The organism is Neorhizobium phenanthreniclasticum, assembly GCF_040066075.1.
GTDB lineage: Bacteria > Pseudomonadota > Alphaproteobacteria > Rhizobiales > Rhizobiaceae > Neorhizobium > Neorhizobium petrolearium.
In genome coordinates this window covers 166,102-213,619 of sequence record NZ_JBEAAL010000005.1, presented here as the reverse complement: position 1 = coordinate 213,619, position 47,518 = coordinate 166,102, and the positions used below count along the sequence as shown (strand labels likewise).

Sequence of the window (47,518 nt, the reverse complement as noted above, 5' to 3'; positions counted from 1 at the left end):
CATTGCTCTTCAGCTCGGCGACGACCGCCTCCACCGCAAGGTCGATGCCGCGCTTCAGGTCCATCGGGTTCATGCCTGAAGCCACCGCTTTGGCCCCTTCCTTGACGATCGCCTGGGCGAGAACCGTGGCGGTCGTAGTACCATCGCCGGCGACGTCGCTCGTCTTCGACGCGACTTCGCGCAACATCTGGGCGCCCATGTTCTCGAACTTGTCCTCCAGTTCGATTTCCTTGGCAACGGACACGCCGTCCTTGGTGATGCGCGGCGCGCCAAAGGACTTGTCGATCACGACGTTGCGCCCCTTCGGGCCCAGTGTGACCTTCACTGCATTGGCGAGAATATCGACGCCGCGCAGCATGCGTTCACGGGCATCGGTATGAAATTTGACTTCCTTCGCAGCCATTTTCCTCACTCCTAATAGGCAGCCACTGACTGACTTGAACCGGATCAGGCGGCCTTCTGGCCGGCAACCGGGGCCTCGATAATGCCCATGACGTCGCTTTCCTTCATGATCAGAAGGTCTTCGCCGTCGATCTTGATCTCGGTTCCCGACCACTTGCCGAACAGGATCCGGTCACCCACTTTGACATCGAGCGGCTGGATCTGGCCCTGGTCGTTGCGCGCACCGGGACCGGCGGCAATGACCTCGCCTTCCTGCGGTTTTTCCCTGGCAGTGTCGGGAATGATAATGCCGCCCCTGGTCTTCTCCTCGGATTCGACCCGGCGGACGAGAATGCGGTCGTGAAGCGGTCGGAACGTCATGTCTTCCTCCTGGACAAGCGATGATGATCAAAGCTCCCTCCCGGACCGGCTGACCAGTCCGGACAAGCGCCACCCCCCTCTCAAACGAACGATTGGTGAGATCGATTTGGTTTGAGAAATTCCAGTTTCAAGGGGAAACGCTAAAAAATTGGCACTCTGCCCAAGCGACTGCTAACACGCAGGAAAAAGAAAGCATTTCCCGCAGCTGTCCAACCAGCATCGGGCTCGCCTTTCGTGCAAGATTTTATTCTTCCCAATCTTCCTCCTGGGAGGACAGGAGGTCGACAAGCTCAGCCACTTTTCCGGTCGGGGGCCGCCGGCCTTCGCTGACCAGCGCCTCTTCGCTGTTGATCCAGGCCCAGGCTTCGGCGAGTTCTCCCGCCGTCGCGCCGGTCGCGATGACATCGGCGATCATCGTCTCGTCGATAGGCCCAAGCACGGCGACGACATCCTCTGAAGTCATTGTCATGTCTTACTCCTCTCCTGTTAGCATCCAGCCACCGGCTTGGACCGATATAGGAAACCGCCGCGCAAAGTCGATTCCGGAAAGCTCCCGACGCCGTAGCCGATCAGCGCGATGCATTCGCCTGGGACAAGATCGAGAGTAAGCGGAGAACGGAGGCCGCCGGTCGCAAAAAAACGGAAGCGGAACATTCCCATCCGCACATTTTCGCTCGTTTGCATTCAGCGGTATAAAGCACTATCCGTCCGGGCTCGTTTTCTAATATGGAGTAAGCGGATCATGTTTCGTCAGTTTCGTTTTTTCTGGTCAGCCACGCTCTGATATCGATTTCACCCCGAGAACTTGAATGTTACGCCGCTTCTTCTCCTACTATCGGCCTTACCGAGGCCTTTTCATCCTCGATTTCGCGTGTGCGATCCTCTCCGGGGTCCTTGAACTCGGCTTTCCCATGGCCGTGAAACTTTTCGTGGACAGACTGCTGCTCAGCCAGGAATGGCTGCTGATCCTCGCCGCCTCCGCAGCGCTTTTCATCGTCTATGCAATCAACACCGGCCTGATGGCGATCGTCACTTACTGGGGACACATGCTCGGCATCAATATCGAGACGGATATGCGCCGCGCCGCCTTCAACCATTTACAGAAACTTTCGTTCAGCTATTTCGACAGCCAGAAGACCGGTCATATCGTTGGTCGCCTCACAAAGGATTTGGAAGAGATCGGCGAAGTCGCCCATCACGGGCCGGAGGATCTGTTCATCGCGCTGATGACTTTTGCCGGCGCGTTGGCATTGATGTTCTCGGTCAACTGGCAGCTCGCCCTGATCACCGCAGTCATCGTACCGCTGACGGCCTGGGTCACCAGCCATTTTGGTAGCCGGATGACCCAGAATTTCCGTCGCCTGTTCGATCGGGTTGGCGACTTCAACACCCGCATCGAGGAGAATGTCGGCGGCATCCGCGTGGTTCAGGCTTTCGCCAACGAACAGCATGAGCGGGCGCTCTTCGAAGAGGACAACCAGAACTACCGGCGCGTCAAGCTTGAAGCCTACAAGCTGATGGCGGCCAGCACTTCGCTCAGCTACATGAGCATGCGATTGACCCAGATGGTGGTGATGATTGCCGGTGCCTATTTCGTCCTGTCGGGCGAGCTCACCGCCGGCGGCTTCATCGGTTTCCTGTTGCTCGTGGGCGTCTTCTTCCGGCCGGTCGAGAAGATCAACTCGGTCATCGAGACCTATCCCAAGGGCATTGCCGGTTTCCGTCGCTTCACCGAACTCATCGACACGGAGCCGGATATCGCTGATGCGCCGGATGCGGTTAAGGTCGACCATCTCAGGGGCGAGATCGCCTACGAGAACGTCTCATTCGGCTACAGCCTCGAAAAGCCGGTGCTGAAGGACGTCAACCTGACGATCCACGCCGGCGAGACGATTGCCTTCGTCGGTCCCTCGGGTGCCGGCAAGACGACCATCTGTTCGCTGTTGCCGCGTTTCTACGAGATTGGCGGCGGCAGCATCACCATCGACGGCATCGATATCCGCAGGATGACGAGGGTATCGCTGCGCCAGCAGATCGGCATCGTGCAGCAGGACGTCTTCCTGTTCGGCGGCACGATTCGTGAAAACATCGCCTATGGACGGCTCGGCGCCGGGGAGAAGGAGATCGTCGAGGCGGCACGGCGGGCGCGGCTTGAGGAAATGCTGGCGAATCTGCCGGACGGGCTCGATACGATGATCGGAGAACGCGGCGTCAAACTCTCCGGCGGTCAGAAGCAGCGCGTCGCGATTGCCCGGATGTTTTTGAAGAATCCGCCGATCCTGATCCTCGACGAGGCCACCTCGGCACTCGACACGGAGACCGAACGCGCCATTCAGCGCTCTCTTGCGGAACTTTCAGAAGGCCGCACGACGCTGATCATCGCCCACCGGCTCGCCACCATCCATGGCGCCGACCGAATCGTGGTCATCGACGGCAACGGCATCGTTGAACAGGGGACACACCAGGACCTGATCGCCCGGCGCGGTACCTATAACAGGCTGCACGAGGCGCAGATCGGTGAAAGCCGACAAAACATGCCGATTGATGGCCTTTCATAAACTTGATAAACGGATACAAGTTTATATTTGCGGGAAATCAGGATGACGTTTCAGCCGCGGATGCAGAATAAGATCGAGGGCTTCTCGGTCATCGGAGGGCTTCGCCGTCGTAACTGGAACGGTATCACTGCCGATCTCTGGGACGTGGAATGCGCAGCCTATGCAGGTGGACATTATGTAGCGCGCGATCCGCGCCTCTTCATCCTGCTCGACCACCGCGGTCGGGGCCGGCCGAACGTCAAGCTTTCTCCCAGGGGGCGCGGAGCGCCGCAGGACAGGCGTGACAGTCCGATTTCCTATATTCCCGCGGACATGGACCTCTGGGTCGATATCACCGAGGTGCAGTATGTGCGCCATCTCGATATCCATTTCGATGCGGATGTCGTCAGCCGGCGGCTGATGGAGGAGATCGATCCTAAGAAGCTCAGCGATCCGCAACTCCTCTTCTTCGACCAGCGCGTTGTGGCGCTTGCCGAGTTGATCGCCGCCGAAATTGCCAATCCTGACCCGCTGCACGACCTTTACGGGGACGGGCTGGCACTGGCACTCGTCATCGACGTGCTCAAGATGATGAAGGCGCCGTCACGCAAACGCGGCTCCCTTGCCTCCTGGCAACTCCGGCGCGCCACCGATTTCATCGCTGAGAATTGCATGCGCAATATCCGCCTGCAGGAGCTCGCCGACCTGACAAGTCTGTCGCAATCGCATTTCAGCCATTCCTTCAAGGCGTCGACGGGCATGGCGCCACACGAATGGCAGATGAACGCGCGCCTCGACCGCGCCAAGGAATTGCTCCTGGCCGACGACCAGCCCCTGACATCCATTGCCGCCGAGACGGGTTTTTCCGACCAGGCACACTTCACCCGGGTTTTCCGCAAGCATGTCGGCACGACTCCGGCACGCTGGAAAAAGGTAAGACGAACCTAACGGCTGTCGCAGAGATTTGCTCATAGCCGTGAAAATTGCCCAAAATCATTCAATTGCCGCGGATCGGGCCAAGCCGGGCGATTTAAATTGAGTTAATCACTCACCTTATCGCAGAGCCGCATCCAAGGGGGAGCGGCTGCTTGGACAAGTGAGTAGGGGTTCTACGGATGGGGAAGCGGAAAGGGTTTTTCAGGATACGGTTGGGATTGGGCGCGAGCGTCGCGCTGATCGGCATTTGCGCGGGTTGGGCGGCTGAGGCGCAGAACGCCGATACGACCCTCGCCCCGATCGTGCTTCAGGGCGAAGGCGAAGGTGAAAGCGCGACCGGGCCGGTGAAAGGCTACGTCGCGAAGAAATCCGCCACCGGCTCCAAGACCGACACGCCGCTCAACGAAATTCCGCAATCCGTCTCGGTCGTCGGCAAGCAAGAGATGAACGATCGCGGCGTCGTCAACAAGATCGACGAAGCGCTGCGTTACACGCCAGGCGTCACCGCCGAGCCCTTCGGCACCGATCCGGATACCGATTGGGTTTACATTCGTGGATTTGACGCTACCCAGACCGGCGTGTTCTACGATGGCCTGAACCTTTTCTCCTACGGTTTCGGTGGCTTTCAGGTCGATCCCTTCATGCTGGAGCGGGTCGATGTCCTGAAGGGGCCTGCTTCGGTGCTCTACGGCGGCGGCAACGCCGGCGGCATCCTGAATTATATCCGCAAGCGCCCGACGGATGAGCCGTACTACTACACCGAAATTGGCATCAACAGTAATGGCAACGCTTTCGGCGGCTTCGATATTTCCGACAAGGTCGGCGACAGTGACACGATGACCTATCGCCTGACCGGCAAGGTTGCCGGCGGCGACAACTATTCGGATTATTCCGAAGACCTGCGCGGATTCATCATGCCGCAGCTGACCATATCGCCGGATGAGGCCACGAAGCTGACAGTCTGGGGTTCCGTCTCGGGTCTCGATCAGGTGCATACCGGCAACGGCTTCTTCCCCTATGTCGGCACGGTCGTCGACGCCCCGTTCGGCAAGATCGACCGCGATGCCTTCTATGGCGAACCGGACATCGATGAAGGCAAATATACCCAGCAGATGGTGGGCTACGAGTTCGAGCATGAATTCGACAGCGGCTGGAAGTTCTCATCGAACTTCCGCTATGGTCACCTCTGGAAGCACGAGGAAGGGCCGTATCTCTATGGGTATGTAGGCGGAACACCGACCGCACCCGACTACGAGCTTTACCGTATCGGCTTCGAAGCGACGTCGAAGGTCGATACCGTCGCCATCGACAATCGCGCCGAGACCGAATTCGATCTTGGCGCCACGCGTCATGACCTCATGGTGGGCATCGACTACAAATACTATCGGCTGGATCACATCCAGGCCTGCTGCGGCGCGACCCCGATCAGCGCCACCGATCCTGTTTACGGCGTTCCGCAGGGAACCAACTTCGTCTACATCGACCAAGTGGTGACGCAGCAGCAAATTGGCGGTTACGTGCAGGACCAGATCCGATTCGGCGATGGCTGGCTCGTCACGCTCAACGGTCGCTATGATTTCGTCCATACGGACACTGACGATCGACTCACCTCGTCAAGTTACAGCTACGATAAGTCGGCCGCCAGCGGCCGCGCCGGCCTGGCTTACGAGTTCGACAACGGCCTCACGCCCTATGCCAGTGTCGGAACCTTCTTCAACCCGACGGTTGCCGTCAGCACCACTCCCAACAACAAACCGGAAGAAGGTGAACAGTATGAAGTCGGCCTGAAATACGATCCGACACTCATCGACGGAACATTCACCGCATCCCTGTTCCACCTCACCAAGCGGAACGTCGCCGTCACCGACCCCGCCACCTCCCTTTCGGAGCAGATCGGCGAAGTGGAGTCGCGCGGCATCGAACTGGAAGGCAAGGTCAACCTGAACGAAAACTGGAAGCTTCTCGGCTCGTTTTCCTACACCGACCTTGAAGTCACGGAAGACCTCAACCCGGCCTATATCGGCAAGAAGCCCTATCTCGTGCCGGATATGACTGCCTCGCTCTGGTTGGATTACACCGTAACGCAAGGCGCGCTTGAAGGCTTGAGCCTCGGCGGCGGCGTCCGTTATCAGGGCGAAAGCTGGGCGGATCGCGAGAACACGCTGAAGGTTCCGGATGCGGCGGTCTTCGATGCGGCGATCCGCTACAGGAAGGATGGGTGGGAAGGCTCCATCAACGTCACCAACGTCTTCGACAAGGAGTATGTGAGAGGCTGCGGCGGCGCGTACACCTGCGGCTATGGCGATGCCCGCACCGTTACCTTCAAGCTCAGCAAGGTCTGGTAGGCAGGCGTTCGCGGCGGCTCCAATCAGGCGCCGCCCCGCAACGCAGCGCTCGGTTGGAGCAGAAGCCCTGCGGCTTCCGCCGCGTTGATCGCCTCCTCGTAACCGGCATCGGCGTAACGAATGATCCCGAGCGAGGTATCGTTGGTGATGGCATGCGAAATGCGTTCCGCGGCAGCGTCGGTCCCATCCGCAACGATCGTGACGCCGGCACTGGTCATGTAGCCGGCGTAACCGCCGCCTCCGGAATGGATGACGACGAGATCGGCCATGGAAGAGCAGAGCGTCATCGCATTGATGAGCGGCCAGTCGGCGATCGCGTCCGAACCATCCTTCATCCGCTCGGTCATGATGTTGGGATGCGCCATGGCGCCGGCATCGAGATGATCCCGTGAGAACGCGATCGGCCCGGCAAGCTCACCCTTCGCCACGAGGTCGTTCACCGCCAGCGCGAGTTCCGTACGCTCTCCATGACCAAGCCAGGCAATACGCGCCGGAAGGCCTTCGAACGGGACATTTTCCCGCGCCAGCCGTATCCAGTTGGTGACGATCCGGTTTTCGGGAAAGAGCTCGAGCACGAGGTCGTCGATCCGGGCTATGTCGCTCTCCTCGCCCGATAGCGCCATCCACCGGAACGGCCCGATTGCCTTGCAGAAGAGCGGCCTGAGATAGGCTTCGGTGAAGATTGGAATATCGAAGGCGTTTTCGACACCGCCCTGCTTTGCCTGGGTACGGATCAGGTTGCCGTTGTCGAAGACTTCCGAGCCTCGTTTCTGGAAATCCAGCATGGCGCGCACGTGATCGGCGATCGAGGCCCGGCTTGCCGCCATCAGCTGCCCCTGCCCGTCCCTGCGCAACCGGCGTACCTCTTCGAGACTCATGCCCTTCGGCACGTAGCCGTAAACGAGGTCATGGGCGGAGGTTTGGTCGGAGACGACATCCGGCACGACGCCGCGCTTGACGATCTGCGGATAGATATCGGCTGCATTGCCGACAAGGCCGACAGAGACGGCGCGCTTTTCCTTCACCGCCGCATCGATCATGGCAAGCGCCGTGTCGAGGTTTGGCGCCACCTCGTCCAGAAACCCGATCGATCTGCGCTTGGCGACCCGCTCCGGATCGATGTCGACGACGAGGATCGCAGCACCCGCCATGCGGCCGGCAAGCGGCTGGGCGCCACCCATGCCGCCCAGACCGGCGGTCAGGACAAACCGGCCGGCAAGCGTACCGCCGAACCGCTTTTCCGCAATCCGCATGAAAATCTCGTAGGTGCCCTGGATGACGCCCTGGCTGCCGATATATTGCCAGGCGCCGGCCGTCAGACCGCCCCAGCAGATCAGCCCCTTCTCCTGCAGTTCATAAAAGTATTCGGCCTTTGCCCACTGACCGACGATGTTGCAATTCGCCATGATGACCAGAGGCGCCTTGTCATGGCTCTTCAGCAATCCCACCGGCTTGCCTGACTGGATGATCAGCGTCTGATCTTCCTCCATGATCTTGAGCGTCCGGACGATCGCATCATGCGCCGGCCAGTTGCGCGCCGCCTTGCCAAGCGCCGCATAGACCACGAGATTGTCCGGGTCCTCTCCGACCGAGAGCACGTTTTCGAGCAGCCTCAGAAGCGCCTCCTGCCGCCAGCCCCTGGCGCGCAATTCAGGCCCGCCGGGGATCGGGAATTTCGGGTGACGCGGATTGGGCTTCGGCATGGTCCTCTCCTTAGGCGAGCGCGTAGTCGGCTATGCTGATGCCGAGCGCCGTTTCGGCAATCGGATAGACCGACGGGTCTTTCACGCTGGAGGAAAGCGGAATGATTGTCTTCGGCACGTGCAACAGGAAGACCCGCATGCCGGGCTGAAGCTGCCCGACACTCATCGGCTCACCGTCCGGTGACAAGGTGCTGATGATGTCCGGAAAAGTCGCCAGCCGGTGACCGCCGGCATCCTCGACCGCCATGTATTCGTTCATCACATGCATGGTGATCGCCTTGTCGTCCTTGCCGAGCGTCAGCGTCCCCACATCGAAGGCCTCGTTCGTATAGACGACCGATTTGTCAGTCACCTCTGCCTCGATGAGGATCGAGCCGCCAGTCGTCCTGACGATCGCGTCGATGATCGCATGCCCGCCTTTGCCGTCCGCAGCGATGATCGCCTCACCGAGCGTGAGCGCCAGGCTGATGCCGCCGAGCGCCGCATTCTTGCGCACATAGGACGCGCGCAAGGGATTGCGGCAGGAGGCGATGAAGCCGCCTGACTGGTCGGAGGCGGTGCGCAGGACCGGCGAAACCTTTGCCGTCGCCCCGCGGATCACGAGCTCCATGTAACGATTTTCGGCGCGGTTGCCGCCGACCGCCGTCTGGATCATCTGCTCCGGCGAATTCGCCATGCCGATCGAGCCCATGTCACCGGTCGGATGCGCCCGGACATCGCCGACGGCGTCGAGGACCTTGGTGCCGAGAATGGCCGACGGCAGCCAGCCGTTCAGCGTCGAGGATTTGCCGTTCTGGCCGATCATCAGCGCCTTGAGCGGCTCGCCGAGTGCCTCCTGCAGGAGTTCTACGGCCTTCACATAGTCGATGCCCTCCATCTCCCAATTGGTGGTGGAGGCCGGCGCGCCGATCGCCGCGGCCGTGGCCACCCAATCGTCGTCATCGAGTTCATCGATGGAGACGAGTTCCGGTTTGCCGATGCTGACAGCCGCATAACCCAGCATCCGCCCGTGATCGGCCCAGCCGCCGCCGCCGGCTGCATAAACGGAGCCGCCACGGACCGCCGCCTCGACATCCTTTTCTGTCAGAATCCGCCCCATGCCCTTGCTCCTTTATTGCCTGTCCAGCTTGAGGACCGTTTCGTAGAGAACCGCCGCGCCGAGCGCGATATCGTCGTTGTCCGCCCATTCTTCCGGCGCGTGGCTGCGCCCGTCGCGGCAGGCAATGAAGACCATCGCCGCCGGTGCCACCTTGGCCAGAAATGCCGCGTCATGTCCCGCACCGGAGACCATGCGCCGGCTCGACGCATCGAGGCCAGCTGCACTTTCCTCCAGCAATGCAACAACCGAAGCCGCCATCGGCGTCGCCGGGTTGTTCGAGATCCGGCGCGGCGGCGTGATGGTCACCCCGCTCCTTTTCGCTGTCTGCTCGGTCAATGCGGAAACCGCCTCCGAAAAGCTCTCCATCACCGCCGGATCTTCCGCCCGTGCATCGATCAGCATGCGGACATGGGATGGAACGACATTGGCGGCATTCGGCTCCATCGAAAATTCGCCGACCGTGGCCGCGAAATGGCTCGGTCCTTGGGCGAGTTCAGAGGCAATCCGCTCGATGCCGAGCACGACGCGGGAAGCCGCCGTCAGCGCGTCGCGCCGCGCGCCCATCGGCGTCGTACCGGCGTGGTCCGCCCGCCCCTCGACGACGATCTCGATCCGGGTAATGCCGGCAATCGCGGTCACCACGCCGATGTCGATTCTTTCCTTCTCCAGTACCGGCCCCTGCTCTATATGCAGTTCCAGAGAGGTTTTGATGTCCCCTCGCCCGCCGCCAATCGCCGGATCGCCGCCGACCATGCGAATTCCTTCGGCAAGGCTCATGCCGTCCGTTTCCCGTTCCAGCCATTCCGCCGGACGCAGACCGAGCATGCCACGGCTGCCGATGCAGGAAACACCGAAGATCGACACTTCCTCTGCCAGGAAATCGGCGATCTCCAGATCATGCTCCAAAGCGATACCCGCCTCGTCGAGCGATCGAGCGACTTCCAGAGCCGCAACGACACCCGCAATCCCGTCGAAGCGGCCGCCATTCGGCACGGTATCGGAATGCGAGCCCAGCATGATCGTGCCTTTGGAACCCGCTCCTTTGCGGAAACCAATCAGATTACCTGCCGCATCGATGCGTGTCGCAAGCCCGGCCTCCTTGAAGCGACGCTCCAGATAGGCTCGGCCCTTCAGGAACATCGGCGTGAAGGCGCGCCGCGTCCAGGGCCGGTCCGGCTCGGTGAGCGTTGCCAAGGCATCGATATCCGCCGCAATCCGGTCTGCCTTGACAGGAAGATTGCGCGTCATACTGAAAGCCCCTGAAGCGGCAGGCTCGCCAGCGGCCGCACGAAATTGCCATTGCCCGGCTCGGCGAGAACCTTCGAACCATCGTAGGCAAGCTTGCCACGCAGATAGGTCGCCGCCACCTTGTAGGGTAGCGTCATGCCGTCATAGGGCGACCAGCCGACCACGTTGTTGCCGGTCCTGGAAGCGTCGAAGACATGGCGTTCCGGCGTCAGAACGGCGATATCCGCATGCTTGCCGACTTCCAGAGCGCCCTTGATGTGGTCGATGCGGAAATGCCGCGCAGGGTTGAGCGCCATCAGCCGTGCTGCCCAGGTGAGCGGCACACCGCGCTCCAGCGCGCCCTTGACGAAGAGAGGCACCATGGCTTCCAGCCCCGGCAGACCGGAGGCATTCGCCAGCATGTCAGGATTGGTCTTGCGGTCGAGCGACCAGCTCACATGGTCGGTCGAAAGCAGCGTCACGTTGCCGGCCGCGATATGCCGCCAGAGCTTTTCCACTTCGGCTCGCGGCCGGATCGGCGGATTGCATTTGGAGCGGCCTCCAAGCCTTTTCGCATCCGTCTCGCTGTCGAGCGTCAGATAGTGGATCAGGCATTCCACCGTTGCCCGATGACCCTGTGCGCGATAGGCCGCGGCGATCTCGTAGCCGCGGCCGAGCGAACAATGCACCACATGCGCCGGGCAGCCTGTCGCGGCGCCGATCTCGTAGATTTCCACCATGGCGAGCAGTTCGGTGAGCGGCGGGCGGGACATTTCATGCGCCCGGTAGTCGGTGATGCCGGAAGCCTTCACCTTCTCCATTGCGGCCCGCACATATTCGTCATTCTCGTTGTGAACGCCGGCCGTCAAGCCAGTCGGTGCGATAGCAGCAAAGCACTCCGCCATCAGCGGTGCGGGAATGCGCGGAAAACGCTTCGGATCGGTGCCGAATGTGGAGAATTTGAAAGCGGCAACGCCGGCTTCCACCTGTTCGGGAATACGCCTGGCGCCCTCCTCCGGATCGATCGTGCCGTAGAGCGCGAAATCGACGCGTGCCTGGCTTTCCCCATGCGTCGCTTTTCCGCGCACGGCCTCTGCGGAACAAATGAGATTGCCCTCGTCATAGGGCATGTCGACGATGGTCGTCACGCCGCCGGCCGCCGCCGCGCGCGTCGACCAGATGAAATCCTCCTGATTCTTCTGCGAAAGCGAATGAACCTGCGCATCAATCGCGCCCGGCAGGATCAGCGCTTTACCGAGATCTTGGCGCTCTTTCGCAGCCGGCATATCACCCTGCCCAACGGCCGCCACCAATCCGTCGCGAATGGCGACATGCCCCTCCGGAACCACGCTATCCGGCAGCACCAGCGTGCCCTTCAGAACAAGATCGAAATCCGCCATGGATCATGTCTCCTCGGTTGATGCACTGCCCGCCGTTCGGCCTGCGATGGATGTCACGATAGGGGAATTTGCAGAGCCGAGGGATATCCCATATCGTGAACGAATTATACCGGGCCTGCCTATCTCACAGAGTAGCTGCGGAAAGTTTGAGCAATGGACATCGCCACTCTCCTGATGGCTCACTACGCGCTTTCGTTGGGCAGCCTGAGGGGCGCTGCCCGCGCCTTGGGGCGACCGGTCGCCAGCGTCTCTGCCGCCTTGGCCCGTTTACAGTCACATATAGCAACGCCGCTGACGACGACCACCGGCAACCGCATCCTGCCGACACTGGAAGGCCGCCGCCTTGCCCGTGATCTCCGCCACGCAGCCGATCTCATTCTGGATCTGGCAACACTTTCCAAGATGCCGGACGAGGCGCCGGTCGAGCAGCATGCTGCCCGCATGTCGGTCTCGCTGTTGGCGCTGTCGCGCCTCCTCGTCGTTGCCCGGACAGGCAGCATCCGCAGTGCCGCCATGGAGATCGGCATTGGCCAGCCGCAATTGACGCGTCAGTTGAAGAGCCTTGAGCAGGATATAGGCGCCGCACTCCTCGATCGCACCGCGTCGGGCGCCGTACCGACGGAAGAAGGCAAAGGATTTCTGATCCTCGCCGAAGAGTTGGAAACGATCTGGCTGAGGATTTCCGACCATGCCGGAGAGCGTTTCCGCCGAACGAGCCGGATGATCAATCTCGGTTCCGTCGCTCCGCTGGGTCGTGAAAGCCGGATCGCAAAAATCCTGGCTTTGCTCGCTGCCGGATGGCCGCTGCACCAACCGCATAATCCGCTCTATATCTCCAGCACCAACGCCGAGGAACTTCTGTCCGGCCTCAACAGTCGGCAATACGACATCGTCTTTCTGGATACTGTCGATGTGCCGGCAGGCATCGACCACCGCGTGGTCTCGCGTTCAGGTCTTTCCGTCGTTGGCTCGGCGAAGGCGATCGAGGCTCAGCGGCACGATCTGAAACGTCTTCTGATCAACACGCCGCTTGCTCTTCCCAGTCTCAAGAGCGGTCTGCGCCAGAAATTCGTATCGCTGAGCGAGGATATACTGCGGCCCGAGGAACGGTCGCGCCTGTCCTTCGTGGAGATCGATTCCATCCCCGTCATCGCAAACCTCGTGATCGAGCACGGTTACATCGCGCTCCTGCCGCAATGGGCGATCTCCGGCGTTGATGAAAAGATGGAAGCCATCCCCCTTCCCCAAACCTACGATATGCAGCTCTCGCTTGCCTGGAAGAAAAACGCGCGATCGGAAAATGTCGCCAGCCTCGTTCAGCGGATCCTGGCTGATGGTGGCCTCATGGAAGCCTGATCATTGTTTAAGCTTCTCCTGTGTGAGGAGAGGCTCATACCGCCGGTCCGTCAATGTCTTCAGAAATGCGACGATCGCATCGACCCGCTTGTCGTCCAGCGCCGGACCGGCCGTCAATTGCTCCATGGCCAGATTGTCCGGCACTTCGGGCGCACCCCATTCCTGCCCCGTCTCGGGATTGATCTGGCGGCTCTTCTTGATGCTGTTGTATTTTACGTAGAAGAGGACGACGCTCCGCAGATCCCTGAAGACGCCATTGTGCATATAGGGTCCCGTCACCGCCACGTTCCGCAAGCTCGGGACCTTGAATTTTCCGCGAGCGGTCGGCTCTCCCGCAACCAGCGGGTTCTCGGCGAGACCGAGGTCGGGTTTGGCCGCCCCAGCTGTACCGGCAGCAAGACGAGGATTGGCGGGAACACCGATATTGAAATACTTGTGGTTCGTGAAGACTGCGTCCTTCAGGCCGTTCGGCCCACGCACCTCATGGCAGATGCTGCAATTGGTGAACTGCTGCGAGAAGAAAAGGACCCTCCCCAGTTCCTCCTGGTCCGTCAGTTTTTCTTCGCCTCGGAGATAACGATCATATCTGGAATCGAAAGAGCTGAACTCCGGCCCGCGCTCATATTCGGCCAGCGCGTTGACCATCGCCGAATAGGCGGTCTCATCATCCTGAAACACGCTCCGGCCGTAGAGGACACGAAACGACCGATCGTATGAAGGGTCCTCGCGAAGCCGCGAAATGACGGCGGCCTTGTCGGGCATTCCCATCTCGACGGGGTTCAACGGCGGACCGCCCGCCTGATCCTCGAGTGTCCGTGCGCGACCATCCCAGAAGAATCCTCCTCGATATTCGCCGTCGCTCCCCTTTGAGAATGGAGGTGTCAGCGCAGCATATCCGGCAGTCGGTGCGTTGCGGCCTCCGAGTGACTGCCCGTCATCCCCAAGCGAGACATCGCTGCCGACAAGATCCGTCTGCCGCGCATCCACAAAGCCCGCGCCCGGCGCATGGCATGTAGAGCACGACTGGCTCCTGTTTTTCGAGAGATTGGGGTCGTGGAACAAGGCCTCGCCGAGCGCGATCTTGCTGGGATATGCCTCGCCGCCATCCGCAAGAGAGCCCCCCGAAGGCGCCAAAAGCAAACCGAGCCCTGCCAGAACAGCCATAAGAAGATGATGACGCATTGGGAAACTCGTATCTGAATTCTATCCACCCCGTCGGCGATGACTGCCGGTCGGTCGATGGCAGGCTCGTCCTTGATACAATGCAACGGGACGAACAATGCAGTGGTAAAATGCCGCGATTAAGATGATCCCGTGCATCAACTTTGCAAGCGAGCAAGGGGACAGCCTATGGCGCCTCGACAAGAAGGCAGTTCAGGCCGCCTTGCTGAACGACCGACCGCTCTTATTCAGATAGGCATCGAATGCGGAGGCTGCGGCCCGCACGATGAAACGGTGCTCTTCCGAAACCCTGACAAATCCACCTTCACGCTCGATCAAACCGTCTCGCTGCAGTTCGTCGAGCCGATCGTTGCCGCTTAAGAGGAGATCCGCGTCAAAGCCATGCGCCGTCGCGAGCGCGGCCACATCCACCGCAAAGTCACACATCAGCCTTTCGATGATCTCACCGCGCAGTCGGTCCTCCGGCGTGAGGTGGTAACCCTTGGCGACGGGCAGTTCACCCTTTGACACGCGGGTTGCGTAAAGGCCCGGCGGCACCTCGTTCTGAATATATCCCTGGGGCAGCTTGCCGATCGAAGACGCTCCCAATCCTATCAGGGCCTCGCAGGCGTCTGTCGTATACCCCTGGAAGTTCCTGTGCAGCCGGCCCTCGGTCTGCGCCAGCGCGAGGTCGTCGCCCGGCAGCGCGAAATGGTCGAGGCCGATCCGGACATATCCCGCCGCCACCAGAGCCTCGGCAATCGCTTCCGCCTGCAATGCTCGCTCCCGGACGTCGGGAAGTGTCGCCTCATCGATCAGACGCTGATGCTTCTTGAAGCTTGGAATATGTGCATATCCGAAAACGGCAAGACGATCCGGCCGCATGCGGATGGCTGCCTCGACGGTACTGACGCAGGATTCGACCGTCTGATGGGGAAGACCATAGATGAGGTCGAAATTGATGGCATTGATGCCGTTGTGCCGAAGGTGCTCCACCGTCGCCATCGTCGTTTCCACGCTTTGAATACGATTGATCGCCTTCTGGACCTTCGGATCGAAACTCTGCACGCCAAGACTCGCGCGGGTGACGCCGGACTCTCCGAGCGCCACCGCCATTTCACCGGTCAAGGTTCGCGGATCGATTTCGACGGCGGCATTGACCGCATCTGCAAAACCAAGTCGGTCGCGAAACGCATCCATCAGCGCGATGAACTCGTCCGGCTTGATAATGGTAGGCGTGCCGCCGCCAAAGTGAATTTCCCCGACACTGAAGCTGCCGTTTCTGGCGGATCCCAGAAGTTCGATCTCCCGGTGCAATGTCTCGATATAGTCGAGAATTGGCCTGTCGCGTTCGGTGATCGTCGTATGACAGCCGCAATACCAGCACATGGACCGACAGAAAGGGATGTGGATGTAGAGCGACGTAGACTGTCTTTCGGGCAACGCCTTGAGCCAGGAAGGATAGGCAACGGCGTCGAAATCCGCAGTGAAGTTGGGAGCCGTCGGATAGCTCGTATAACGCGGAAGTCGCGCATCGCCATATTTTTCAATGATCGCTTCTGACATGTCTGGCACCTTTCCAAGTCATTCGTGGAAGCGTTTACCGGACCGGTGCCGCTCGCTCTTTGTGCGAAATCAAGGCTCTTTTCGATTTTTGTAAAATGTTTGTCCCGCCACAAATTTCCCTGTCCGCGCCGCTGCTAAATCTTGAACGCGGCCGGGATCGGCCACGCCGCCGCGACAGTTTTGAAAGGCCAAGGACAACCCAGTGTCGGATATTGAGATACCCTCCGTCGACGTCAGGACGCTCGCCCCTGCCGAACGCCACCCGAAAATCTTCGGCGTGCTCACCTCGCTCGCCCCTGGCGGCATCATGCACGTCATGAGCGACCATGACCCGCGGCCTTTGCATTATCAGATCGAGAGCCGGTATCCGGAACAATTCGACTGGCAATACCTTGAACAGGGGCCGGATGTTTGGCGCGTCGAGATTCAAAGAGCCAAAGGCTCCGGCTGCGACTGCTGCTGTGGTCATTGAGAGATCAAAGCCATGCCCGGCGCCACCATTTCCCGCTGGACGATGTCTTATTTCGCAGCGGCATTGATCTGTCTGGTCGCCGGGCTGGCCTTGACCGCCTCGGGCTTCGGTTATCCGTCAGTCCCTATCGAGGCTCCGGAATCACTGGTGATTATTCATCTCATCGCGATTGGCTGGCTTGGTCTCCTGTTTGCCGGATCGCTGCTTCAATTCGTGCCGGTGCTTGCCTCCCGGCAATTGCAGTCGCCCCAACTCGCCCTGCCCACCTTGCTTTTGACCATCGGCGGGCTTCTTCTGCTGCTGACCGGATTTCTCGGGCTGGCCGACATCCTACCCTTCCGGGCATGGACGCTCCCGCTTGGAGGTGTCCTTCTGACGTTTGCTTTCGCAAGCCTCTGCTGGATGGTGATCGGCACGCTCGTCACAAACCGACCGCTCTCCCTGCCGGCAAAGTTCGTCGCGCTTGGCTGCGCGCCGCTGATCGGCGTCGCTGTTATGGGATTGCTCTTCACCCTTCCGCTTTCGGGCTTGTCCGATAATCCATATCTCGTCCGGCTGGTGCTGAAAGCCCCACCGGCCCACGCCTATCTTGGCCTCATGGGCTGGATGACCGTCACCGCTGTCGGGGTCAGCTACCGTCTCCTGGCGATGTTCCTGCTGTCGCCCGAGAAGGTCCGCAACACAAGTCGCGCGGCCGCCTGGTTGATGGTCGCGGCTCTTGCGGCGGTGATGTATGATATCGTCGTCGTGGGAGCCGGAGCGGGTGGAAAGTCGCCGTCCGATGTGGCCATGGCGATCGGAGGAATAGCTATCCTGCTCTACGCGATAGATATCTATTCCATTTTCAAGAAACGGAAGCGAAAGTCCGCGGAACTGAACGTGCTTTCGAGCCTGGTGGCAGTCGCCATGCTGGTTATTTCCTTCATTCTCTTCGGTGTCTCGATTGTGATCGGCAACTCGGCGGATATGGCGATCCCGGCTGCCTATCTGTTCACCTTCGGCTGGCTGACGGGCCTGGGCTTTGGGCAGCTCTACAAGATCGTCGCGTTCATGACCTGGCTGGAGTTCTACGGTCCCGTCCTCGGCCGGACCGCCGTGCCGCGCGTTCAGGACCTCGTGAATGAACGACGCGCATCGGTATGGTTCCTGCTCTACTTCAGCGCAACAACCATAGCGACCATCGCTTTGATTCATGATGTGCCGGACGTATTCAGATGGGTTACAATTGCCCAATTGATGGCCGTCTGCGCTCTTGCATTTGAATTCATCCAGGCCCGCCGCCTTACCTTGGTCCCGGCCTCAACCAAACTGCCGACGGGTAACGCCCTATCTCGGCTGTTTTTACCAAGCTTCAACGGGAGGTCATAATGCCCCAGGAATTCCAAGAACTCGATGTGAGATCGATCCTGCAGAACGGCGGCGAGCCGTTCGAAGAAATCATGCGCGCCGTCGGCGCATTGCATCCGGGTCAAGGCCTCAGGCTATTTGCCCCGTTCAGACCACAGCCGCTCTTTCGTGTTATGGACAGCAAGGGTTTCGACCATGAAGTTGTCGAGCTCGACAACGGAGATTTCGAGGTCCGCTTCGTCCCGCGCATGGAAGAAGAGGTGGCAATCTCCGAGAACGCGGTCTCGCCGGAACTCTGGGCGGAACCCTCCGTTGATCTGGATCTGTCCGATCTCGATCCTCCCGAGCCGATGCAGCGGATTCTCTCGGAGGCCGAAGCGCTGAACCCGGGTGAAGTCATCTTCGCCGTGCTCTCACGGGAGCCGGTCTTCTTGTTTCCGGAGCTTACGCGCCGGGGCCACCAATGGGTGGGCAATTTCGATCGGGACGGCAGCGCCTACCGGATCATGATCCGCATAGGCACTGGAGCGACCAATGCGTGAGGCATTTCAGCAGGCGGAGGTGATCGAGCGGATCAGGCAACAGCTCTCATCGGTCATCGATCCGGAGATTGGGCGTGGTATCGTCGAAATGGGCCTGATCTACCTGATTGAGGCAGGCCTTGCCGGCGATGTTCACATCATGATGACCACCACGACAAAAGGCTGCCCAGCTTCCGCCTTTTTGGCCGATGCCGTCCGCGCTTGCGCCGGATCGGTCATCGGCGTGACGAACGTCGACGTGGAGTTGACCTATGATCCTCCGTGGAATCCTTCGATGATGGCGCCATGACGCTCCCGAGCCCGACGCACGGACATCGTGTTTCATCCGTCCGTATCATGATATTCGCCGGCAAGCATGGGAAGAGTGAACCGGAAGCTTGCTCCTCCGGCGGCGTTTCTCGCAACCGATATCTCGCCACCATCCGCCTCGATGATCCTCTTGGATATCGACAGGCCTATTCCCATCCCTCCTGCCTTGGTCGTGACGAAAGGACTGAAGAGTTGCGAGGCGATTTCATCTGAAATTCCCAGTCCCGTATCGTCAATCTGAACGACGATCTCATCCGCACCGGTGGATACCCTGTAATGCAGGGCGTAGAGCAAAGTCTATGGACACCGCCATGACCGCCAGAGCATAGCCATGCCGGTCGGAAAGCGGATGCTTGATGAACGCATGCAGGGTTCGACCCAAGCACTCCGAAAAATTCGCTCGCAGGCATGAGATGAGCCCGCCTGATTGCCTGTGAAGCGGGTTCAGCTTACCGACTGCGTATCCGACAGGCCCGGACATTTTACGCACGCACCGTAAGCTTTCACCGACGACGGCTGAGGAGGAGAGCGCAGCCGCCGTCGGTACGCTGCCGGCTTACACACCAGCTGCAGCGATGTCCGCGTCCAGACGCTCACGTGCCTTTTTCGGCAGCTTGGCCGCCTTGATCGCATCGAGATTGGCCGGTGTGTCGCCCACGACGATCAGACCGATCATTCCCATGCCGACATGCGGGGAGCATTTAACGGCATAGGCGCCTTCGACATCGAAGGTGACTTTGACACTCTCGTTCATCTTGCCCTTGAAGGGCGTTGCACCATCCGGAATGAGACCATTGATGGTCTCGGCATTATGGGATTTGTCCGTCGGGACGAAAGTCACGGTATCGCCCTTGGCAATCTTCAGCGAGCTTGGCTCGAACACCATCACGCCGTCCTTGCCCTTGTTGAGCATGTGGACCTCAAAATCGGCGGCGGAAGCGAGGGTTCCGCACCCTGCGGCGATGATCGTCGCACCGATCAGAGAAACTAAAATATTCTTCATTGTCTTGCTCCTTTCGAGAGGCCTCGTGCCTCTGTTGGAGCCACTCTATCGCGTAGACGGAAGCGTTCTTTGACGCACCGCAAATTTCATACCGACTCCCTCCCCCTATTCTTTGGCGCTTTCTGCCAGTGCGAGCAAACCCTCGGCATCCTTTACCAGAAGCTTCTGGCGTCCGCCTTCGACAAGGCCCTTCGCCTCCCATGCACTCATGATCCGGGATACGGTGTGGAGCGTGGTGCCCGTCATCTCGGCGATATCCTGCCGGGAGATGGGAAAGTCGATGCGCACGGCGCCCCCTTCCTTCCTGCCTGCCTGCTTGACGAGCCTCAGAACTGCATGGGCCACCCGCCGTTCGACCTCCTGGGTGGATATCTCCCGAATGCGGGCATGGGCCTCCTCCAGGCGCTGCCCGATCGTCTGCATCGCAGTGACGGCAAGGCGCGGATTCCGATCGACGAACTGGGGCCATAGCTCCGTGGGCCAGGAAAGCGCAATACTTTCGGCGACGGCGGTCGCAGTACCTGGATAATCGGTGCGCAGAAGCGCTTTGGCAAAGCCGAAAAGGTCGCCGGGATGGACGACGCGAACGATGATCTGCTGGCCGTCCTCGGTGACCTGCGTGACTTTCAGCCGACCGTGCAGAAGAAGATAGAAATGCATCGCAGCCGCTCCCTGTTCGAAGACGGCTTCACCGGCCGGCACCCTGCGGGGGACCGCATGAGCCAGAAGGGCTTCCGTGTCGGCATCCTCCATCTTCTCGAATAGGGGGAAGGTTCGGACGAGGCTTTTGTCGATCTTCAACGGCGTGCGCTCCTGTAGCGGACCTTTGTTTCCGACATTTGCTCAGGAGCCGCGGCATCTGGATGCAAATATCGGAATCGGACCACTCGTTTCGGAGCGACCTTAGCACAACCCAGGGCGAGATCGAAGGCACGGCATTGCCGCGCATGCGCATTCAGGCGATCCAACCTGTATCGCGCAGCTTCCGCAGCAAAGGCGCATACCACCGAGTCGATTTGACAAGACGGAAGCCGAGATTGTCGGGCGGAGTTCCGACCGAACATCCCCCGCCTTTCGGATCGCGGATGAAGGAACTCACCGGTGAACGATGGCCGGCGACCGTGACATACACGCCGCATATCGCCTCCGAGGCGCGGACCGACCCGTTTTTGTAGAGATGCACGCGTCGGTGGCAGGTGGATGTCCACTCCCAAACATTCCCGCCGAAATCGGCCAGACCGAATTCGTTTTCCCCGAAACTGCCGATCGGACGCGGCACAGGATCGCGCTTGGATCTTTCCCGCGCCTCGCGTTCGTAGTCGGCGAGCCAGCGGATCGCGGGATTCTTGTTGTCGGGATCCAGCCCCAGTGCATCATCGGGAAAGCGCTTGCCGGCGGCCTGCGCAAGCTGCTCATCGGTGGGAAGTGTCCAGTAATCGCCGGTCTTGTCGGATAACCAGCGGGCATAGGCCACTGCATCGTCGAAGCTGACGCCGGTCACGGGGATCTCGACACCGGTGGCCGGCGGCGCATCGGCTGGGGCACAGCCGCCATCGAGCACGCAGGCGGCATATTGCGATGCTGTGACCTGATATTTCGTGATGGTGAGGTTATCAGCAGCAACCACGGCCTTCATCGGCGCATCGACCGGCGCCGTACCCTTCACGAATTCGCCGTCGCTTCTGTATTTATAGGCGCGCGGCGGCACGACAACCGTTTGCGGCTCAAAGTCCGCGCTCGTTGGGGGAGATGGTTCGAAGAACCCCGCCTGCTGGAATATACCCACGGATAAAACGGCGATCAGCGTGATCGGAAGCGCGGTACGGAAGAGCGAGTTTTTTGGCTTTTGGTTCGTGCATGACATGTTCGCCTCCTCGGGCGAAACTCTCGCTTCCGGAGGAAGCGCGTCTGTTTGAGGGACATGCGGGGCAGGCACCACCCTGCCCCGCATGTCCAAATCAGCTTCCGGTCGGAGCGACGACCGAAGTCATCAGATCGTCGTTCCAGTCGCCGGTGACCTTGAAGTGTGCCGCCGCGCCCAGCTCGAAGGCCTCGATCAGGTTATGGTTGACATAGGCATAGATGCCGGGCTGTTCGAAGGTGTAGAACGCCGCACCGGCCGTGCCGCCCGGAATGAACCAGGTTTCCTGATCCCGATCGGGGATATTGTTGAACTTGCCGGTTGCCCAGACATAGTCGCCGTGTCCGCCGATGAGGTGCGGGCGGGTATCGCGATTGGCCTGCGAATGGACGATCAGCACTTTTTCCCCGACCGCAGCGGTCAGAGCATTTTCACCGGTCAGGGCGCCGACCGCACCGTTGAAGACGATATGGGTCGGCGTGAGGCTCCGCATGACCTTGAGCGTATCCTCAAAGGCTTCGCCGGCGCTGTCGTATTTCTTGAAGTTACCGGCTTCGTCGCGCGGGACGTAGAAGTCCTGTTCGCCGACGTAGTAGACCTTGTCGTAGACGAGCTCCTTGCCGTGGCCGTCGGTCAGGCCCTCGCGGGGCAGGACCATGATCGCGCCGTTCATGCCCGATGTGACATGCCACGGCACCATTCCGGGAGGTGCGCAATGGTAGACGAAGACGCCGGCCTTGGTCGCCTTGAAACGCAGGACTGCCTTTTCACCGGGGTTGACGATGGTCAGCGCGCCGCCGCCCAGGGCACCCGTCGCCGAATGGAAGTCGATGTTGTGTTGCAGTTCGTTCGTTTCAGGATTGATCAGCGTCAGCTCGACATAGTCGCCCTGATGCACCACCATCAACGGCCCCGGAACCGATCCGTCGAAGGTCATGGCATTGATCTCCGTGCCTTCCTTGTCGATCAGCATCTTCTTCTCCTGGATCGTCAGGGTGAATTCGACGATCTTCGGCGGGCCATCTGCCTTCTGGGTGTGGGCGTGCACGAACGGCGGCTTGACGAGATCGACCTTCACCCGGCGCAGCGCCGAAAGGTCGGTCGGGTTCATCTTGGCCGGCGGGGTCTCATCCGCATTGGCGAAAGAAGCCTGTACGATCGGAGTCATGGCCCCCACGAAGGCGGCCCCTGCCAAAATCGAGCGTCTGGTCATCTGCAATTTGTCAGTCATGGTGCCTCTCCTTTGAAGCAAAGGACGGGGTTGATTGCCGTCCTGTTGAAAGAGAGGCTAAGATGGGTCCTGCGTATCTTCTTTGATGTGCAACAAACTTTCCCTTGTTTGCTTGCGTCTTCGCAAAGACCGGAAAACAAAGGTGGGAGATAGATCAGGCATCGATTGAAGGAATTTCGCCATGACTGATCTTTCCTCCCAGCAAGCTCGCCGCGGAGGTATCCCGCGCGGCCTGTCGCCGACCGCCCCCGTGATCTTCTCCTATGGCTTCAGGCCGTTCTTCCTCTCGGCGGCGCTCTGGGCGGTCGCAGCGATGTTCTTATGGATAGCAAGCCTGGGTGGGGTGATCGAGGTGGCGTCGGCCTATGGCACTGTCCATTGGCACGCGCATGAGATGCTGTTCGGCTATGCAAGCGCCGTGCTTGCCGGTTTCCTGTTGACGGCGGTTCCCAACTGGACCGGCAGGCTGCCCGTCTCCGGCTGGCCGCTTGTCTTTCTCTTTCTCGTCTGGGTCGTCGGCAGGTTGGGCTTCCTGCTCGCCGACACCGTTGGCGTTATGGCAGCCATCCTGGCCGATGGTGCCTTCCTGCCTCTCCTCCTCTTCATCTGCGTGCGTGAAGTTGTCGCCGGGAAGAAATGGAAGGATCTGAAGGTTATCGGTGGTTTGCTGGCACTCTCCACTGCAAACATCCTGTTCCATCTCGACGCAGCGGCCGGACAGCACCCTTCCGTCGGAATCAAGCTTGCACTATCGGCCTATGTCTCGATGATCCTCGTCGTGGGCGGGCGAATCATCCCCAGTTTCACCCGCAACTGGATCAACAAGACGGGCCGGACGGATTTTCCCATCGCCTACAATCACTTCGATACTGCTGCAATCTTGTGCGGAGTGGCTGCCCTGGCGAGTTGGGTGGTTCTGGGCGATGGTCCGGTTGTCGCAGCAGCCGCAGGGCTTGCCGCTGTGATGCATGCGGCAAGGCTTGGACGCTGGCGGGGCTGGACGACGACCGCGGAAATGCTGGTGACGATCCTTCACATCGCCTATCTCTTCGTGCCGCTGGGGTTCGCCGCCATCGCGGTCGCCGCCCTCGGTCTCTTCGACGAGACTTCCGCAATTCACGTGCTGAGCGTCGGAACCGTGGCAACCATGATGCTGGCCGTCATGACCAGGGCGAGCCGGGGCCATACCGGGCGGGTATTGACGGCCTCGCGGACGACCATCGCATCCTACGGAGCAATCGTGCTAAGCGCGCTTTTGAGACCGAGTGCTGCGTTTTTCCCGGAACACCTGAGCACGGTCTACGCACTGGCCGGCCTGGCCTGGTTGATCTCGTTCGGCCTGTTCGTTCTTGAATACGCGCCGATGCTGGCGCGGGTCCGCCGGAAACCGTTATAGGCCGCCACATTCATCACCTCTCCACCTGTCCATCTTCTCATCCGATTGGTTGGTGTATGCCCCTGTTGCGCTCACATCGCGCATAAGGTAGCGGTTGGAAACTCCAAGCTGGAAGGTGAAGACGTGGGAATTCGTACGTGGCTAGGCCTGAAGAAGCGCGCTCATATTGAGCGCCCTCATTTCTGGAATGAGCACAGTTTCTCTCAGATCCAACAAGATCGTTGGGTGATTGACGAACTCAAAGGCAAGCGCAACGGATTTTTCGTCGAGATCGGCGCTTATGATGGCCAGCACTTCAGCAACACATTTATGCTGGAAAGAGAATATGGTTGGAGCGGTATTTTGGCTGAGCCGAACCCGCTGCTCAGTCACTCTATCCGGGAGATCAGATCGAATCCGCTTTGTACGTCTCCTGTTGATGCTGTCACCGGGCGTAGCGTAAAGATGCGGTTTGTGGCGGCCGCACCGGCGCTGTCGTGCATGGCTGAACTCGCCGATAAGGACCTGCACGCCGAGGCGCGAAGCAAGGAAAGCGTGGAGATCGTGCAAACTACGATCAGCCTCAATGATCTGCTTGATACTTACAATGCGCCAAAAATGATCGACTTCATCAGCATCGACACCGAAGGAAACGAGCCGGATATTTTATCGACCTTCGATTTCAACCGGTATGAGGTCAGTTTATTTTGCATGGAACATAATAACACCGATTCCAACAGAAGACTTGACGAAATCATGTTGCCCAGGGGGTATGAGCGCGTCTATCGCGAATGGTCGCGATTTGACGCCTGGTATAGGAAACGCTAATTGGGGTTTCAACATATCACGCTTTCGATGATCCCGCCTTGAAGGCCGAAAATTAGGCTCAATCTGTCAAAGTATTCTGTTATTTTACTATATTATATCGATGTCAGCGGAGATATTGAGCACTGCCGCAATCATCATACGGTCTGGAAACCAACCCGATCGTATGCGGCTCCCCCAGCGCTCGCTGACAGGTAATCCTCAACAAAAAGCCGCGGCATAAACTCGACGAAAAGGTCGGCTGCAGGCGGCATAAAAAGCCGCTGAAGACAAGGCATTCAATTTTTTTTGAGAAGAATCAATAGACGGCGGTGCAAACAGCCTGACGAAAAAATCACGTCTACTACGAACTGGAAATGGTGGGCCCGGAGGGACTCGAACCCCCAACCAAGCGGTTATGAGCCGCCGGCTCTAACCATTGAGCTACAGGCCCGCCGTAAGGCAAAGGTAAGGCGCAATGGCTCGCCTCTCCTCAGGGGTCGCTCTACCGCAAATCATCAACGGCCACAAGTCGTTGCCGCAATAGCTTCACAATCAACCGGCACGTAGACCTGCCGAGGCGCGAATGTGCAGAATCGATTCCGGTTCGACAAGGCGCGCTAAAGGTAGGATATCATCGTAGCAGGCTCGCGGACCGACATCCCTTGCCGCTCAAACAGATCGGGGAGAATACCATGCGCCTTGCGCTTTCGTCGTCGCGTCTCGTCCTGGCAACCCTTTTGGCAGGCGCAGTTACCGCCGCAGCCGGCCAGGCGTCGGCGCAGGAGTTCCGCCCCCGCGACCCGGTTATCAGCATCTCGGGCGAAGGCGAAGCTTCGATCGCGCCTGACATGGCGGTCTTGACACTTTCCGTCGTGCGCAACGGGCAAACGGCCGAAGCCGCACTTTCGGCCAACAGCGCAGCCATGAAAGAAGTCCTCACTGCAATCAAGGCCGATGGCGTCGCCGATCGCGATATCCAGACGAGCAACTTTTCAATCTACCCCCAATACCGCCATTCCGAGCCGAAGAACGGCGTCGTTGATCCACCGGAGGTCGTCGGCTACGAGGTCGCCAACACGCTGACGCTGAAGGTCCGCGACCTCGATAAGCTTGGCGCCCTCATCGACCGCTCCGTCAAGCTTGGCGTCAATCAGGGCGGCCAGATCGTCTTTACGAACGACGACCCTGAAGAGGCCATGACCGAAGCACGCAAGGCAGCCGTCGCAAAGGCGCTCGCCAAGGCGAGGACGCTGACGGAAGCAGCAGGCGTCAAGCTTGGACGTGTCCTGGAAATCAGCGAGAATGCTGCCCGCCCGATGCCGCAGCCGATGATGCGTATGGCGATGGCGAAGGACATGGCAGCCGAAGCCGTACCGGTCGCAACTGGCGAAAACACCTATACCGTGACCGTCAACGTCACCTTCGCCCTCGAGCAGTGAGATCAAAAACAGACGCCCCCGCCGGTCGATGAGACCGGCGGGCGCTTTCCTCCGCCACCGGGCGATGGAGACGGAAGGATCCGTTACCCTTCCTAACGGCGGATCAGGGGGCAGCCGCGCACGTTGGCGAAAACCACGCGATCGGGGCCGCGTCGTCCGAAACCGACGACGGAGACGGTGCGGCGCGAGACGTCAACGACACGGGTGCGGCGCAGGCCCATGCGATCGGCCTTCCGCTCGGCAAGCCAGGGTGCGCAGCCACGCGGCCGGTGGTCCGGCCGCCAATGACGATCGCGGTCGCGGTCATGATACTGCACGTGAATGCCGAATTCCGGGCCGCCGGCAGCGGCAGTCGATGCAGTTGCGGAAAGGCCAGTGAGCGCGACGAGAGCGGCTATACCGGCTTTGACGATCATGCTGGTCATGGGTGTTTCTCTCCGAAATCCGGGCGGTAGCCCCTGGCCCGAGGTTGTTTCTCTCGCCGTTGCGGGCGATGGGCGTAACCCTAGATCCTCGCACCTGAACGAGGTCCGAATCCGGCATTCAGACATCATTCATCTGCTTTTCATGCGGAGAGATGCAGTACCACCTGGCGGGTATGCGGATAGTCTCGATGCTCGAAGAGATAGATGCCCTGCCATGTACCGAGCATCAGCCGCCCGTCATGAACGGGAATGCCGAGCGAAACGGCAGTGAGCGCCGCCTTGATATGCGCGGGCATGTCGTCCGGGCCTTCGGTCGTGTGCTTCACCCAGCGCATTTCGGGATCGTTCGCCGGTGGCACGAGGCGCGAGAAGAATGCCTTGAGATCGCGGCGCACGTCCGGATCGGCATTTTCCTGGATGATCAGGGAGCAGGACGTGTGGCGCACGAAGACGGTCAGCAGCCCCTCGCCCACCCCTTGGCCACGCACGAAATCCTGTACCGGCTGGGTGAATTCATAGAGCCCCTGGCCTCTCGTGGAAATCGAGATCACGGTCTGGGGCATGGGGCTTCCTTTCATCAGGTACCGGCGGATGCCGGCACCTTTAGCACCAAGCTGGGCTAGATCGACAGAAAGCTCTGGAAGCCACCGTAAATCATCCGTTTGCCGTCGAAGACTTCTTTCCAGTCGTCTCCGGCAAGCCGCGGATCGGCCATCACCTTCTTGTTGATCTCGTCACGACGGGCGCGGCTTTCGTAGGTGATCCAGGAAAAGATGACGATCTCGTCCTCCTTCGCCTGCACCGCGCGCGGAAATGATGTGAGTTCGCCATAAGGCACGTCATCGCCCACGCATTCCACATAGGTCAGCGCGCCATGTTCCTTCCAGACGTCGCCGGCAACGCGCGCTATCTTCTTGTATCGTTCCAGATTGGCCTTGGGTACGGCAACAATGAATCCATCGACATAGGACATGGTCGTCTTCCTTTAGAGCTGAACAATCCAAGGACGGTCGAACAACCGCAAATCCGACATGGCACCGAGATTTTTCTCTGTTGCCCTCTCCGCTTCAGAACTTTCCGGGTTCAGGAGACGAAAGTTCCTCGATCGAATCCACACGATCGGGGTAAAAAGCGACATGCTCCTTGATCCCTGCCACCGCCTCATAGGGGTTCTCGTAAGACCAGACGGCATTTTTCGATCGCTCGCCGCCAAGCGGGATGCTGAAATAGGAAGCCTCGCCCTTATAGGGGCAATAGCTCTCGTAGTCCGTCCGCTGAAGAAGCGACATGTCGACATCCTTGCGGGGAATGTAGTGCACCGCCGGATAGGATGCCTCCTGCAATGTCAGCGAGTTGACGCTGTCGGCGATCACCTTGCCGCCGAGCGTCACTCTCACCCGGGCCGGATTGTGCTTGACGGTGATTGGATGATCAGGCCCCGGAATCTTCTGCGCTCTTGTGTTCATGGCTTCGCCCTTTCGGCTTGGTCTTACAAGACCGGGATATAGGGCGCAGAGGGTCGTCACCAAGCGGCCACGGCGGAACAGTGCCGTCGCCGGTAGCAGACAATCGCCTGCCTAGAATGCCGTGATCACGCTGATTCCGGGCGTTTCGGATGTGTCGAGCGTCATCAGCGCCGGCACGGCGGCTTCCAGGCTGATCCGCCTGGCGATGAGCTGCTGAGGCTTCATCTTGCCCGTCGTCAGCATGGCGAGCATGGCGTCGTAACGCCAAGCCTGCATGCCGTGGCTGCCGTAGATCTCCAGTTCGTGGCCGATCACCTGCGCCATCGGAATTTTTGGTGTGGCATGTTCGCCGAGCATCAGGCCTATCTGCACATGGCGGCCGCGCCGGCGCAGGTTCTTGATCGAATTGAAGCAGGTGACCGGATGACCAAGCGCGTCGATCGAAACGTGCGCGCCGCCCTTGGTGATCTCGCGCACAGCCTCGACCACATCCGCCACCGAACCCGCGTTGATCGTCGCCACCGCGCCGCATTGACGGGCAAGCGCCAGCTTGTCCTCGGCAAGGTCGATACCGATCGCATTCGCCCCGAGTGCCGTGGCGATCATGATCGCCGACAGCCCTACCCCGCCACAGCCATGCACGGCCACCCAGTCGCCCGGTCCGGTGCGGGCCTGGTCGGCAACCGCGCGGAAAGAGGTCGCAAACCGGCAGCCGAGGCTTGCCGCCGTCGCATCGTCGATCTCGTCCGGCAGATGCACGAGGTTCGTGTCGGCATAGTCGATCGCCACGTATTCCGCGAACGAGCCCCAGTGGGTGAACCCCGGCTGGAACTGGTTGGGGCAGACCTGCTGGTTGCCGGAATGGCATTCGGCGCAGTGGCCGCAGCCGGAAACGAAAGGCACCGTCACCCGGTCGCCGACCTTGAAGCGCATCACACCCTTGCCCGTCGCGACGATCTTGCCGGCAAGCTCGTGACCCGGCACATGCGGCAGGCGGATATCCGGGTCGTGGCCCATCCAGCCATGCCAGTCGCTGCGGCAGAGCCCGGTCGCGCCGACCTTGATCACCACGCCGCCGAACGTCGGCTCAGGATCCGGAAGATTGCGGATTTCCGGCGCCTTTTCAAAGGCATCGTAGAACATGGCTTTCATGATGGCATTCCTTGTTTTGGTGGCGGCAACATAACCCGCTTCGCCGCGTGATCAACCGGGTGTTCGCCCCGACGGCTGATGCACCCTGATGACCTGAAGAAAAGCATCACCGTAGCGTTCCAGCTTGGACTGCCCGACGCCGGAAATGCCAAGCAATGCATCGCGGCTCTTCGGGCGTTCGGTCGCGAACGCGACCAGGGTCGTGTCCGGAAAGACGACATAGGGCGGCACCGACAGTTCCCTGGCGATCGCGGTGCGGGCGGCACGGAGAGCCTCGAAGAGTTCCAAATCGTGGCCTTGCAGCTGCAACTTGGCATTCGCCGAACTGGGCGAAGCGCTTCTCGCTGCCTTGCCCGTTGTCGGACGATCCTTGCGGAAGCGCACCTCGCGCTCTCGCTTGAATACGGCCCGGGCCTCCGGCTCCAACCTCAGCGCGCCGAAGGCGTTGTGATCGACGCTGACGAAGCCCGCAGCAAGAAGCTGGCGGTAGACCGATTGCCAGGTCTTCGAAGGGATATCCTTGCCGACACCGAAAACCGGCATGTCCACATGGCCGAAACGGGTGGTCTTTTCGTTGACGGTTCCGATGAGCACATCGATGAGGTGGCCGGTTCCGAAGCGCTCCCCGGTTCGATAGACCGCAGCCAGCGCCTTGATCGCGGCCTCCGTACCGTCCCAGGTTTCGACCGGCTTGAGGCATGTATCGCAATTGCCGCATCCGCCTTGATGCATCTCGCCGAAATGCGCCAGGATCGCCTGCCGGCGGCAGCCCGGCGTCTCGCATATCGCAAGAACCGCATTGAGCTTGGCACGCTCGACGCGCTTGATGTCGTCACCCGACGTGCCCTCGTCGATCATCCGCCGGCGCTGGATGACGTCCGCCATGCCATAGGCCATCCAGACCTCGGACGGAAGGCCGTCGCGGCCGGCGCGCCCGGTTTCCTGATAATAGGCCTCGACCGAACCCGGCAGGTCGAGATGCGCCACATATCGCACGTTCGGTTTGTCGATCCCCATGCCGAAGGCGACGGTCGCGACAAGGCAGAGGTTCTCATCCTTCAGAAATGCATCCTGATGAGCGTCGCGGACCTGCCGCTCCATTCCGGCATGATAGGAAAGTGCACGAATGCCCTGCCCGTTCAGCCATTCGGCCGTATCCTCGACCTTGGCGCGCGAGAGGCAATAGACGATACCGCTCGAACCCTTGTGGCGCGACAGGAAGCGCAAGAGCTGCTGGCGCGGCTGGTCTCGTTCGACGATCTCATAGGAAATGTTCGGGCGGTCGAACGAGGTCGTGAAGACTTCCGCCGAACGGAGTGCAAGCTTGTCGACGATATCGTCGCGAGTATGCGGATCGGCGGTCGCCGTCAGCGCGATGCGCGGCACGTCTGGATACTGCTCGGCGAGCCGGCCGAGTTCGCGATATTCCGGCCGGAAATCATGCCCCCACTGGGAGACACAATGCGCCTCGTCGATTGCGAACAGCGCGATCCGAACATTGCCGATCATTTCCCGGAAGCCGGGTGTGACGACACGCTCGGGCGTCACATAGAGAAGCTTCAGATCGCCGGCGGCAATCGCCCGGCGGACATCGACAAACTCTTCGCGCGTCAACGACGAATTGAGCGCTGCGGCACGTATGCCGAGCTGCTTCAGCGCCTCCACCTGGTCCCGCATCAGCGCGATCAGCGGTGAAATCACGATGCCGACGCCGTCCCGGCAGAGCGCGGGGATCTGAAAGCATAGCGACTTGCCCGCCCCGGTCGGAAAAAGCACGACTGCATCGCCGCCCGACACGACCCGATCGACGACGGCGGCCTGTTTGCCGCGGAAAGCGGAATAACCATAGACATGCTTCAGGACGGCAAGCGGGTTCCCCGCACCGTCGCGATCGAACAGGAGATCGGTCGTATTTTCTGTTTGCTGCATGGAATCGCTTTTACATGAATGCCGGCACTATGACACCGGCGACGCGCCGGCAGCGAGTGCCACGCGCCAATCAGAATTCCGGAAAGCCCCGCTTGCGCCACTCGCTTTGCGGCACCGGTGCGCCGACATCGAATGCGAAGGAGACAACCTTGGTCGCATCTTCATCGATTTCGCAACGGAAACTGAGATTGTACCACTGCGCGTTTGCCCGGAAAGCACCGCTCCTGACCTCCAGGACGTTTCCCTGCGGCAGACGGTAGACCTGTACGATTTCGGGCCGATATCGCGGAGAGGCATGGCGCAACTGTTCCTGCATTTCCGTCGCGCAAAGCTGGCCGGCCCGCACGCCGCGCGGCACATTGCCCATCGCCGTCGTGGCCACGGGGTCGTTCGTCTCTCTTTGCGAGAACAGCGTCTTCGCCTCCGTCAGTTCGGTGGGCTTTTCCGCCGGTGGCGTTTTAGCCGCCTCACTTTTGGGCTGAGCTGCGGGAGGGGGAGCGACGATATCCGCTTTGGTCGCGTCCGGGGAAGTCTCCGAAGACGGGCCGTTTTGTCGCCGCTCGGCGGCCGCAATATCGACCTCAGGCACCGCGATATCGTCAGGCACTGGGTTTGCCGGAGGCTCTTCGGCAACGACCGGCTCCTCCTCCAAAGGTTTCGGCGGCTCGGCGGTCTCGGTATCCGGTAGGGTTTCGGCCGGCGGCATCTCCGCCTCCTCGGAGGCATTTCCGGCTTCGGATTTCTTCGGCCCGCTATCCTTTTCGCCAAACTCGAAGACCGGACGCAGGACCGGGATAGGCTGTCCCCCGGCCTGCTCATTCGCAGGAGGCTGCTCGTCCGGTTTGGCCTCCTGCTGTTGCGGCGGCTCGGAAGGCGGCGGCGGCGGGGGCGGCTCTTCTTGTTTGGTCTCTTCCTGTTTCGGCGGCTCAGGTGGAGGTGGCGGCTCCTCCTGCTTGGCCTCCTCCTGCTTCGGCGGTTCGGGCGGCGGGGGGGCCTCTTCCTTCTTCACCTCTTCCGGCTTCGGTTCTTCCGGAACGGGTTGCTCCTCCGCCTTCTGTTCAGGCTCTTCCGGTGGAGGAACGATCTCGACGTTCACGCTCTCCTCTTCCTGCGGCTCCGAAAAATCGAGCGGCAGGTGAAAGAACAGCACGGCCGCGAAAACGGCATGCAGAAGGATGGAGGCCGGAATGCCCCATCCCATATTGCCGCGCCGCTTCCTGAGTTCGTCCGTCATGGAACCCGATGTAAGATGGAAAGTCGACAGGATCGAGTCCCGACCCATCAAAACAGAACAAATTCCATGTTGTCCGCAGCCTGTGGACAGTCCGTCGAGAGATCAGTCGCATCCCGCATGGCATACGGAGGTCTTTTCAATGAGGCCTCCGTATTGGCATCCAGACGACCTCCCGAACATCGAACCTTCACCACGCCTTAGCTGAGGCCGGCGATCAGCTCGCGATACGCATTCTCGGGAAACGCCTTCATGGTGCGCGTCCTGACATTTCCACCCATCCCGAGGGCCAGAATGAAATGGGCCAGGACCGCATCGTCGGGCGCCTCGCACACTGCAACCATGTCATATTCGCCCATGGTCAGATAGAAATCCTTGAAAGAACCTCCCATTGCTTCCAGCGCTTTCCTGGCGGCATCCAGCCGTTTGGGTGACTCGCGCACGTTCTTGATGCCCTGCTCGGTCCAATTCAGCATCACGATGTAGGTCATTGCAGTTCTCCCATGCGGCACCTCCTCGCGGGGCGCCGCCCCAGTTCCGCATCTGTGAGGATGGTACTCCTCCAGGGAGAGGCGCGCAAACCGGCAACGAAAAACCCGGCCTGCCTTCGCAAACCGGGTTTCCAATCTTCGTCTCGTAAAGCCCGCTCAGCTATCGAGGAAGCTGCGGAGCTTTCTAGAGCGGCTCGGATGCTTGAGCTTCCTGAGCGCCTTCGCCTCGATCTGACGGATACGTTCGCGGGTGACCGAGAACTGCTGACCGACCTCTTCGAGCGTGTGGTCCGTATTCATGCCGATGCCGAAACGCATGCGCAGCACGCGCTCTTCACGCGGGGTGAGCGAGGCGAGAACGCGGGTCGTCGTCTCGCGCAGGTTCGCCTGGATCGCCGCATCAATCGGCAGAAGCGCATTCTTGTCCTCGATGAAGTCGCCGAGGTGGCTATCCTCCTCGTCACCCACCGGGGTTTCGAGCGAGATCGGTTCCTTGGCGATCTTCAGGACCTTGCGGACCTTTTCGAGCGGCATGGCGAGCTTTTCGGCCAGTTCTTCCGGCGTCGGCTCGCGGCCGATCTCGTGCAGCATCTGGCGCGAGGTGCGGACGATCTTGTTGATCGTCTCGATCATGTGCACCGGAATGCGGATCGTGCGGGCCTGGTCGGCGATCGAACGGGTGATCGCCTGCCGGATCCACCAGGTGGCGTAGGTCGAGAACTTGTAGCCGCGGCGGTACTCGAACTTGTCGACCGCCTTCATCAGGCCGATATTGCCCTCCTGGATGAGGTCGAGGAACTGCAGACCGCGGTTCGTGTATTTCTTGGCGATGGAGATGACGAGTCGCAGGTTCGCTTCGACCATCTCCTTCTTGGCGATGCGCGCTTCGCGCTCGCCCTTCTGCACCATGTGCACGATGCGGCGGAATTCCGAGATCGAGATGCCGGTTTCGGTTGCCAGATTCTGGATCTCCTGGCGGATGTCGCGGATCGTCGTGTTCTCCGCGCGCGCGAATTCCTTCCAGCCACGAGCCGCCAGATTGGCGATCGACTTCATCCAGTTGGGATCGAGCTCGGCCCCCTGGTACTGTTCCAGGAAAGAGTCGCGCTTGACGCCATAGGATTCGGCAAGACGCAGCAGGCGGCCTTCGTTCTGCACAAGGCGCTTGTTGATGTCGTAGAGCTGCTCGACGAGGGCGTCGATGCGGTTCTGGTTGAGCGACAACGACTTGACCGCCGTGATCAGTTCGTCCTTGAGCTCCTTGTAGCGACGCTCCTGAGCGGATGACAGCGTACCGGTAGCGGCAAGCCGCTGCTCGACCTGCTGGTCCTGCAGCTTGCGCAGCTTCTTGTAGGTGTCGGCGATCAGGTCGAGGGTTTCCATGACCTGCGGACGCAGTTCCGCTTCCATCGCGGCAAGCGACAGGTTGGACTCGTCGTCGTCCTCTTCCTCTTCCTCGAGGGCCATGCCTTCACCGCCAACGGCGGTGATGTCGTCGTCATTGGCGGCGGAGAAGCGAGCCTTGCGGCTCTTTTCCTTCTCTTCCGCGGCCTTCCGGTCGGCCTCGATCTTCTCCGGGCTCTGGAACTGCGGCGCAGCCTTCGCCTCGGGACCGGAATAGGTCGTTTCGAGGTCGATGATTTCGCGCAGCAGCGTCGTGCCCTCATTGAGCTCGTCGCGCCAGATGATCAACGCCTGGAAGGTCAGCGGGCTCTCGCAGAGACCGGCGATCATCGTCTCGCGACCGGCTTCGATACGCTTGGCGATCGCAATTTCGCCTTCGCGCGACAGAAGCTCGACGGAACCCATCTCGCGCAGGTACATGCGCACCGGATCGTCGGTACGGTCGGTCGGTTCCTTCTTCTTGGCGGTCGCAAGCGCGGTACTGGAGGTGGTGGCGAGTTCGCCGCCTTCGCTCTCCTCGCCGTCGCTGTCGCCTTCGTCGTCGTCACCAGCGGCGGCGTCTTCCGCCTCCTCGTCCTCGACGACGTTGATGCCCATGTCGGAGAGCATCGACATCGTATCCTCGATCTGCTCGGAGGTGACTTCCTCCGAAGGCAGGACCGAATTCAACTCGTCCATGGTGACATAGCCGCGCTTCTTGGCGGCTTTGATCATCTTTTTGACCGCGTCGTCAGAAAGGTCGAGAAGCGGACCATCTTGCGTACCTTCGCGTTCGTTATCTGCTTCTTCGGTTTCTTTGACTTTTGTTGCCATGTATTTCGTCGCTTTCCCTGAACGCCACTTTTGCCGCGCTTCGTGGCCATCGGCTCAAGACGGAATTGACCGCCTTCACCGCGAATCACTGTTCAACACGTAACGGAATGACCTTTAATTCCCGATTACCATTCGGCGGTCGCTTTTGACGCAGGACCGTCCTGTCAGAAGATCACCGGTCATGTTCGGTGCTATTGACCCACTCCGCCTGTTCTGCCTTGAAATGGTGATTCCCACAAATTAACGTTCCGTCAAGCCTTTCCAGAGCCCATGCCCAGGAAAAGTGGAAAAACCCGCCCAAGACAGGCCTAATAGGGGGACGCTCACCAGATTTACCCGATATGTAGGCGGCACGCCCTCAAAGACAAGGGTTTGCACTTGCACAAAGGACGCAGCCTCAGTCCCGCCGCATCACTTAATGGGAAGCGCCGTCATACTGAGTTATCGTGAGTGCCCTGAGATCGATCTCCGGCACGCATCTTAAATTGATTGCCGTCATTTCTGTTCCATCCGGCATAGTCGCCTCGCTGAAAGGTGCAATGCCGCAATTGGCACAGAAATAATGGGCAATCACATGCTTGTTGAACTGATAGGTCGAAAGGTTTTCGCGAGCTGTCGTCAATTCGAACTGGCTTCGCGGCACGAAAGCCAGCAGCGAGCCTTTGCGGCGACAGAGGGAACAGTTGCATTCCAATGCCTTGTCGAACTCGCCCTCCGCCTCGAAAGCAATTTCGCCGCAATGGCAGCTCCCCGAAATATGCATCGCCATCCATCTCCTCCTCATTTGCGCCGGCGTAGATTAGAGCGCCCGGATCGTTCGGCAAGAGCGTAGCCTCACGGTGTCAAGGCTAGCCGTGGCTGACGGCGGCCCCCTTCACGCGGCCGGATAGCACGCCGAAACCATCGATGATCGCTTCCTGGTTTTCCATACGCAGGATTTCGAGCTGCACTTCCGAAAGCGCCCTGAGCAGCGGCTCGATCTCGCCGGCATCACCCGCCTCCGTCGCCTCGGCAATTTCGCGCTCGAGTTCGATCTTCTGGAGCCGCAGCGCCTTGGTGCGCTTGTGGAGAGACAGCGCTTGGCGATAGCCTTCGCGAGCGTCCTCCATTGCCGCCTGCTCGGTTGCAGTCCAGAGCCGCGCATTGCGAATCTGCTGGTCGAGAGACCTCAACAGACCGTCGAAACCCTCGGCGGAAAGCCGCTTTACCAGGTATTCGCGCGAAAGATTGGCGCCGGCGGTCGCCGCTGCCGGCAGCATGGCAGACCAGAAGCGCTGCAGATCACGGTTCTCGAAATCGATAGCGGCGATCTCGTCATATTCTTCCAGGAGAAGCTGCGGATGGTTGACGATGGTGAGCGCCAGCACGCTTTCCCGAAGCGCCGACAGATCGCCATAGCCGCGGACGAGGCCGGAACGGGCCAGCCGGTCGGAGATGCCGACGCCCCTCCCGGCGGCGCGCGGCCCTTGCGGCGTGCCTCCCTGCCCCATCCTGCCACCGCCGCCGCGCTGAAAACCCTGACGCCGATCATTGCCGCCCCGCGGTGCCGACGCGAAGAAGCTGTTGAGACGGTCGCGGATATCCTGCTGATAATAGCGGCGCACATTCTCATCGGCGATGACAGAGATGATCTGCTTCAGCCGCGCCTCAAGCTCGGCACGCTTTTCCGGTGTGTCGAAATTCGCGGAAGCAGCCTCGCGCTGCCAGATCACGTCCACCAGCGGCTTGGCTTCCGACAGCACCTTGTCGAAAGGCGCGCGGCCCTCATGCTTGACGAGATCATCCGGATCCTTGCCATCCGGCAGGAGTGCGAAGCGCACCGAACGCCCGGGCTTCAGCAAAGGCAGTGCCAGATCGGCAGCCCGGCTTGCGGCGCGCAACCCGGCGCCGTCACCGTCGAAGCAGAGGATCGGTTGCGGCGACATCTTCCAAAGAAGGTCGAGCTGGTTTTCGGTCAGAGCCGTGCCGAGCGGCGCCACCGCATTGTCGATGCCCGCCTGGCTGAGCGCGATGACGTCCATATAGCCCTCGACGGCGATGATCGTGCCGGCCTCGCTTTTGCCGGCACCCGCTTGAGCTGCCCGCCGGGCGCGGGCGAAATTGTAGAGCACCTGCCCCTTGTGAAAGAGCTCGGTTTCCGGCGAGTTCATGTATTTGGCCGGCGCATCCGGTGACATGGCACGACCGCCGAAAGCGATCACCTTTTCCCGCGAAGACAGGATGGGGAACATGATGCGGTCTCGGAAATAGTCGTAGGAAACCGGAATGTCGTCGCCATGCCGCACCAGCCCGCAAGCCTCGATCTGTTCCTTCGGCACACCCTTGCCGGCCAGGAACTCCTTGAGTGCATTGCGGCTTTCCGAAGCGTAGCCGAGCCTGAAGGTCTCGATGGTGCGGCCCGTCAACCCGCGGTCGCGCAAATAGGCGCGCGCCTTGGCACCGCCGGCACTCTGGAGCTGGTCCTGAAAGAAGCGCGCCGCCATCTCCATGACATCAAGCAGCGACATGCGCTCCTTCTCGCGCTTCTCGGCTTGAGGGTCCGGCTGCGGCAGGGCAATGCCTGCGAGGTCGGCAATCTGCTGCACCGCCTCGGGAAAGCTCAGGCCTTCGAGATCGGTCAGGAAACGGAAATGATCACCTGAAACACCGCAGCCGAAGCAGTGATAGCGGCCCTTGCGGTCCTCGCAATGAAAGCTCGGGCTCTTCTCTCCGTGGAAGGGGCAGCAGGCCCAGTAGTCGCCGCGCGAGACATTGGTCTTCCTGCGATCCCACGTCACCCGGCGGCCGATCACGGCCGATATCGGCACACGGTCGCGGATTTCATCGAGGAAACTGTTGGAAAAGCGCATATTCACCTCTGGGCTAGCTTCCATATAAGCAGAGCGGCACCGCAACACCACTGCCAAGCAAAATACTGCCCGCTATTCACAGGCTTGACTACCCGCACCCATGTATATACATTTGCCCATACACGTGGCGCATTACGTGCCTGAAGGCAACTGAAGTCTTTGGGGTACGCCATGAATCATGAGCAAGGAGCGCTCTCCGTCTTCGAATGGAACGAAGACAAGCGGAGAACCAATCTTGAAAAAACATCAGATTGATTTCGAAGATGTGGTATTCGCCCTCCAAGAGCTCCGTCTTGAATTGCGCTCGGATCGAAACGGAGAAGTCCGCATCCTTGCAATTTGTCCCAATACAGAGCGCCTCATAGCAGTCGTTTATACGATGAGAGGTGAAAAATGCCGGATCATCTCAGCACGAGCGGCCAGACAGAATGAGCAAAGACTCTATTACCACCGTTACCCCCGATGAACTTCGCTTGAAGCGTGCGCGAGGCGAAAAAGGCCAGACCGATTGGGCGCGCGTCCAGGCCATGACCGACGAAGATATCGATCATGCAACTGCGGGCGATCCCGATTGGGCGGAGTTCCAGGATATCGACTGGTCCAAGGCCGTTCTCGTCGTGCCGAAACCCAAGAGGTCCATTTCCATTCGTGTGGATGACGAGATCATCGATTTCTTCAAATCCACTAGCAAGGGATACCAGACCCGCATCAATGCCGTTCTGCGGCATTACGTGCGCCAGCAAAAGCGCCATAAGAAATAGAACCGCCCCGCCCCGCTGCCACCAAGTCCATGGCCGCGGGCAAGAGGTACAGACCAGCAAAAAACGGGATTCCGATTATCGTAATCCCGCCTTTGAACTCCATTCAAGATTCAAGCCGCGAACCTACTTCAAAAGCTCCTTCACCACGCCGGAGGCCTTGGCGAAATCCATCTGGCCCGGATATTTTTCCTTCAACGCGGCCATCACCTTGCCCATGTCGCGGAGGCCCTGGGCTCCCATTTCGGCGATCGTCGCCTGAACGAGCTCGCCAACCTTTGCATCCGAAAGCTGCTCAGGCATAAAGCCCTTGATGATGTCGATTTCCTCGCGCTCCTGGGCGGCGAGTTCGGCGCGGCCGGCATCCTCATAGATCTTGGCCGATTCCTCGCGCTGCTTCACCATTTTCTGCAGTATTTGCAGGATGTCGTCATCACTCACCGGATCCTTGCCGAGGCCGCGGTTCGCGATATCGCGGTCCTTGATCGCGGTCTGGATGAGACGCACCGTCGAAACGCGACGGTTGTCCTTGGCCTTCATGGCAGTCTTGAGCGCTTCAGAAAGCTTGTCGCGCATCATCGTCTTTTTCTCCTTGGGAAAAGCTTGCGCAGGCACCGGGAATTGTGGCTTTTCCTTGTCATTCCGTTGCAGTCATAGACGACCGGTTCGGATCGATCAAATCAATTCACCCGAGCCCCTAAATTCCGGAGGTTTCAATCCCCATGGATTTCTTGGCGGGCGAGATTGACCACCCCGCCTGCTTTGTCTATTTTCCGGCACCTGCACGAGATTTAAATGTCAGGGCTTGCGCCGGGATACCCCGCGCGCCCTTTTCTGCGACTATAAATGGCCCTCACAGCCTGTCTCTTCAAGGGACGGGGCGGTGAGGCAGAAGGATGATCATGACCGCGACCGCTCCAGCCACCGCCCCTTGGACCACGAAGAAACCCACCGCCGTGCTCGTTCTTGCAGATGGCACGGTGATCGAAGGAACGGGGATAGGTGCGACCGGCAAAGTCACGGCAGAAGTCGTCTTCAACACCGCGCTGACGGGGTACGAGGAAATCCTCACGGATCCGTCCTATCTCGGCCAGATCGTCACCTTCACCTTCCCGCATATCGGCAATGTCGGCACCAATGAAGAGGACATCGAGGACCTGACACCCGCCGCGCGGCGCGGCGCAGTCGGCGTCATCTTCAAGGCCGACATCACGGAACCCTCCAACTACCGTGCCGCCAAGCATCTCGATGCCTGGCTGAAGGCACGCGGCGTCATCGGCCTGTCCGGCATAGACACCCGCGCACTCACGGCCTGGATCCGGCAGAACGGCGCACCAAATGCCATCATCGCCCATGACCCGAACGGCGTCTTCGACATCGAAACACTGAAGGCCGAGGCCAAGGCCTGGAGCGGCCTCGAAGGTCTCGACCTCGCCAAGGAAGCGACCTCCGGGCAATCTTCTCAGTGGGTGCAGACGCCCTGGGTCTGGAACGAAGGCTACGGAGAACTCTCGCCGGAAGACGCAAAATACCACATCGTCTGCATCGACTACGGCGTGAAGCGCAACATCCTGCGCCTCTTCTCAGGCCTCGACTGCAAGGTGACCATCGTACCGGCCCAGACATCCGCCGAAGATATCCTCGCGTTGAAGCCTGACGGCATCTTCCTGTCGAATGGTCCCGGCGATCCGGCCGCAACCGGCGAATATGCCGTGCCGGTCATCCGTGACATCCTCAAGACGGACATCCCGACCTTCGGCATCTGCCTCGGTCACCAGATGCTCGGCCTTGCGCTTGGTGCCAAGACCGAAAAAATGCATCAGGGCCATCACGGCGCCAACCATCCGGTCAAAGACCACACGACCGGCAAGGTCGAGATCGTATCCATGAATCATGGCTTTGCAGTCGACTCGAAGTCCCTACCGGAAAGCGTTGAAGAAACGCATGTTTCTCTCTTCGACGGCACGAATTGCGGGCTGCGCGTTGCCGGCAAGCCGGTCTTCTCCGTGCAGCATCACCCGGAAGCCTCCCCCGGGCCCCAGGACAGCCACTATCTCTTCCGCCGTTTCGTCAACCTGGTGCGCGAGAAGAAGGGTGAGCCGGCGCTCGCTGAACGTTGACTTTCGCGGGCATTTGAAAAATCACGCAAGGCCTATTGACCTCAACTTTGGTTGAGGTCGCATAAGACCCCTGTTCATGTCGAACAGGGGTTTTTCTTATGAGCGAAATGAAGAGCGGACGCGTCGTTCGCGTCAATAGATTCTCGGTACCGGCAGGCGCCCGTGACGAGTTCATGAGGCTGATCGGAAGGACGCACGACGTCATACGCGCGCAACCAGGCTTTATTGACGACATGGTTCTTGAACAGAATTCAGGCGCCGAGACGTTCAATCTCATCACCATCCTCCAATTCGAGGGCGAACACGTCCTTCAGCCGGTCATTGCGGCTGTAGCCAAAGCGGATGCTGCGGCCGGGATAGACCGGCAGATGCTGAGCCGGCGCCTTGGCGTCGAAACCCATGTGGCCTTCTATTCGCCCGTGATGTTGCCCGAGCTTCTTCCGGCTTGATCCGCTCGCTGACGCCAACGGCCCGCTGATCTTCAGCGGGCCTCCTGCATCTGGCGATGCAGCAGCAGCCAGAAGCGTCCGCACAGGAATGCCGCCGCCGCCGCAAGGCCGAGCACGAAGCCGAACCAGACGCCCACCCCCCGGAAGCCGAGCGGGAAGGCGAAAATCCAGGCACAGGCGAAGCCGATCGGCCAATAGGCGATCAGCGCCAGCAGCATCGGCACCCTGGTATCCTTGAGACCGCGAAGCAACCCCGCCCCCACCGCCTGCAAGCCATCGACGACCTGAAAAGCACCGGAAATGATGATGAGCGGCGCGGCAAATTTGAGCAGTGTTTCGGCATCGGGTCGCTTCATATCCAGGAAGAGCGAACCGAGCTCGCGCGGAAAGAGAGCGAAAAGCACGCTCCCTGCCAGCGTAAAGCAGATGCTGATCAGAAGAGCCGACACCGCCGCGCGCCGGAGGCCGAGCACATCTCCGCGTCCATTGGCCAATCCGACGCGTACCGTCGCCACCTGCGAAAGTCCGAGCGGGATCATGAATGCGATGGACGCCAGCTGCAGTGCGATACCGTGCGCGGCAAGCTCGATCTTACCGAGCATTCCCATCAGCAACGACGCAGCAGCAAAAAGACTGGTCTCGGCGAGAATGGTGAAGCTGATCGGCAAGCCGAGATTGACCACCTCCCGGAATGCCACCCAATCCGGCCTCCAGAAGCGGACAAACAATTCGTAGGCCCGCGTTTTTTCCTTCGCTTCGATATAAGCGATCGAAAGCAGGCAGCCGATCGTGGCCGCGGCGATGGAAGCCACGGCCGCCCCTTGCAACCCCAGGGCAGGCGCGCCGAAATTACCAAAGATGAAGGCATAGTTCATCACCGCATTGGTGAGGAACATGCCGATCGTTACATAAAGGATGATGCCGCCCCGCTGGAGGCCGCTCAGGAAACCGCGCATCACCATAAGGACCAGATTCGGGAAAATACCCCACTGAATGATGCGCAGGTAGCCCTGCGCCAGCCCGGCGACTTCCGGATCCTGTCCGAGCGCGATCAGCATCGGCTGGGAGAACCACAGGATGGGCGCGGTCAGGACGCCATAGGCGATCACCACCCACATGCCCATCCGAACCGAGCGACGGACCGATACGGAATCGCCCCGCCCCAATGCCTGCGCGACCATCGGCACCACGGCGCTTGCAAAGCCCGAACCGAAGATGAAGACGATGAAGAACATCTGGCTGCCGAGAACCACGGCCGCCAGTTCGGTGGTCCCGAGCCAGCCGACCATGATGACGTCGGTCGTGTTGATTGCCATCTGGGCGAGCTGCGCGCCGACAAGCGGCACGCCGAGAGCAAATGTCGCCCGCATATGCGAGGACCAGGAATTGTCCGCTGTCCCCTTGAAGGTCGTGGCCCGGCTCGACATGGTCTCCTCCACAGACGAAAAAAGCCGCTTCCAGGAACTGGCGAGCGGCGGATGATGCAGCCTATAGAGGAGCATCATCCGTGCGGCAAGGCTTACGCGCGACCCAGCAGAATTTTTGGCTGGTCCCTTCAAGAAATCTGATGGGACAGCTCGTTTCCAGCCGGAACTGCGGAAGTTCTCCGCGAAATTCGGGTCAAGAACACCAGGATAGCCACAGCCATGAAGATCGCCGCCATGATGTAAGGCGCGCCGGCAAATTCAATGATTGCCTCCGGGCCGGTGAAGGCGCTAAAAAGCTGCGTGAAGATTGCAGGACCGATGATCGTCGTCAGGCTGGTAAGGCTTGTCATCGCCCCCTGAAGCTCGCCTTGCGCCGACGGCGGCACCTTGCCGGCTGCAATGCTCCTCAGCGGCGGGTCGGCGACATTCTCGATTGTCGTAGCAAGGATCACGGCATAGACGACCCATCCTTCCCAGGCCAGGCCATAGCCGGTGAGACCGAGACAGGAGAAGGAAAGTCCCAGCACTGCCGTCTTCCATTCGCCGAGAACCGGCACCAGCTTCGGCAGGACGAAGCCCATGACCAGGGCCGCGCAGATGCCGAAGAGACCGAGCGACAGGCCGATCTGACCCTCGCTCCAGCCGTAGCGATAGGCCGAGACGAAAGCCCAGGCGGACGGATAGACCGCATGGGCCAGCCAATAGAGGAACATCACCAGCATGACCCAGCCGATCCCCGGATAATGGCGCATCTGGCGCAGCGCGCCGAGCGGGTTCGCGCGCCTCCACTCGAATTTGCGGCGATGCGCCCTGCCAAGCGTCTCCGGAAGCAGGAACCAGGCGGCGATGAAATTGGCAAGCGACAGGAGGCCGGCGCCAAGGAAGGGCACCCTCGGTCCGAGCTCGCCAAGCAGGCCGCCGATCACCGGTCCCACCGTGAAGCCGACACCGAATGCAATGCCGATCAGACCGAAATTCTTGGCGCGGTTCTCGTCATTGCTGATGTCGGCGATATAGGCCGAGCATGTGGCGAAACTGCCGCCCGAGATACCTGCGAGGACTCGCCCGACGAACAGCATCCAGAAGCTGGTCGCAGCCGCGCAGATGAGATTGTCGATCGCGAAGGTGAAGACGGAGGCAAGCAGGATCGGCCGGCGGCCGAAGCGGTCGCTCAAGTTGCCGAGCAGAGGCGCAAAGAGGAACTGCATGGCCGAATAGATGAGCAGCAGCCAGCCTCCGTCGACGGCAGCCGCGCTCATGTCGTCGCCGGTGAGTTCGCGCAGAAAGGTCGGCAGCACCGGCATGATGATCGCAATCCCGATGATATCGAGAAACAGGATCATGAAGACGAGGAAAAGGCCGCGGCGGACGAATTTCGGGTCGAGCATCGAGTGTCTCTCTAGGCTTTGATGTTTTCTGGAAAGACGATCGTGTCGCCACGCCGCCTACATAGCCGCAAACGAAAAGGGAAACAATGCGTGAACATTTCAAAGTTTTTGATGAAAGGACAGCCAACCCGCCGGAAAAGATCTATAGGAGTTGGCGTCTCTCCTCGATTCTGTTCCGGCGGCATCCCATGATCGAATTTCTCTGTCGCGGCATGCTGATCGGCATCGGTGCGACCGTCCTCATGGATCTATGGGCCATCGTGCTTCACTGCGTCTTCAGCCAGCCGAAAGCCAACTGGGCGCCGGGCAGCCGCTGGTTCTGGCACCTCTCCCGCGGCAAGGTCTTTCATGAAAGCATTGCCGCAGCAGAATCCTATCACCGCGAGCTGGCCCTCGGCTGGGCGGGTCACTACCCCTCCAGATCCCGCTTCATCTTGTCGAGCATGTCGACCGCACGCGCCGCATAAGCGCCGATCCAGCGATCGTGGATCGCCTTGATCGGCAGCGGGTTCAGATGGTTCCAGCGCTCCCGTCCCTCGCGCTTCACCAGCACCAGATCGGCGCCCTCCAGAACCTTCAGATGCTGCATCACCGTGCAGCGGTCGAGTTTCGGGAAGCGGGCACAGAGATCGCCCGTCGTTTTCGGGTGATCTTTCAGAACATCCAGAATCTCGCGGCGAACAGGCGCCGCCAATGCCTTGAAAATCTTGTCACTTTGTTTATCGCTTGACATGTTATGTTTTTATAACATGATAGAAGCGGAAAACAAGGGAGAAGAAGACCATGGAACTGAAATTCAAAGTGTCGGGCCGGATTTCGAAACCGGTCGAGGACGTGTTCGAGGCAGTGGTCGATCCGAAGAAGCTTTCGGGCTATTTCACGACCGGCGGCGCTGAAGGGCGGCTCGAAACGGGTGCCACGGTCACCTGGGATTTTCACGATTTTCCGGGTGCCTTTCCGGTCGAGGTCGTCGAGGTGGAGAAGAACCGGAAAATCGTCCTGCGATGGGATGCGACAGAGGGCAACCCGGCCGAACAGGGGCCTGAAAACGTCCTGCCAGCCAATTACCAGACGACGGTGACGATGACCTTCGAGCCGCTGGACGGCAGCCGTACGCTGGTGACGATCGCCGAGGAAGGCTGGCGGGAAACGCCCGGCGGGCTTGCGGCCTCCTACGGCAATTGCCAGGGCTGGTCGCAGATGCTCTGCGCCATGAAGGCCTATGTGGAATACGGCATCAACCTGCGCGAGGGGATGTACAAGTAATCGCCTTTCCGGAGAGCGCGGGCGGCTTCTCTATCGGCACGCCAAGTCCCCACGCGGCGGAACAGCCCGTGGCGTGTCAAAGATCGGAGAGCCCACACGAATGCGGAACCTCATTGGAATTGTATAAAGTGGCTCCGCATTCGCGTGGCCTTCGGCGTTCTCTCGGGGCTTCCGGCCCCTACAGGTGATCATCTCGCCTCGCTGCGTGGTCTTGTTCACGCCCGTCTTTTCGGGACAGGCTCACCACTTGCACGGCTCAACCGAACCTGACCCGGCGGCCAGGGGGAGGCTTGATAGGAGCGTTTGTCTTGCGACGAACTCTCCATGGTTTTCACCTCTTCCACCTTTCCCGCACGTTACGGTTCCGATGAAAGCGCCGGCTCCCGCCTGCCCGCGAACGTCTCGCGAAACACTCCGGCGACGGAAGCGGGATAATTGTAGGCATGGGGCAAGAGGGCGGGGATGAAGATGGCGCAAATTTACCCCCTCACCTGAAAAATCTAGCACTTAGCTTTCAGCTAAGATGCTGATTTTTCTTCCTCTCCCGCCAACGGAGAGGTAGAGGTGCCACAATCACCCGCCGCAAAAATGCCCCCTAAGGTGGACGCAAGCAGAGCCGCAAAATGCCCTATCTCCCCCTTGGCGGGGGAGAATGGAATTTCAATATCTTAGCTGAAAGCTAAGTATTAGAAATTCCAAGAGAGGGGTTCAAAGGAAGCTTCGCAACGGTCCCTGGAGGAGTTTTCACACATCGCCCGAAAACGTATCGCAGACCTTCATGTCGCCGCTGTCGAAGCCGCGCTGAAACCAGCGCATGCGCTGCGCCGAGGTACCGTGATTGAAGCTTTCCGGCACAACATAGCCCTGACTGCGTTTCTGCAGCGTATCATCGCCGATCTGCTGCGCGGCGTTCAATGCCTCTTCCAGGTCGCCGCGTTCAAGCATGCCTTTCTGCTCGGTAAACTTGCCCCACACGCCGGCGAAGCAATCCGCCTGCAATTCGACGCGCACCGACATCTGGTTGGCGTCGACTTCGCTCATGCGCTGGCGGGCCTGGTTGAAGCGCGGCAGGATACCAAGCAGGTTCTGCACGTGATGGCCGATCTCATGCGCAATGACATAGGCCTCGGCAAAATCACCCGCCGCATCGAAACGCTGTTCGAGCTCCTGGAAGAAATCGGTATCGAGATAGACCTTGCGGTCGCCGGGACAATAGAATGGGCCGGTCGCAGAGGATGCAAAACCGCAGGCAGAACTGACCTGACCGGAAAACAGAACCAGCGTCGGTTTTTGATAGCTGCCGCCGTTGGCCTGGAAAATGCCGCTCCAGGTATCTTCCGTCTCGGCAAGGATGGTACGAACGAAAGCAGTGGTATCGTCGTCGGCGGGCGTCCGGCTGCCGACCTGCTGCTCGTAGCCGGAACCGCCGAGGTTGATATCGCCGCCCGAAAGCAGCGTCAGCGGATTGATGCCGGCAATCCAGCAGACGATCAGGATAAGGACGATACCGCCGATGCCGATGCCCCCGCCGCGGCGTCCGCCACCGCCCACGGGGATGCGGAAACCACCCCGCCCCATGGAACCACCCATGGAAGCTCCACGCCGGTCCTCGACGTTATCCGATTGACGGCGGCCTCTCCATTCCATTCCCCGGTTCTCCTTTGGCGAATATGCTCATCGGGCGATATAGCGCATATCGCTGCAAAATCGAGATTGGTCGTCCGTCTTTGTGTTGCCCGCCCTCAAGCGACCCGGAGGGCCTTCTTGCCCGGCAGGAAGACGGTGAGCAGTCCGAGCGCCGGAAGGAAGGCGCAGACCGTGTAGACGAATGTGATGCCGTAATGGTCGGCGAAAATGCCAAGCACCGCGGCG

At 60.1% G+C, this 47,518-nt stretch carries 46 protein-coding genes, 1 tRNA gene and 2 pseudogenes (1 of these 49 cut by a window edge); 17 read left to right on the top strand and 32 right to left on the bottom strand.

The features are described 5' to 3' along the window. The 3 genes from ABK249_RS09980 to ABK249_RS09970 all read right to left on the bottom strand — a co-directional run. Positions 1–403: TCP-1/cpn60 chaperonin family protein (locus ABK249_RS09980; RefSeq protein WP_348862766.1), on the bottom strand; the 403-nt coding region annotated here is incomplete at its 3' end. A 44-nt stretch (positions 404–447) separates the two neighbouring features. After that, a complete protein-coding gene (locus tag ABK249_RS09975) occupies positions 448–762 on the bottom strand; it encodes a co-chaperone GroES (protein ID WP_037147794.1) in 315 nt (104 codons plus the stop codon). Positions 763–1,006: 244 nt separating this feature from the next. Further along, on the bottom strand, positions 1,007–1,231 hold the full coding sequence (locus tag ABK249_RS09970; RefSeq protein ID WP_037147796.1) for a hypothetical protein: 225 nt from the start codon (positions 1,229–1,231) through the stop codon (positions 1,007–1,009). A gap of 340 nt (positions 1,232–1,571) precedes the next feature. Between ABK249_RS09970 and ABK249_RS09965 the strand changes: the two genes are divergently transcribed. From ABK249_RS09965 to ABK249_RS09955, 3 genes are all read left to right on the top strand, one after another. Then, positions 1,572–3,320 (top strand): ABC transporter ATP-binding protein, encoded by a 1,749-nt coding sequence (locus ABK249_RS09965; RefSeq protein WP_348862765.1) that lies wholly within the window; start codon positions 1,572–1,574, stop codon positions 3,318–3,320. 42 nt (positions 3,321–3,362) lie between these two features. Then, positions 3,363–4,247, top strand: coding sequence for an AraC family transcriptional regulator (locus ABK249_RS09960; RefSeq protein ID WP_348862764.1), 885 nt, complete (start codon positions 3,363–3,365; stop codon positions 4,245–4,247). A gap of 167 nt (positions 4,248–4,414) precedes the next feature. Then, positions 4,415–6,580 carry a TonB-dependent siderophore receptor gene (locus tag ABK249_RS09955; RefSeq protein ID WP_348862763.1) on the top strand — a complete coding sequence of 722 codons (2,166 nt, stop codon included), beginning with the start codon at positions 4,415–4,417 and terminating at the stop codon, positions 6,578–6,580. Between the two features lie 23 nt (positions 6,581–6,603). On the opposite strand, the gene ABK249_RS09950 is transcribed toward ABK249_RS09955, so the two are convergent. The 4 genes from ABK249_RS09950 to ABK249_RS09935 are packed head-to-tail and all read right to left on the bottom strand — an operon-like array spanning position 6,604 to position 12,009. Next, the gene (locus ABK249_RS09950; protein WP_348862761.1) at positions 6,604–8,283 is read right to left on the bottom strand and encodes a urocanate hydratase; all 1,680 of its coding nucleotides are present in this window, start codon (positions 8,281–8,283) and stop codon (positions 6,604–6,606) included. Positions 8,284–8,293: 10 nt separating this feature from the next. After that, a complete protein-coding gene (locus ABK249_RS09945) occupies positions 8,294–9,382 on the bottom strand; it encodes a DUF917 domain-containing protein (protein WP_348862760.1) in 1,089 nt (362 codons plus the stop codon). A gap of 12 nt (positions 9,383–9,394) precedes the next feature. Beyond that, positions 9,395–10,630, bottom strand: coding sequence for a Zn-dependent hydrolase (locus ABK249_RS09940; protein ID WP_348862759.1), 1,236 nt, complete (start codon positions 10,628–10,630; stop codon positions 9,395–9,397). Further along, positions 10,627–12,009 (bottom strand): dihydroorotase, encoded by a 1,383-nt coding sequence (locus ABK249_RS09935; RefSeq protein WP_348862758.1) that lies wholly within the window; start codon positions 12,007–12,009, stop codon positions 10,627–10,629. Before ABK249_RS09935 ends, ABK249_RS09940 begins: the two co-directional genes overlap by 4 nt. A 153-nt stretch (positions 12,010–12,162) precedes the next feature. On the opposite strand from ABK249_RS09935, the gene ABK249_RS09930 reads away from it, so the two are divergent. Continuing rightward, positions 12,163–13,365 (top strand): LysR family transcriptional regulator, encoded by a 1,203-nt coding sequence (locus tag ABK249_RS09930; protein ID WP_210053061.1) that lies wholly within the window; start codon positions 12,163–12,165, stop codon positions 13,363–13,365. On the opposite strand, the gene ABK249_RS09925 is transcribed toward ABK249_RS09930, so the two are convergent. Together ABK249_RS09925 and hemN are read right to left on the bottom strand one after the other, a co-directional pair. Beyond that, positions 13,366–14,529 carry a cytochrome-c peroxidase gene (locus tag ABK249_RS09925; protein ID WP_348862777.1) on the bottom strand — a complete coding sequence of 388 codons (1,164 nt, stop codon included), beginning with the start codon at positions 14,527–14,529 and terminating at the stop codon, positions 13,366–13,368. 210 nt (positions 14,530–14,739) lie between these two features. Continuing rightward, positions 14,740–16,092 (bottom strand): oxygen-independent coproporphyrinogen III oxidase, encoded by a 1,353-nt coding sequence (gene hemN / locus ABK249_RS09920; RefSeq protein ID WP_348862757.1) that lies wholly within the window; start codon positions 16,090–16,092, stop codon positions 14,740–14,742. A gap of 202 nt (positions 16,093–16,294) precedes the next feature. Between hemN and ABK249_RS09915 the strand changes: the two genes are divergently transcribed. The 4 genes from ABK249_RS09915 to ABK249_RS09900 are packed head-to-tail and all read left to right on the top strand — an operon-like array spanning position 16,295 to position 18,742. Beyond that, on the top strand, positions 16,295–16,564 hold the full coding sequence (locus ABK249_RS09915; RefSeq protein WP_227703190.1) for a DUF2249 domain-containing protein: 270 nt from the start codon (positions 16,295–16,297) through the stop codon (positions 16,562–16,564). Between the two features lie 12 nt (positions 16,565–16,576). Next, positions 16,577–17,932, top strand: coding sequence for a hypothetical protein (locus tag ABK249_RS09910; RefSeq protein WP_348862756.1), 1,356 nt, complete (start codon positions 16,577–16,579; stop codon positions 17,930–17,932). After that, positions 17,932–18,453 (top strand): DUF2249 domain-containing protein, encoded by a 522-nt coding sequence (locus ABK249_RS09905; protein ID WP_348862755.1) that lies wholly within the window; start codon positions 17,932–17,934, stop codon positions 18,451–18,453. Before ABK249_RS09910 ends, ABK249_RS09905 begins: the two co-directional genes overlap by 1 nt. Beyond that, positions 18,446–18,742 (top strand): metal-sulfur cluster assembly factor, encoded by a 297-nt coding sequence (locus ABK249_RS09900; RefSeq protein WP_348862754.1) that lies wholly within the window; start codon positions 18,446–18,448, stop codon positions 18,740–18,742. Before ABK249_RS09905 ends, ABK249_RS09900 begins: the two co-directional genes overlap by 8 nt. Positions 18,743–18,774: 32 nt before the next feature. On the opposite strand, the pseudogene ABK249_RS09895 reads toward ABK249_RS09900, so the two are convergent. From ABK249_RS09895 to nirK, 5 genes and pseudogenes are all read right to left on the bottom strand, one after another. Further along, a pseudogene (locus ABK249_RS09895) lies at positions 18,775–19,023 on the bottom strand (ATP-binding protein); the annotation flags it as partial. 295 nt (positions 19,024–19,318) lie between these two features. Further along, positions 19,319–19,765: a pseudoazurin gene (locus tag ABK249_RS09890; protein ID WP_037147823.1), complete on the bottom strand. Its 447-nt coding sequence runs from the start codon at positions 19,763–19,765 to the stop codon at positions 19,319–19,321. Between the two features lie 105 nt (positions 19,766–19,870). After that, entirely contained in the window at positions 19,871–20,566 is a 696-nt protein-coding gene (locus ABK249_RS09885; protein WP_037147826.1) for a Crp/Fnr family transcriptional regulator, read from the bottom strand. A gap of 154 nt (positions 20,567–20,720) precedes the next feature. Next, on the bottom strand, positions 20,721–21,629 hold the full coding sequence (locus ABK249_RS09880; protein WP_348862753.1) for an SUMF1/EgtB/PvdO family nonheme iron enzyme: 909 nt from the start codon (positions 21,627–21,629) through the stop codon (positions 20,721–20,723). A 94-nt stretch (positions 21,630–21,723) separates the two neighbouring features. Next, positions 21,724–22,857 carry a copper-containing nitrite reductase gene (gene nirK / locus ABK249_RS09875; RefSeq protein ID WP_227703195.1) on the bottom strand — a complete coding sequence of 378 codons (1,134 nt, stop codon included), beginning with the start codon at positions 22,855–22,857 and terminating at the stop codon, positions 21,724–21,726. Between the two features lie 181 nt (positions 22,858–23,038). On the opposite strand from nirK, the gene ABK249_RS09870 reads away from it, so the two are divergent. Together ABK249_RS09870 and ABK249_RS09865 are read left to right on the top strand one after the other, a co-directional pair. Further along, positions 23,039–24,253, top strand: a complete 1,215-nt coding sequence (locus tag ABK249_RS09870; protein WP_348862751.1) for an NnrS family protein — start codon at positions 23,039–23,041, stop codon at positions 24,251–24,253. A 123-nt stretch (positions 24,254–24,376) separates the two neighbouring features. Beyond that, a complete protein-coding gene (locus ABK249_RS09865) occupies positions 24,377–25,060 on the top strand; it encodes an FkbM family methyltransferase (RefSeq protein WP_348862750.1) in 684 nt (227 codons plus the stop codon). A gap of 354 nt (positions 25,061–25,414) precedes the next feature. On the opposite strand, the gene ABK249_RS09860 is transcribed toward ABK249_RS09865, so the two are convergent. Next, positions 25,415–25,490, bottom strand: a tRNA-Ile gene (locus tag ABK249_RS09860). Between the two features lie 241 nt (positions 25,491–25,731). On the opposite strand from ABK249_RS09860, the gene ABK249_RS09855 reads away from it, so the two are divergent. Then, on the top strand, positions 25,732–26,478 hold the full coding sequence (locus tag ABK249_RS09855; protein WP_037147906.1) for an SIMPL domain-containing protein: 747 nt from the start codon (positions 25,732–25,734) through the stop codon (positions 26,476–26,478). 92 nt (positions 26,479–26,570) lie between these two features. On the opposite strand, the gene ABK249_RS09850 is transcribed toward ABK249_RS09855, so the two are convergent. The 11 genes from ABK249_RS09850 to dnaG form a co-directional block, all read right to left on the bottom strand. Next, positions 26,571–26,903 carry a hypothetical protein gene (locus ABK249_RS09850; protein WP_037147908.1) on the bottom strand — a complete coding sequence of 111 codons (333 nt, stop codon included), beginning with the start codon at positions 26,901–26,903 and terminating at the stop codon, positions 26,571–26,573. Between the two features lie 140 nt (positions 26,904–27,043). Beyond that, entirely contained in the window at positions 27,044–27,466 is a 423-nt protein-coding gene (locus ABK249_RS09845; protein ID WP_348862747.1) for a secondary thiamine-phosphate synthase enzyme YjbQ, read from the bottom strand. 56 nt (positions 27,467–27,522) lie between these two features. Continuing rightward, positions 27,523–27,876 carry a DUF1428 domain-containing protein gene (locus ABK249_RS09840; protein WP_037147912.1) on the bottom strand — a complete coding sequence of 118 codons (354 nt, stop codon included), beginning with the start codon at positions 27,874–27,876 and terminating at the stop codon, positions 27,523–27,525. A gap of 94 nt (positions 27,877–27,970) precedes the next feature. Next, positions 27,971–28,369: a DUF427 domain-containing protein gene (locus tag ABK249_RS09835; RefSeq protein WP_037147914.1), complete on the bottom strand. Its 399-nt coding sequence runs from the start codon at positions 28,367–28,369 to the stop codon at positions 27,971–27,973. Between the two features lie 111 nt (positions 28,370–28,480). Further along, the gene (locus tag ABK249_RS09830) at positions 28,481–29,521 is read right to left on the bottom strand and encodes a zinc-dependent alcohol dehydrogenase family protein (RefSeq protein ID WP_037147915.1); all 1,041 of its coding nucleotides are present in this window, start codon (positions 29,519–29,521) and stop codon (positions 28,481–28,483) included. A gap of 51 nt (positions 29,522–29,572) precedes the next feature. Then, on the bottom strand, positions 29,573–31,450 hold the full coding sequence (gene recQ / locus ABK249_RS09825) for a DNA helicase RecQ (RefSeq protein WP_348862746.1): 1,878 nt from the start codon (positions 31,448–31,450) through the stop codon (positions 29,573–29,575). A gap of 70 nt (positions 31,451–31,520) precedes the next feature. Further along, positions 31,521–32,684, bottom strand: coding sequence for a DUF930 domain-containing protein (locus ABK249_RS09820; RefSeq protein ID WP_348862744.1), 1,164 nt, complete (start codon positions 32,682–32,684; stop codon positions 31,521–31,523). Between the two features lie 197 nt (positions 32,685–32,881). Then, positions 32,882–33,172, bottom strand: coding sequence for a GYD domain-containing protein (locus ABK249_RS09815; RefSeq protein WP_227703204.1), 291 nt, complete (start codon positions 33,170–33,172; stop codon positions 32,882–32,884). Positions 33,173–33,328: 156 nt separating this feature from the next. Next, positions 33,329–35,389, bottom strand: coding sequence for an RNA polymerase sigma factor RpoD (gene rpoD / locus ABK249_RS09810; RefSeq protein ID WP_210052929.1), 2,061 nt, complete (start codon positions 35,387–35,389; stop codon positions 33,329–33,331). Between the two features lie 415 nt (positions 35,390–35,804). After that, complete coding sequence (locus ABK249_RS09805; protein ID WP_348862776.1) at positions 35,805–36,152, bottom strand: GFA family protein; 348 nt, start codon at positions 36,150–36,152, stop codon at positions 35,805–35,807. An 85-nt stretch (positions 36,153–36,237) separates the two neighbouring features. Then, positions 36,238–38,238 (bottom strand): DNA primase, encoded by a 2,001-nt coding sequence (gene dnaG, locus ABK249_RS09800; protein WP_348862743.1) that lies wholly within the window; start codon positions 38,236–38,238, stop codon positions 36,238–36,240. Positions 38,239–38,416: 178 nt separating this feature from the next. Here dnaG and ABK249_RS09795 point away from each other — a divergent pair, with 178 nt between their 5' ends. Together ABK249_RS09795 and ABK249_RS09790 are read left to right on the top strand one after the other, a co-directional pair. Further along, positions 38,417–38,704: a BrnT family toxin gene (locus ABK249_RS09795; RefSeq protein ID WP_227703206.1), complete on the top strand. Its 288-nt coding sequence runs from the start codon at positions 38,417–38,419 to the stop codon at positions 38,702–38,704. Continuing rightward, complete coding sequence (locus ABK249_RS09790; RefSeq protein WP_348862740.1) at positions 38,667–38,999, top strand: BrnA antitoxin family protein; 333 nt, start codon at positions 38,667–38,669, stop codon at positions 38,997–38,999. The genes ABK249_RS09795 and ABK249_RS09790 overlap by 38 nt, the downstream gene beginning before the upstream one ends. Positions 39,000–39,122: 123 nt before the next feature. Here the strand turns inward: ABK249_RS09790 and ABK249_RS09785 are convergent, their stop codons facing one another. Beyond that, entirely contained in the window at positions 39,123–39,575 is a 453-nt protein-coding gene (locus ABK249_RS09785) for a GatB/YqeY domain-containing protein (RefSeq protein ID WP_037147931.1), read from the bottom strand. A gap of 323 nt (positions 39,576–39,898) precedes the next feature. On the opposite strand from ABK249_RS09785, the gene carA reads away from it, so the two are divergent. Continuing rightward, positions 39,899–41,116 (top strand): glutamine-hydrolyzing carbamoyl-phosphate synthase small subunit, encoded by a 1,218-nt coding sequence (carA, locus tag ABK249_RS09780; protein WP_415926431.1) that lies wholly within the window; start codon positions 39,899–39,901, stop codon positions 41,114–41,116. Between the two features lie 98 nt (positions 41,117–41,214). Continuing rightward, positions 41,215–41,565 carry an antibiotic biosynthesis monooxygenase gene (locus ABK249_RS09775; protein WP_052182727.1) on the top strand — a complete coding sequence of 117 codons (351 nt, stop codon included), beginning with the start codon at positions 41,215–41,217 and terminating at the stop codon, positions 41,563–41,565. A gap of 32 nt (positions 41,566–41,597) precedes the next feature. Here the strand turns inward: ABK249_RS09775 and ABK249_RS09770 are convergent, their stop codons facing one another. Next, positions 41,598–42,992 (bottom strand): MATE family efflux transporter, encoded by a 1,395-nt coding sequence (locus ABK249_RS09770; protein ID WP_348862737.1) that lies wholly within the window; start codon positions 42,990–42,992, stop codon positions 41,598–41,600. Positions 42,993–43,120: 128 nt separating this feature from the next. After that, positions 43,121–44,380, bottom strand: a complete 1,260-nt coding sequence (locus ABK249_RS09765) for a TCR/Tet family MFS transporter (RefSeq protein ID WP_037147933.1) — start codon at positions 44,378–44,380, stop codon at positions 43,121–43,123. A 188-nt stretch (positions 44,381–44,568) separates the two neighbouring features. Here ABK249_RS09765 and ABK249_RS09760 point away from each other — a divergent pair. Continuing rightward, positions 44,569–44,793, top strand: a pseudogene (locus ABK249_RS09760) (DUF2938 family protein); the annotation flags it as partial. On the opposite strand, the gene ABK249_RS09755 reads toward ABK249_RS09760, so the two are convergent. Continuing rightward, a complete protein-coding gene (locus ABK249_RS09755; protein WP_037147935.1) occupies positions 44,790–45,113 on the bottom strand; it encodes an ArsR/SmtB family transcription factor in 324 nt (107 codons plus the stop codon). The pseudogene ABK249_RS09760 and the gene ABK249_RS09755 overlap by 4 nt on opposite strands. Positions 45,114–45,163: 50 nt before the next feature. Here ABK249_RS09755 and ABK249_RS09750 point away from each other — a divergent pair, with 50 nt between their 5' ends. Next, complete coding sequence (locus tag ABK249_RS09750; RefSeq protein ID WP_227703211.1) at positions 45,164–45,646, top strand: SRPBCC family protein; 483 nt, start codon at positions 45,164–45,166, stop codon at positions 45,644–45,646. 744 nt (positions 45,647–46,390) lie between these two features. Here ABK249_RS09750 and ypfJ read toward each other — a convergent pair. Together ypfJ and ABK249_RS09740 are read right to left on the bottom strand one after the other, a co-directional pair. Continuing rightward, positions 46,391–47,293, bottom strand: a complete 903-nt coding sequence (gene ypfJ, locus ABK249_RS09745) for a KPN_02809 family neutral zinc metallopeptidase (protein ID WP_227703212.1) — start codon at positions 47,291–47,293, stop codon at positions 46,391–46,393. A gap of 95 nt (positions 47,294–47,388) precedes the next feature. Then, on the bottom strand, positions 47,389–47,518 hold the end of the coding sequence (locus ABK249_RS09740; protein WP_348862736.1) for an MFS transporter. It continues 1,097 nt past the right edge of the window; 130 of the gene's 1,227 nt are visible here — the last part of the coding sequence; the start codon falls outside the window, past its right edge; its stop codon occupies positions 47,389–47,391.

Excerpts from the sequence above, each read along its gene's own strand:
- ABK249_RS09975 (WP_037147794.1), bottom strand. The coding sequence starts at position 762 with ATGACGTTCCGACCGCTTCACGACCGCATTCTCGTCCGCCGGGTCGAA.
- ABK249_RS09970 (WP_037147796.1), bottom strand. The coding sequence starts at position 1,231 with ATGACAATGACTTCAGAGGATGTCGTCGCCGTGCTTGGGCCTATCGAC.
- ABK249_RS09965 (WP_348862765.1), top strand. The coding sequence starts at position 1,572 with ATGTTACGCCGCTTCTTCTCCTACTATCGGCCTTACCGAGGCCTTTTC.
- ABK249_RS09960 (WP_348862764.1), top strand. The coding sequence starts at position 3,363 with ATGACGTTTCAGCCGCGGATGCAGAATAAGATCGAGGGCTTCTCGGTC.
- ABK249_RS09955 (WP_348862763.1), top strand. The coding sequence starts at position 4,415 with ATGGGGAAGCGGAAAGGGTTTTTCAGGATACGGTTGGGATTGGGCGCG.
- ABK249_RS09950 (WP_348862761.1), bottom strand. The coding sequence starts at position 8,283 with ATGCCGAAGCCCAATCCGCGTCACCCGAAATTCCCGATCCCCGGCGGG.
- ABK249_RS09945 (WP_348862760.1), bottom strand. The coding sequence starts at position 9,382 with ATGGGGCGGATTCTGACAGAAAAGGATGTCGAGGCGGCGGTCCGTGGC.
- ABK249_RS09940 (WP_348862759.1), bottom strand. The coding sequence starts at position 10,630 with ATGACGCGCAATCTTCCTGTCAAGGCAGACCGGATTGCGGCGGATATC.
- ABK249_RS09935 (WP_348862758.1), bottom strand. The coding sequence starts at position 12,009 with ATGGCGGATTTCGATCTTGTTCTGAAGGGCACGCTGGTGCTGCCGGAT.
- ABK249_RS09930 (WP_210053061.1), top strand. The coding sequence starts at position 12,163 with ATGGACATCGCCACTCTCCTGATGGCTCACTACGCGCTTTCGTTGGGC.
- ABK249_RS09925 (WP_348862777.1), bottom strand. The coding sequence starts at position 14,529 with ATGGCTGTTCTGGCAGGGCTCGGTTTGCTTTTGGCGCCTTCGGGGGGC.
- hemN (WP_348862757.1), bottom strand. The coding sequence starts at position 16,092 with ATGTCAGAAGCGATCATTGAAAAATATGGCGATGCGCGACTTCCGCGT.
- ABK249_RS09910 (WP_348862756.1), top strand. The coding sequence starts at position 16,577 with ATGCCCGGCGCCACCATTTCCCGCTGGACGATGTCTTATTTCGCAGCG.
- ABK249_RS09905 (WP_348862755.1), top strand. The coding sequence starts at position 17,932 with ATGCCCCAGGAATTCCAAGAACTCGATGTGAGATCGATCCTGCAGAAC.
- ABK249_RS09900 (WP_348862754.1), top strand. The coding sequence starts at position 18,446 with ATGCGTGAGGCATTTCAGCAGGCGGAGGTGATCGAGCGGATCAGGCAA.
- ABK249_RS09890 (WP_037147823.1), bottom strand. The coding sequence starts at position 19,765 with ATGAAGAATATTTTAGTTTCTCTGATCGGTGCGACGATCATCGCCGCA.
- ABK249_RS09880 (WP_348862753.1), bottom strand. The coding sequence starts at position 21,629 with ATGTCATGCACGAACCAAAAGCCAAAAAACTCGCTCTTCCGTACCGCG.
- nirK (WP_227703195.1), bottom strand. The coding sequence starts at position 22,857 with ATGACTGACAAATTGCAGATGACCAGACGCTCGATTTTGGCAGGGGCC.
- ABK249_RS09870 (WP_348862751.1), top strand. The coding sequence starts at position 23,039 with ATGACTGATCTTTCCTCCCAGCAAGCTCGCCGCGGAGGTATCCCGCGC.
- ABK249_RS09855 (WP_037147906.1), top strand. The coding sequence starts at position 25,732 with ATGCGCCTTGCGCTTTCGTCGTCGCGTCTCGTCCTGGCAACCCTTTTG.
- ABK249_RS09850 (WP_037147908.1), bottom strand. The coding sequence starts at position 26,903 with ATGACCAGCATGATCGTCAAAGCCGGTATAGCCGCTCTCGTCGCGCTC.
- ABK249_RS09845 (WP_348862747.1), bottom strand. The coding sequence starts at position 27,466 with ATGCCCCAGACCGTGATCTCGATTTCCACGAGAGGCCAGGGGCTCTAT.
- ABK249_RS09840 (WP_037147912.1), bottom strand. The coding sequence starts at position 27,876 with ATGTCCTATGTCGATGGATTCATTGTTGCCGTACCCAAGGCCAATCTG.
- ABK249_RS09835 (WP_037147914.1), bottom strand. The coding sequence starts at position 28,369 with ATGAACACAAGAGCGCAGAAGATTCCGGGGCCTGATCATCCAATCACC.
- ABK249_RS09830 (WP_037147915.1), bottom strand. The coding sequence starts at position 29,521 with ATGAAAGCCATGTTCTACGATGCCTTTGAAAAGGCGCCGGAAATCCGC.
- recQ (WP_348862746.1), bottom strand. The coding sequence starts at position 31,450 with ATGCAGCAAACAGAAAATACGACCGATCTCCTGTTCGATCGCGACGGT.
- ABK249_RS09820 (WP_348862744.1), bottom strand. The coding sequence starts at position 32,684 with ATGACGGACGAACTCAGGAAGCGGCGCGGCAATATGGGATGGGGCATT.
- ABK249_RS09815 (WP_227703204.1), bottom strand. The coding sequence starts at position 33,172 with ATGACCTACATCGTGATGCTGAATTGGACCGAGCAGGGCATCAAGAAC.
- rpoD (WP_210052929.1), bottom strand. The coding sequence starts at position 35,389 with ATGGCAACAAAAGTCAAAGAAACCGAAGAAGCAGATAACGAACGCGAA.
- ABK249_RS09805 (WP_348862776.1), bottom strand. The coding sequence starts at position 36,152 with ATGCATATTTCGGGGAGCTGCCATTGCGGCGAAATTGCTTTCGAGGCG.
- dnaG (WP_348862743.1), bottom strand. The coding sequence starts at position 38,238 with ATGCGCTTTTCCAACAGTTTCCTCGATGAAATCCGCGACCGTGTGCCG.
- ABK249_RS09795 (WP_227703206.1), top strand. The coding sequence starts at position 38,417 with ATGAGCAAGGAGCGCTCTCCGTCTTCGAATGGAACGAAGACAAGCGGA.
- ABK249_RS09790 (WP_348862740.1), top strand. The coding sequence starts at position 38,667 with ATGAGCAAAGACTCTATTACCACCGTTACCCCCGATGAACTTCGCTTG.
- ABK249_RS09785 (WP_037147931.1), bottom strand. The coding sequence starts at position 39,575 with ATGATGCGCGACAAGCTTTCTGAAGCGCTCAAGACTGCCATGAAGGCC.
- carA (WP_415926431.1), top strand. The coding sequence starts at position 39,899 with ATGACCGCGACCGCTCCAGCCACCGCCCCTTGGACCACGAAGAAACCC.
- ABK249_RS09775 (WP_052182727.1), top strand. The coding sequence starts at position 41,215 with ATGAGCGAAATGAAGAGCGGACGCGTCGTTCGCGTCAATAGATTCTCG.
- ABK249_RS09770 (WP_348862737.1), bottom strand. The coding sequence starts at position 42,992 with ATGTCGAGCCGGGCCACGACCTTCAAGGGGACAGCGGACAATTCCTGG.
- ABK249_RS09765 (WP_037147933.1), bottom strand. The coding sequence starts at position 44,380 with ATGCTCGACCCGAAATTCGTCCGCCGCGGCCTTTTCCTCGTCTTCATG.
- ABK249_RS09755 (WP_037147935.1), bottom strand. The coding sequence starts at position 45,113 with ATGTCAAGCGATAAACAAAGTGACAAGATTTTCAAGGCATTGGCGGCG.
- ABK249_RS09750 (WP_227703211.1), top strand. The coding sequence starts at position 45,164 with ATGGAACTGAAATTCAAAGTGTCGGGCCGGATTTCGAAACCGGTCGAG.
- ypfJ (WP_227703212.1), bottom strand. The coding sequence starts at position 47,293 with ATGGAATGGAGAGGCCGCCGTCAATCGGATAACGTCGAGGACCGGCGT.